Origin of the sequence: Sphingomonas sp. YR710, assembly GCF_900101455.1 — a bacterium.
Classification (GTDB): domain Bacteria; phylum Pseudomonadota; class Alphaproteobacteria; order Sphingomonadales; family Sphingomonadaceae; genus Rhizorhabdus.
Genome location: NZ_FMZJ01000022.1, coordinates 1 through 57,671, shown reverse-complemented (window position 1 = coordinate 57,671; position 57,671 = coordinate 1). Strand labels below are relative to the sequence as shown.

Genomic DNA, 57,671 nt, shown 5'->3' with positions numbered 1-57,671 from the left:
GAAATCCAACGAGTCGTGCGTTTCCGTACCCATGCGCGTCGGCGTAGCACCTCGCAGGACAAGGCGTACTACGTATAGTTGCTTTTCGGGCAATTGGGCCGAGGCTCCAACCGCGTGAGTAGTTTCCGAGGCTAAACCGGAACGGGCCAGGCACGATAGGAACCTGTCGAACCCGGACCACGCCGAACCCGTTCGATTTCCGGGCTAGCGGCTATCCCAACTCGCTCGCGCGCGACGATTGCGCGAGCCGTTGCGGATCGGGCCGATGAAGCTGGCGGGGGCAGGGGCGGTTGATGAACGAAAAATTGCGGATCGTGATCGTCGAGAATGATGCGCTGATCTCCATGGACCTTGCGGACTTGCTGATCGGCATGGGGCATGATGTCACTGCGATTGCCCGCACCGAGGCGGAGGCCGTAGCGGCGGCGGCGCGGTGCGGCCCCGATCTGATGATCGTGGACGGACAGCTTGACGAGGGCAGCGGCGGATCCGCCATGGCGAAGATCCTTCGCCATGGCTTCGTGCCGCATCTGTATATTACCGGTGATCCGATGCGGATGTTGGACATGCCCGGCGATGCGGTCGTGATCGGCAAGCCATTCACCCTCAACGACCTCACCCAGGGCATTGCGAAGGCGCGCCTCACCCGGCCGTTTGACGCAAGCGCCGCCGCCGTATCACCGACGGGCGGATCGCGGCCTGTTTCAGCAGCTCCGCCAGGATCAGATAGACTGTGACGAGCGAAAATATGCCCGCTGTCATCGCGAGCGGCGGCGACTGAAACCCGAACATCGTCGCGAGCGGCGTGAACGGGAGGACCATCGCGACCAGCAGAGCGCCCAGCGATGTCGCTGTCAGCGCGGGGCGCGGCAGGTCCGCCCATGGCCTGCCATTGGTGCGGATGATGAAGATCACCAGAATCTGGGTCGCCATCGATTCGAGGAACCACGCCGTCCGGAATTCGGGCGCCGCCGCGTGGAACAGGATGAGCAGGCCGCCGAAGGTGAGCAGATCGAACACCGACGATAATGGGCCCATGATCGCGGCAAAGCGGATCAGCGCGCGCATATCCCAGACCTGCGGCTGCGCGACCGCTTCCGGGCGCACCGAATCGAACGGGATCCCGATCTCGGATATGTCGTAGAGCAGGTTGTTGAGCAGGATCTGGGTCGGCAGCATGGGGAGGAAGGGCAGGAACAGGGACGCCACCGCCATCGAGAGCATGTTGCCGAAATTCGAACTCGCGCCCATCCGCACATATTTGAGGATATTGGCGAATGTCCGGCGGCCCTCCTCGACGCCGTCGGCGACGACAGCCAGGTCGGAATCGAGCAGGATCATGTCGGCGGCGGCCTGCGCCACGCCGGTCGCACCGGATACCGACAGGCCGATATGGGCGGCCTTCAGCGCCGGGGCGTCGTTGATCCCGTCGCCCAGATAGCCCACGACGGCGCCACCTGCCTGAAGCGCCCGGATCAGCCGCGATTTCTGATCGGGCGCCAGCCGGCCATAGGCGTCGACCGAGCGAACCTGAATCGCCAGCGCGTCATCGCTGAGATGAGCGATATCGGTGCCGGACAGCACTCGGTCCGCGCTCAGCCCAACCAGCCCGGCCAGCCGTTTGACCACCACCGGATCGTCGCCCGACAGGATCTTCAACCGGATGCCGGCGGCGGCGAGCCGGGCGATGGCGGCGGCGGCCGTCGGCTTGGGCGGGTCCGCGAAGGCGCAAAAGCCTTCGAATATCAGATCGACCTCGTCCGCTGTGCCCAGTTCGCGTGCGGGGCCCGTCCATGGCCGCGAGGCTATGGCGATCGTCCGCAAGCCGCTTTGTTCGGCAAGCATGTGAACCTGCGCCAGTGCAGCCGTGCGTTCAGCCTCGCCCATCCCCGTCGTCGCGCCGGCACTGCGGAAGGCGGTGCACAAGGCGAGTACCGCCTCGGGCGCGCCCTTGGCGATCAGCACCTGGCCTTCGGGCCCGTCGGCTAGCACCGACCCGAGACGGCGGGAAAAGTCGAAAGCGTGGCGCCCGAGCAGATTCCAGGCTGCGGCACCTTGCGGTTCGCTGGCGATCAACGCGGCATCCAGCGCCCCCCGGTCGCCGCCCAGTATCGCCGCGATCATGCCGAGACGGCCCGGCCGCGGATCGTCCGCGCCCAGATGAGTCAGGCTGCGCGCGAGGGTTATTTCGGCGGAGGTCAGCGTTCCGGTCTTGTCGGTGCACAATACCGTCATCGCACCCAGATCATGGATCGAGGCGAGCCGCTTCACGATCACCTTGCGCTTCGCCATGCGCATCGCGCCGCGCGACAAGGTGACGGTCGTGATCATCGGCAGCAGTTCGGGGGTGAGCCCCACCGCGAGCGCGACCGCGAACAACAGCGACTGCAGCACGGGGCGGCCGAAGAACACGCTCGTCGCCAGCACGATCAGCACCAGCCCCATCGTCAGGCGGGCGGTGAGCAGGCCATAGGCATGCAGATCGCTTTCGAACGGAGATTTTTCGGTGGCGTCGCCCAGTGCCGCGGCGGCGGCGCCGAAGATCGTCGACCGCCCGGTATTGACGACCAGTGCGGTCGCCTCGCCCGTCTGGGCGACGGCACCCCGAAACAGTGCGCCTGACGCCTCGGTCGCTGATGGGCCCGCTGACGGTCCGGCGCGCTTCTCGACCGGATAGGGTTCCCCGGTCAGCGCCGCTTCATTGGCGGTAAAGGCAGCACTGTCGATCACCAGGCCGTCGGCGGGAATGATATCGCCCGCGCGCACCCTGATCAGATCGCCCGGGACCACACCGTCGACCGGGATCTGCACAAAAGCGCCATCGCGCTTCACTTCGGCCGTCAGTGCGACAGACTGGCGCAGTACCTCCGCCGCGCGGACAGCATGCCCTTCCTGAAACGTGTCGAGGCCAATCGACAGGATCAGAATTGCTGCGATGATCGATCCGCCGACAATGTCGCCGGTCCCGCCGGAAACGACTGCGGCCGCCAGCAGGATCAGCGACAAGGGTTCGAGCAGGCGCCGCGATATAGCCTTGAATGCACTGACCGGCTTGTGGGCGGCGTCGGCGTTAGGGCCATGAAGCCCGAACCGCTGCTTCGCCTCCGACGCGCTTAGCCCTTCCTTGCCACATCGAAGCGCGCCGCAAAGGTCATCCGCCGAACGTGTCCAGAACGGCGCTTCCCCATTCCTGGCGGAGTTCTTGTTCTGGACCGGCTGGGGCATGCTCGATTGCGGTGCCTGCTTCATCGCGCCTCTCGCTCCCCACGACCGCCGGACCGGGGGGCACCTTGATAGAAAATGCCGTACCGTGTCTGTATGATCTCGCGATCATATCGACCTTTCCGCAAGCTGTCCGCAAGCGTGACGAATTGTGTTCGGCCTGACGCAGCTGGCCGTCCCGGATCGCGCACGGGCCCAACAACGTCCAGACGTCCAGCGGACTGTGCAAAACGCTTTGCGGCAATCCGGCAAAGACGCCGAAAGGCGCCGAACCGCGCAGATAACTGCCAAAGACCCTCGGTAATTTACCAGCCGTTAACATGACCCGCCTATCTTTGGATTGTCGGGAGAAACCGAATGACAATCGGTATCACCCTGTTTCGATATGCAGATGCGCGTCTGACAGAAGCCTTTCGTGCAGACGGTGGCGCTCATCGGTGATGTGTTTGGAAAGGGGGAGGATCTGCTGCCAGGCAGGCATAGAGATGAATTCGGGGGACCGAGAAATGGGGGCATCGCCCTCCGACGGTTTCCGCGCAACCAAAGAGTATGACGACGATATGGCAGACATGGGAAATTTGGGGGCATTGTCACGCTATGCCGATGTGACCCGGGAGCTGGGATCGTCTTTCGTCGCTTCCGTGCTGGAGGCCGGTGAGCGCCAGCTATACCATGCGCCGCATACCGCTGCCCTGATCGCCGCATGGGACGGCAACAGCGCCACCGCCGCTCTCGCCATGCGCTTCAATGGGGCGCTGCACGCGTTGGCGCGGCAGGGGCACATCGATCGATTGAGCGCTCTTTATCGGCTCGAGCATGACGATTTTGACGGAGCCATCGGTGGTGCGCTCGCCGCCGAGGATGATTTTGTCGCGAAGTGGATGCGTGATCCGCCGCAAACGAATGAGGTGGGGCGCGCGGCGTCGATTCTCTCGGCGCTGATGGTGGTGCGGCAGGAGACTGGCCTGCCGGTGGAGTTGCTGGAGATCGGATCGAGCGGCGGCCTCAACCTCAATCTGGCACGTTATGCTTATGATCTGGGCGGCGTCGCTGCGGGAATGCCCGGTTCGCCGGTCCATATCGCGCCGAAGTGGACAGGTTCGCCGCCGCCGCTTGAGACTGTGGAGGTGGTTTCCGCGCGGGGGGTTGACCTCAGGCCGCTGGATCCATCCGACGATACGATGCGCGACCGGCTGCTGTCGTTCGTCTGGGCCGACCAGCGCGATCGCGCGCGACGCCTGCAACGCGCCCTCGAGGTGGCGCGCATGTATCCTCCGAGGGTGGAACAGGGCGATGCCGTCGTGTGGCTCAAACAGCAGCTCGATCTCCCGCAGCGCGCCGGCCTGAGCCGCGTCGTTTTCCATTCCATGGTCCTGCAATATCTGACCGAGCCCGGTCGCAACGCAGTGATCGATATGATCGCCGAAGCCGGGTCGCGCGCCACGGTCGAGCGTCCGCTGGCCTGGGTCAGCTTCGAATGGACGCCGACCCGCAGCGAAGTGCAACTGCGCCTGACCTGCTGGCCGACCGGCGAGACCCGCCATTTGGCCACCTGCCACCCTTATGGCGATTGGGTCGCCTGGCGGGGTTGAAGAGGCTGCCGCCACCTCGCGTCAGGGCTGATCTCAGTTCACCCGGTCTTTGAGCGAATGGCGGGCGGCGAGAAGATAGTGAATCGCCGCCCATGTCAGCATCGTGGCTGCGATCAGGAACGCATATCTCAGGCTTTCCTTGCCGAAGGCTGGCTCCAGAAGGTCGCTCGCCAGCCCGATCAGATACGGTCCGGCCCCGCCGCCCAGCAATGCAGAAAGGAACAGCACCAGCGACACCGCGGTCGCCCGTCGCGTGGGTTCGGCAAAGGATTGCACCGCCGCGATAGCGACGCCTGATGAGATCGCCCCAAAAAATGCGATAAGCATTTTCAGCAGCAATACCAGCCACGCGAATGGGCTCAAAACCATCACCACGAACAGCGGAGTGCACGTCGCCAGCGCGCCGCCCGGAAGCCACAGTTCCCAGCGGGGATCGCGTGGGATCAGCTTCGCCGCGAGCAGGCCGCCAACCACCACGCCGAGCACGCCGCCCCCTGCGCTGATGGCGCCGATCCATGCGCCGATCTCGGCCATGCCCATGTTGAAGCTGCGGATGAGGAAGGTCGGGGCCCATTGCGAAAAGCCATGCGTGGCGACTTGCCCCAGCGAGAAAGCAATCGCCAGGTGCACGAAGGCGGGGCGACGCAGCAAGCCGCCGATCGACTGGAATGCCGATTCCGCGTCCGCTTTCTCAATTTTGGGTCGCGCCGGTTCGCGCAGCGTCAGAAATGTCAGCGCCGCCAGCGGCAGACCCATCAGCCCCACGATCTGCAGCGACGCGCGCCAGCCCAGCGTTTCGCCCATAGCGCCGATGGCGAACATTCCGACGCTCACCCCGACGGCCGCGCCGGCATTGAACAGGCTGACGCCGAGCGCGCGCTTCGCGCGGGGGAAATAATCGCCGATCAGCGAATGCGCTGGCGGTACGCAGCCCGCTTCACCGATACCGACGCCGATCCGCGCGAGGAAAAGCTGCGTATAATTCTGTGCGAAGCCGCTTAATGCCGTCATCGTGCTCCAGAGAGTCAGGCAGATCGAGATCAGTCTCACACGCGAGGAACGATCGGCCAATCGGGCAAGCGGAATGCCGAGGATCGCATAGAACAAGGCGAATGCGATGCCCGAAAGCAGACCGAGCTGTTGATCGGAAAGATGAAGTTCGAGCTTGATGGGCTGCATCAGCATCGAAAGCGCGATGCGGTCCATATAGCCGAAAATGTTGATGAAGGTCAGCACCGCCAGTGCATACCAGCTCGCCGCCGGGATTTTCGACGAGGATGGGCTTCCGGCCGCCAATGGATGTGCGCCGAGTTGCTCATCCGATCGCGATTTATCGAACATCAGGCTTCCTTGGTATAGCTTTGTGAACCAGCAGATCCGAATGATCAGCCAGATGGGCGCGCATTGTCGCCGGATCGCGAATCGCAATCACCTAAGGAGGGCATAGAACGTCGAACGCGTGGCTGCAAAGCCATGTCGGCTGCTTCGTCGACGGCCTCACCTCATCACCCCCGGCGGCGGTGAAGCGTAATGCACCGCCAGCGCGCGGTTGCCACCTTATTGCGGGGCGGTTAATTCGCGCCCAAATCAACCCGGTCTGGGAGCGAAGAGCATGGCGCGGAACATCATGGGATTTGGGGGGATTGCGCTCGCCGCGACATTGCTCGCGCTGGCTCTGCCCGCCTATTCGGCGCGACCGGTTACAGGCAGGTGGCTCACCGAAGACAGCAAGGCGATGGTTCAGATCGAGCCTTGCGGCAAAGCCGTTTGCGGCAGGATCGTGCGGGTCCTGAAGCCGCAGCCAGGGCGATCCAAGTTCGATATCAATAATCCCGATCCGAAAAAGCGCAGCAACCCCATTGAGGGAACCTATATCCTGACGGATCTCGTAGATGCAGGAACGCAGTGGAAGGGCCGAATCTATAACCCGGAATCGGGGAAGAGCTACAACGCCAGGCTCACGCGCGAAGCGGACGGGAGCCTCAAGGTGGAAGGCTGCATCGCATTCCTGTGCACGGGTCCGCTCTGGCAACCTGCGATCTAGGCTGGCGGCACGCGATCGATGCCAGTCCTGGGGCGCGTAGCGCTTCCCGCGATGGCGCCGCAGCATCCGGGGCACGTTCGAGACGGAACCCGTTCAGGGTGAAAACGGCAAATCCTCCGGCGCACGAGGCGCCGGAGGATAGATGATTGCCAAGGACTTTCAGCGGGGACGGCCGATCAGAAGTCGGTCCAGTCGTCCTCGTCGATCTTGACCGCGAGATTGCCCGCCGCCCGATGTCGCGCCGCCGCCGCCGCGGGGCGGGGGATCGGTCGCGGGGATGCGGCGGGTTTGGTCCGGGCGGTGGGGGCCGTCGTTCCGAGCTGGAAGCGCGAGACGAGCGCTGCGAGTTCGTCGGCTTCGTCCGCCAGCCGGCGTGCCGCGGCGGTACTTTCCTCCACCATTGCCGCATTCTGCTGCGTGAGCTTGTCCATGTCGACCACCGCTCCGTTGACCTGTTTCAGGTTGGCGGCCTGTGTGTTGGTCGAATTGGCGATGTCGTTGATCAGCACGTTGACATCGGCGATCTTGGTCACGATGCGGTCAAGCATCTTGCCGGTTTCACCGACCAGGCTAACCCCGTGAACCACCTGGCCGGACGCCGTGGTGATCAGGGTCTTGATATCCCTGGCGGCTGTCGCCGAGCGCTGGGCCAATGCGCGCACCTCGTTGGCGACCACGGCAAAGCCCTTGCCTGCGTCACCCGCACGGGCGGCCTCGACACCCGCGTTGAGGGCGAGGAGGTTGGTCTGGAACGAGATGCCGTCGATCACATTGATGATCTGGCCGATTTCCTGGCTGCTTTTCTCGATCGCATCCATCGCGCTGACCGCTTTGGCCACAACCTGGCCGCCTTCGGTGGCATCCTTGTGGGCCGCATTGATCGAGCCGTGCACTTCGGCGGCGGCGCGCGCCGTATCGCCGACCATGCCGGTTACCTTGTCCATCGCAGCGGTGGTTTCCGCGAGCGACTCCGCCTGCTGCTCGGTTCGGCGCGAAAGGTCTTCCGAAGCCGCCCGGATCGCGGTGGAGCCAGCATGCACGCTCTGTGCGGAACCGGAAACCTGTGACAGGCTGCGCTCCAGTCCTTCGACTGTGCTGTTGAAGGTCAGCCGCAGGCCATCATAGTCACCATGAAAAGGCTGCGCGATCTGATAGGTCATGTCGCCGCCGGCAATGGCCTCGAGACCGGCACCCAGCGCATGGACCACATGCTCCTGCACGGCGTCGGCCTTTCGCTTGGCGATGGCCGCATCGCGAAACACCAGGACCGCGCGGGCCATGTTGCCAAGTTCATCGGCGCGATCGGTATCGGGCACGACCACGTTGTTCTCGCCTGCGGCCAGTTCGGCCATCGCATTCGTCAGGTTGGTGATCGGGCGTGCGATCATCTGGCTGAGCATCATGGCCAATTTGACGGCGATGCCAATCAGCGCGATGCCGCCGATGATCAACGTGATCATCGCGATGATGATCGCGGTTTCCTGACGTGCGCTATTTTTCTCGATCAGTTGGGTCTCGACGTCGCGAATATTGCGCAGCGGCAGTACCGCGGCGCTTACCAGGGCGGCCTTGCCTGCCGAACGAACCGCTTCCTGCGCTTCATCGCGTCGACCCGCACGCACCCACTCGACGAGCCGGTCGCCCCAATTTTTTCGCCATGCGAGCGTTTCTTTGCGAGATTCCAGGACGAGATCGCGTCTCGCGGGGTCGGTCAGAAGGGCCTCGAGCTCGGCAGAGGTGCGGTCATAGTCGTCGCGTCCCTCATAATAGGACTTCAGATAGCTGTCGTCGGCCGTAACCAGATAGCCGCGAAACTGGCTGTTCTGGCGAAGGATCGCGGTGTCCAGCGCAAGTGCCTTCGCATAGATCGACTGACTGAGATTGTTCCGATTGGTCGACGTGCTGATCATCGCGATATTCACGAAGAATACGACCATCATGACTGCGGCGGATGCGCAAATCACGAAAAAGGACAGGCCCAGCTTCCTTGGAATGCTCATAGATTTGAACATCAGATTAGCTTTCGGATGAGAGGCATTGCAGTCTCCGCTCCGGAGATCATATTGAATATGACTTCCGGAGCGGGGTTTTCAGTTTCAGAAATCAAATCTCAACGAAGTCTGAATGGAACGACCGTTGATGCCGATGATCCGTGCGCGGCCACTGGCCGGGATGCTGGCATCGGCGTCCATCACGCCCTTCACGTTGAACAGGTTGTTGCCGTTGACCGACACTGTCACCCGCGGCACAGGCCGATATTGGGCGAAGGCGTTGACGACAGCATAGCCCGGCAACTTCAACTGGTTCACGTCGGCCGAATAGGCGCTGGTTACGCCGAGAATGTCGCTGCCGGCGGTGAAACGGCCCACGTCAATCTGCGGCATCACCTGATACATGAACGTCGGCTGATGCTTGGGGGTGTTGCCGACAGTGGCCGCGTTGACCGAGTCACCCGTGATCTTGGCGTTGGTATATGTGGCGCCCGCGTTGATGCTGAAGATGCCCCTGCGGTAGCCGCCCTCAAACTCGGCACCAAAGGCACGATAGCCGCGATCGATGCCGATATTGGTTTCGTGAGTCTTCGCCCAGAAACCGGTCACGTTCAGCGTCAGGCCGCTCTTGCGATATTTTAGACCGATTTCGGCCTGCTTTACCGGATCATAGGCCGTGCTCTGGCGGTACAGCGTACCGGTAACCGGGTTCACGATGTTGCCGAAAAGGATGCGGTCGGCGGCCGCACGGCCGCCGCGGCTGTAGCGGGCGAAGACCGAGAACGGCTCTGCCACGCGATAGTTGATCCCGGTCGAATAGGACACATAGTGATAATCGTAGTTGAGCGGACCAGGGGTGGTGATCGGGAAATAGGAAACCCGCCGTTCCGCGGCCGATATCACGCCGTCGCCGTTGATGTCGCGGCTGGTGATGCAGGTCGGGTTGCCGGTCGGGCAGGTGCCTAGTTCCGAACCGACCAGCGAGCCGCCCGCATCGCCGAAATCATAGCGGATGCTTGCGCCGATCGCGATCTTGCCGATGTGATAGTTGAGCGAGCCATAGGGCGCGTTGACGTTATAGTGTACGTCATAAATGTCGTGGCGCTGCCCGCCGATGCCCGCCGTACCGAATGCGAAATAGCCGTTCTGAGTCTGCGGAACGCCGCCCGCGGTCGTCAGGTTGATCAGGTTGGTGTTGCCACCGCCGATCACGTCGGCAAAGACCGTGCTCCACTGCCACACCGTGTTGATGTTCTGGCTGGCTTTATAGAATCCAGCCGTGGCGGTGAGTTCGCCACCGCTGATATCCCAGACGCGGCTGGCGCGCAGATCGTTGGTCATGTTGTCGAGATTGTTGAGACGCGTGTCGATCGGGACAAGCAGCTCCATCAGGCCATTGCCGTTGAGCGCCGCCGGGTTGGAAATAACCTGGCCGGCATTCGGGCCGGTCGCGTACGACAGGATTGCTCCGGGGCCTGCGAAGCTGTTGGCGAGCGCCTGCGCAGGGCTGGCTGTCGCGATCAGGTTCGTGTTCACGCTGCCCGAATTACCCGAGTAACGGAAGCGCTCGGTGATCGTCCAGTCGGCGACCTCAAACTGAGCTTCGACACCTATGGATTTGGAGACTGAGTGTGAGCCATCCCGACGATCGGTTTTGGTGATATTGTTGTTTTCATCGAGCGTTATATTCTGGGTCAGGTAACGCGATAAAGGCGTATCCTTATTCGCCTCATAATTTGGAAGATCGCTGAAGACCGGATTGGAATTCGTACCGGAGACCCCTGCTATCTGATTGAGGACATAAGGCGAGCGGTCGTCCAGATATTTTCCGTACAGGCGGATATAGCCGCCCTCGAACTGCTTGGTGACGTTGAACTTGAACTGGCCGCCCTTATAGGCATCATAGCCGGCACGGCGGGGGCCTTCGCCCTGACGGTAGAAGCCGCCGAAATGGAAGCGCAGAGTATCGGTGATCTTCGCGCCATAGTCGAAGTCCAGGCGATAGCTTTCATAGTCGAGGCCAGTGCTGGCCTGGACCGAGCCGCCTTCGACGTCGCCCGTCTTCGAGATCAGGTTGATGATGCCGCCCGGCGAATTGGACGAAAAGGTCGAGGATGAGCCGCCGCGGATCGATTCGATCTGCGCGATGTTGAGATCGGCGCGAAGGAAACTGTCGGCCGTGGCGAACGCGATATCGCCGAATTCGAGGACGGGCAGCCCGTCTTCTTCCAGCTGAAGGAACTTGGCGCCACCATTGGCGAGCGGAAGGCCGCGAACCGAAATGCTCGCCTGGCCTTCGCCACCATAGCCATATTCGACCCGGAGGCCGGGGATGTTACGCAGCAGTTCGGCGAGCGAGCGCGCGCCTGTTTTCTCAATCTCGCCTTCCTTGATCGAGCTTGTCGATGTCGCGCTGTCCAGGCGGTCGCGTCCGCGCGCCACACCCGTGGTGATCATATCGCTCGTGTTGGCTTTGCTGGCTACCGGCTTGGCGGATGCTGCGGGATCGGCCTCATCTGCCCAGGCCGGGGCAGCGAGCGCGAGTGGTGCTACTGTCAGCAGAAGACGAAGGATTTTCATTTATACCCCTAAACCCAATTTCATGTGGTGGAAGGGCTTTAGGGGATGAGTGGTTAAGGACGTCTTACCTCGCGGATCGATCGCTAACGGGGGAAAATACGCATAGACTTGCGTGATTGGCATGCCGTTATGCCGTCCGTGATTAATGCCTTACTATATAATTTTTCGATTCACGTTCGCAGATATTCCCAAGCCGGTCTTGTTTCGGTTGCGATATCACGGGAGTCGTTAGGAAATTGTCGCACGAATGTTGCTGCGCCCCGCGCGTGAACGACTGTTAGGATTGGGCACGATGATCGGATATCGGTTCACAGCTGTCGTTTGATCTCGTTCGGTTTCCGTATAGGCTATATTTTGATAGGAAATCGGCGACGCATATGTGGAAAGTTGAAAGACCGAAGGGGACGACGCTCAGGCGTGATGCGCAGGAGCGGCGGGAGCGACTGATCCAGGCGGCCGTAGAATTATATGCCAGCGACGGCTTTGAGGTACCGCTCGAAAGAATAGCGGAACGGGCCGATGTCAGCCGGCCAACGCTATACCGCAATTTCCCTACGCGCGAGGCCGTGACCATCGCCGTGATGCACGTTCACATCGATGACCTGGCCCAACAGGTCGCCCAGTGGGCCGGGCGGGACGATGCGTTCCTCCTGGGGTTGCGGCTTCTCGCCGTCAAAACGCTCGCATCGGGCGGGCTGGGCAAAATCGTGTCGGTGCATCGACAGACGCCATCGTCAGTCCATGGTTTCAGGTCGGGTGTTGAGCGGATTCTTACCGATCCCTTGGAGCGGGCCAAAAAGGCGGGGCTCGTCCGCGACAGTTTCGAGATCGGCGATACGCATCGCGCGGTTCTGATGATCGCAGGCGGTGGCCTGGGAAGCCATGGAGACAATGTGGCGGTGAGCGTCGAGGAAGCGCTCAATCTGCTCCTTCTCGGTCTGGCGCCCGTCGGCAACCGACCCAAATAAGGACGGCAATCCCGCCGAGCGTTCGCCGATGCGGGTAGCTTTTCTGCTCCGCCCGGCGAAATACGTGGCATCGATGATGTGGGGCCGATGGGCATGCAGCGGCTGCCGATCGGTCCCACATCATCTCGACATTCGGCCTATGCTTCGGTGCCGCTGCGCGTGACCGGTATCAACGCGCCGGTGACGCCGCGCGATGCGGGCGAAGCGAGGAACAGGAGGAGGTCGGCGATTGTCTGCGGGAGGACCCAACTGCTGGTATCGGCGTCGGGCATGTCGGCGCGATTGGTGGGCGTGTCGATGATGCTGGGAAGGACCGCATTGACGGTGATGCCCTTGCCGGCGAGCTCGGTGGCGAGACTTTCGGTAAGACGATGGACGCCCGCCTTGGAGGCGGCATATGCACCCATGCCCGCATCCGCCTTGATGGCGGCGCCGGCACCGATATTGATGATCCGGGCGCCCGGACGGGTAAGCAGCGCGGGGAGGGCGGCCTTCGTCATTGTGGCGGTCGTGCCGACATTCATTGCGAACATGCGCTGCCAGCTTGCGATGCTGCCATCGTTCAACGTCTCCCAGGTGAAGCCGCCGGCAATGTTGACCAGCACGTCGATACCGCCAAAGGCTGCGGTCACCTGTTCGCAAACGGCGGCGGCGGCAGCGCCATCGGTGAGGTCCACGCCGCCGATATCGAGCATGCCGGCAGGGCTATCGGGCGCTGTCGCTGCGAAATCCACGCGGGCGACGCGATCGCCCGCCGCGGCGAACGCGGCTGCGACGACGCGCCCCAGCGCGCCGAACCCCCCGGTGACGATGATGCTACGATTGGTCATGAATATTCTCCCTGCAGATTCGCCGCCAATTTGCCGGCTCTCAGCGGTGGCGTATAGAAATATTGTCCCGGTCTCGTCACCCCCGGGAGGCGGAGGGCCGCATATAGCCTTAACCGGATCGCGTCCGCACGCCTCTGCCCAACCGTGGGTACACGTGATGGAAAATCCCGAGGGGATTCTCGGAATGCAGAGCGTTGATCAAATCAGATCGAGCATTGTCAAACTCTGATCTGCGAAATCATACAAATAGATTAGCATATCTACTTTGCCGGCGCGAATGCCCGACCGAGCCCTGACGACCCCATATTGCGTTTCCGCCGTGCGATTCCACCGATCATGCCAAAGCCGCCGATCATCATGAGCCACGTGCCCGGTTCCGGCGCCGCAGAGACGACCTGAACGAGAAGGTCCTGGCCGCCTTCAGACGTCAGTGCGCGCAGGCCCTGGGCGCGCGGGCCGCTGCCATTGATCGCGCTCAGATAGGTTTGCGCGAGGCTGAGCGCGCCACCGGGATTATCCGAGCCGACATCGTAGAACACGTTGCCATTATAGACGCTCAACGCGTTGGTGCTGAACTCGCGGGTAATTTCCCAGACCGCGATCTGCAATGCGCTGGCCTGGACATTGGACATCGGTGCCGCGAGATTGGACTGGAAGCGGCCGAACAGTTCTGCGATCTGATCGGCCTTGACCGTGCCGATGCCGCCGATGCTGCTCATCGCGGCACTGGCCAGCGGCGACATGGCGTAGGTGACCGACTGGCCCTGATAGATATATTCGCGCGGTTCGACGCAGAACGCGAAAAATTCGTCGACGGCGCCCGGTCCGGCAAGATCCTGCACGTCGGTTCCGCCTGTGGCCAGCAGATCGAAGCGCTCCGCTGCGAGATTGATACCCGACGAGGAGGATCCAAAGCCAGAAGCGATGTGGCGCGTTACCGTCCCGCCGGCATCGCTGCCTTCGAGCGTTGCGATGACCGTGGTCGCCAGCGCGCCGGTCGATGGCAGCGCCATCGTTGCGGCTATGATCGCGCCTGCCGCCACTGCCTTTAGACTTTTCACCATCGCCCACGTTCCCCCAACCGGCATTCATTGACCAACCGATCTACCGATCGGCCCGCCGCCTATTACATTCGATGACAGACTGTTTAATTTACAGCAAGTTTTGCGCCAGAAGTGAAATGCGACCTGTAATCAGCGGATTATATGAATTACGCCGGCGTGTAGTCGACTTTGTTGTAAAATAGCCCGACGAAGCAAAGGCGAGCGCATTGCGGCCTTGCAAGGCTGGTCGACGATGGAAGCCCGTCAATCCCGCACCAGCCTGCTCCGGAACAACCGACCGCCTTCGACAAACCAGATGAGCGTGATCGCGCCGAGACCGATGCACAGGTAGCCGCCGGCGAGCGGCAATGTCGTACCGTCATAGGACTGGCCGATCGCCGATCCGATCGCGGCGGCGACGAGGGTGGTGATGAACCCCTGGATCGAGGAGGCGGTGCCCGCGACATGGCCGACCGCCGCCATGGCCATCGCCCCGAAATTGGCGCCGCATAGGCCGATGCAGACGAGGCTTAGCGCTTGCAGGGCAACAAAGGTCCAAAGTGTCTCCATTCCCGACCAGACGATCAGGGCATGGGTGATCGAAAGCAGGATCAGACAGATGATACCACTGTGCGAGATCACCCGCGTACCGAGCCGTTCGACGAGGCGGCTGTTGGCGAACGATGCGAAGCTCATCGCGAGCGCGCACAGGCCGAACAGCAAGGTGAAGCGCTTGCCCTGGTGGAATGTGTCGACAAAGATCTGCTCGGACGACGAGACGAAAGCAATGATTGCGCCGAAGGTCAATGCGCCGGCCAGGGCATAGCCGACCGAGAAGCGGTCGGTGAGCGTGATCCGATAAGCGGAGCCGAGCGAGTCGAGCGATATTGGTCGCCGCGCTGCATGCGGCAGCGTTTCGGGGAGGCGGAGCGCGGCCCAGCCGAACACGGCGGCCCCGAAGCCACCCAGTACGTAGAAGATGAAGCGCCACGGACCAATTAGCAGCAGCCCCTGGCCGATTGTGGGTGCGAGGATCGGCACAAGAAAGAACACCATTTGCGCAAGCGACATCGTCTGCGCCATCCGTCGCCCCGAATAGCAGTCGCGCACCAACGCTACCGACAGCACCCGGCTCGCTGCCGCAAGACTGCCTTGCAGGACGCGGGCGGCGACCAGCGCTGCGAAGCCCTGAGCCGTAGCGGCAAATAGGCTCGCCGCGACAAAGCCGGCGAGCGCCGAGAGCAGGACAGGCTTGCGCCCGTAGCGATCGGCAAGCGGACCGTATAGCAGCTGGCCGACGCCCAGGCCGAAGATATAAGCGGTGACCACCCATTGCTGCGCATTCGCGCCAAGGACTGCCAGATCACGCCCGATCGCCGGCAGCGCCGGGAGCATGAGATCGACGCCGAGCGCGTTCACCGCCATGATTGCCGCGATCAGGGCCACGAATTCGTGCCGGTGCAGTTCGGGATGTGGCGTGTCGGTGACTGTCATCGGCGGCGGTTAAACCGAACAAGGCGGTTGCGCCAGCCCCGCGAAACCGGGCCACGGAGAGAATCCGTCGTGGTGGAAGCGACGCGGCCCATAGTCCCCTGTGGCGGCAGGCGATTTGCTGGAGAGGTCGGCCAAGTCGGCACGACATAGGTGTTTGGGAAATGACATGCCAATGCGTGACGGTGGGAACACGGGGAAGCGGGGAAGCGGGAATGGGAATTGACTGGCCGGTCTTATTTGAGGGTGTCGAAACGATCCTCAGCCCCTTGTCCGCGACGGCGTGGCCGATCGCAATAGGCGGTGGCTTGTGGGGCTTCAGGCGCCCCATCGTAGCTCAGATTTCACGCCTGTTTCTGAGGATGACCAAGGCCAGCGTTCTAGAGAACAAGCCGGGGTAAAATTGTGAGACATTTACGTCTCTGAGGCTGCTCAATCATTCAAAAAAAATGAAATGGTGACCCCTACGAGAATCGAACTCGTGTTTTCGCCGTGAGAGGGCGACGTCCTAACCGCTAGACGAAGGGGCCGTGCAGCGGAAGCGCGCTCCATATGGAAGCGTGCTTCCGCCGTCAACCGGAAGAATGGCCTTTGCGGCGAGTCAGGCCGCTGCGCGTTCGCGTTCGCGCATCACCTGGTTGAGCATCTCGGCCAGCAGGAAGGCCAGTTCGATCGACTGGCCCGCATTCAGCCGGGGATCGCAATGCGTGTGGTAGCGATCGGCGAGGTTCTCGTCGGTGAGTGCCATGGCGCCACCGGTGCATTCGGTGACGTTCTGGCCCGTCATTTCCGCGTGGATGCCGCCGCCATGCGTACCTTCTGCGCGGTGGACCGCGAAGAAGCCGCGCACCTCTGCCAGAATTCTGTCGAACGGGCGGGTTTTGTAGCCGTTGGCGGCCTTGACCACGTTGCCGTGCATCGGATCGCATGACCAAATGACCGGACGGCCTTCGCGCTGGATGGCGCGAACAAGCGTGGGCATGTGCTTTTCGATCTTGTCATAGCCATAGCGCGTGATCAGCGTGATGCGGCCGGGCTGGCGGGCCGGATCGAGCGTGTCGAGCAGGCGCAGCAGCGCGTCCGGATCGAGGCTGGGGCCGCATTTGATGCCGATCGGGTTGCCGACGCCGCGCAGATATTCGACATGCGCCGAACCTTCGAAACGGGTGCGGTCGCCAATCCACAGGAAATGCGCCGACGTATCATACCATTGGCCGGTCAGGCTGTCCTCGCGGGTCAGCGCCTGCTCATAAGGCAGTAGCAGCGCCTCATGGCTGGTATAGAATTGCGTGCCCTTCAGTTGCGGCGTGGTTTCGGGATCGACGCCGCAGGCCGCCATGAAGTCCAGCGCATCGCCGATCCGCTCGGCCACCTGCTGATATTGCGCGGCCCACGGGCTGCGGCCCATGAAATCGAGCGTCCAGGCATGGACCTGATGCAGGTTGGCATAGCCGCCCTGTGCGAATGCGCGCACCAGGTTGAGCGTTGCCGCCGACTGGGTGTAGGCCCGGATCATGCGCTGCGGATCGGGCGCGCGGCCGGCTTCGGTGAAGGCGATGTCGTTGATGATATCGCCGCGATAGCTGGGCAGCGCCACGCCGTTGATTTCTTCCATGTCGGCCGAGCGCGGTTTGGCGAACTGACCCGCCATGCGGCCGACCTTGATGATCGGCAGCTTGGACGCATAGGTCAGCACCACCGCCATCTGCAGAATGACGCGGAAGGTATCGCGAATATTGTTCGCGTGGAGTTCGGCGAAGCTCTCGGCGCAATCGCCGCCCTGAAGGAGAAAGGCCTTGCCGGCAGCAACCTGCGCCAGCTCGGCGCGCAATTCGCGGGCCTCGCCGGCAAATACGAGCGGCGGATAACCCGCAAGCTCGCGCTCCGCGCCCGCCAGTGCGGCGGCGTCCGGATAGGTCGGCATTTGTACTGCCTGGTGGGTCCGCCAGCTATCGGGCGTCCAGTTCTTGGCCATATTCAGGGAAGTCCTTTCGGGCGCCCCAATGCTCCACCGCCTTGCCAAAGGCAAGCACAGCGCAGCTTGTGGCCATGCAATGCGGGCTTTTCAGCCCCGCATCCCGATGGCTATTTGGGGACGGCCAACGTCTGCGCGGCCGAATCCAATCGGGCAATCTCTGACGCGTCACCCGCAAAAGCGGCCTTGGCCTTGATCAGTGCGGCGTGCGCTGCGTTGGGATCGTTGAGGACCATGCGCGCGCGCATCAGCCGGATCCAGCCATCGCCATCGCGCGGATTGGCCGCGAGTCGGGCCGCGAGCCGATCGACCATGCTCTGCACCATCGCATTCTGCTCGCCCGGCGTCATGCCGTTGGCGGCCTGCATATCGCTTGCGGTAGGGCCCGGAATAGCTGCCGTGGCGACGGCCTCACCGGGGGCCAGGGGCGGTGCCGAAGTCGGCGCCGGTGCCGCCAGATGCGGGGGCAGGCGATCGGCCACGTCGATGTGATTCGCCTTGGATACGCGATCGATCACCGTACGGACGGCATCCTCCCAGGGGGCGCCGGCGGGCGCGTCCTTCAACAGGGCGATCCACCGATCGAGCGCGCCCTTATGATCGCCATCCTGATCCTGTTTCACGCCGGTGAAATAGCGTGCACGATAGTCTTTCGCATCGATGGCGAGCGCTTTGGCGAAGGCCTGCGCCGCATCGGGCGTAACGCCGCCCGGCCCGGCCAGTACCAGCACTTCGCCCAGCGCTGACCAATATACCGGGTTTTTCGGTTCGAGATCGGCGGCGTGGCGATAGGCCTTCACCGCGTCCGCATAGCGGCCGACATTATAATAAGACCATCCCAGCATGTTCCACCCTTCCGGGTCGGCGGGATTGGCTGCCATCTTCTTTTCGAGGCCGGCGATCATCGATGGCACGTCGCTGACCGGCTTCTGTAAGTCCGATGCAGCGGTTGGCGTTGCCTTTGGAGATCGGAGAATCGGAAGGGCAATTGCCAGGAGAGCAATCAGGGCGGCAAGGATCAGTATCACCCGTCCCGCAGATAAGGTGATTGCTCTCTTTGCCGGACTGCCTTCGTTCACGAATTTCTCCTATCTCGTTACTAATCAGGTTCTTCATACAGAATTGCAACGAATGTCTAGCGGTTCACGGCGAAGCTGATAGAGTGGAGTCGGGCAGAGCCGGATGGCATCGTCGATTGCGTGCGCAACGATGGGGCAACATGGCGACAAGACGGGAACCGTAAAAGGATTCCGAATAGTGGGGGCAGGGGGTTCAGTGGCGGACATCTACCGGATTGCCATCGTCGGCTCGGGGCCGGCGGGGCTTAGCGCCGCGGCACATGCAGCAAGCCTGGGTATCTCACACGTGCTGCTTGAGAAGACCGATCATCTTTCCGATACGATCTATAAGTATCAGAAGGGCAAGCACGTGATGGCGACGCCCAGCCAGCTCGTGCTTCGCGCCGACATGGATTTCGATGCCGGCAAACGCGAAGCCATTCTCGGCACGTGGGACAAGCAGGCAGCGGAACGAAAGATCAACGTTCGCCTGAAGAGCGAAGTGAAGGCGATCTCCGGCGCCAAGGGCGATTTCACGATCGGGCTTACCGACGGAACTTCGATCCGCGCGGAGGCGATCATCCTGGCGATCGGGACGCAGGGCAACCCCAATCTCATGCGCGTGCCGGGCGGCGACATGGCGCATGTGCAGTATCAGCTCGATGATCCGGGCGAATATGTCGACGAACATATCACCGTCATCGGTGCCGGTGACGCGGGTATCGAAAACGCACTCGGTCTCGCGGCTGACGTCGCGCAGGGCAACGTCGTTTCGATCGTCAACCGCACTGCCGATTTCAGCCGCGCCAAGAGCGCCAACGTCAAACTGCTGATGGCGGCGCGTGACGAAGGCCGGATGAACATCATCACCGATGCGTCCCCCAATCGCGTCGAAAAGGACTATCTGGTCCTCGATACGCGCGATGGCGAAGCTCGCTTTCGTTGCGATCGCATCATCGCCCGAATGGGCTCCGCCGCGCCGCGTAAATTCATCGAGGCATGCGGCATCGAATTCACCAGCGAGGATCGCGAGGCGTTCCCGAAACTGTCACCGGCGTTCGAATCGACCAATCCGGGCATCTATGTGATCGGCGCGCTGGCCGGCTATCCGCTGATCAAGCATTGCATGAACCAGGGCTATGACGCCGTCGAGTTCATCAACGGCAATACCGCGCTGAAACCGGCCGACGAGCCGATCCTCGAAAAGAAATTCGTTTATCTGCCGCAGAAACGATCGGTCGATGAGTGGCTCGAATTCATTCGAACCAGCGTCACCATCCTGAATGAGCTGTCGCCGCTGCAGATGCGCGAATTCATGCTCGATTCCGAGGTGAAGGCCTATGGCAAGAACGAGATCATCTTCGAAAAGAATGCGCCGGGATCGTCCTTGTTCTGCATCGCGCAGGGCAAGGTCGACATTCCGCTGCCCGATGGACGCTCGACCGGCATCGTAATTCCGCAAGGATCGATCTTCGGTGAAGTCGGTCTGGTTTCGGGACGCCGCCGCGGATCGACAATCCGTTCGATCGACGACACGATCGTCGTCGATATTCCGCGTAACGCGATCCTGAAGCTGATGGCATCTGTGCCGGCCGTGAAGCGCGCGGTAACCCGGATCTCGACCGAGCGCCAATTGTTGCAGATGTGGCAATCGGGCCTGCAGTCCGCCGATCTGGCGGGCGTGCTGGAAACGGCCGAGATCAAGGCGGTTCGTGCCGGCGAGGCGATCTTCCGTGAAGGCGACGAGAGCCGCGACGTCTATGTGATCCGTTCGGGATCGATGGTCGTCGAGAAGAATATCGGTGGCAAGCCGATCTTCCTGTCCTATGTCCCAGCCGGCAATTATGTCGGCGAGCTTGAATTGTTCGACAACGGCGTTCGCAAGAATACCGTGCGCGCCGCGGTCAAATCCGAGGTGATCAAGCTCAACGGCGACGCATTTCGGGCGCTTCTCGAGGCGCAGCCGACCTTCTTCGCCCAGGCCAAGACCGCGATGGGCGAGCGGACCGATCTGGCCTCGTTCATCGAGGCGAAGAAGGACAGCTTCGGTAGTGTTGTCGACATGTATTCGGCGACCGCGAATTTCCTTGTCGACAATGGTGTCGGCGAGGCGACCGACGTGTTGCTGATCGACGAAAACCTCTGCGTCGGCTGCGACAATTGCGAAAAGGCCTGTGCCGACAGCCATGACGGCATCTCGCGGCTCGATCGCGAAGCCGGGCGCACCTTCGCACATCTGCATGTGCCGACGAGCTGCCGTCACTGCGAGCATCCGCACTGCATGGCCGATTGCCCGCCGACCGCAATCCATCGCGGCCAGGATGGCGAGGTCTATATCGACGAGACATGCATCGGCTGCGGCAATTGCCAGCGCAACTGCCCTTATGGCGTGATCCGGATGGAGAAGGAGCCACCCAAGAAGCCGAGCCTGTGGACATGGTTCCTGTTCGGCAAAGGGCCGGGGCCAGGCGAGGCCAGCCATGACTGGGCTTATGCGAACATGCCCAAGGGGGTCGAAAAGGCCAAGCGGGCGGTGAAGTGCGATATGTGTTCGGGGATCGAGGGCGGTGCGAGCTGCGTGCGTGCGTGCCCGACCGGTGCCGCCATTCGCGTCGCTCCCGAGGAATTCCTGTCGGTGGCCCGCTTGCAGCGGGGAGATGCCTGATGGCCAGCAAGGCTCGCCCCACAGGTCGCGTCCGCCAGTCGGATCACGAGAGCTTCCTGCGCCATCAGGGTTTTCGCTGGCTCAAGATTGCACTGGCCATTTCGTTCGTCGCGCTGCTGATCTACGCGTTCAATGACGTGCAGCCTCGCCCGAATGGCGGCAGCGTGTATGGCTATACGATGGGCACGATCGGCGTCCTGCTGATCCTGTGGCTGACGATGCTGGGCATTCGCAAGCGGGCGATTACGCCCGGTCGCTGGTCGCTCAAGAGCTGGACGTCGGCGCACGTCTATCTCGGACTGTCGTTGATCGTGATCGGCACCCTGCACACGGGTTTCCAGTTCGGCTGGAACGTTCATACGCTGGCGTATGTGCTGATGATGCTGGTCATCGGTTCGGGCATTTTCGGTGTGGTCGCTTATGCCAATGTGCCGCAGGCGCTGTCGGCCAATCGCGGTGAAACGACACAATTGCAGATGCTTGACAATCTGCGGATGATCGATCGGCAATTGCACGATGCGGCGCAGCCATTGCCGCATGACCAGGCCGACATCGTGCGCATGTCGCTCAACGACGATCCGTTCGGTGGCGGCCTCATCGCCCGATTGACGGGGCGCTATCCGAAGTGCGGCACCCGCCGGGCGTTGCAGGCAGTGCGCGAACATCCTTCGCGGCAGGCCGGTTATGGCAATGACTCGCTCGACCTTGTCGAAGTCCTGCTCGAACGAAAGCGATCGGCGCTGCAACGGATCCGAAAACATCTTCGTTTGAAATCGATCCTCGAAATCTGGCTCCAGATCCATGTGCCGCTCACGTTCGCGCTTATCGCTGCGCTGATCGTGCACATCGTCGCTGTCTTCTATTACTGGTGAGATCGCACCCATGAGCTTCATCGTTCGCACGGTTGCGCGCACCGCCGATGGCCGCGACATCATCCGTCCCAAGGCGTTTTCGCAGACCGAACTCAGCATCGGCCGCGGCACCGAAAATGACATCCATCTGCCTGACCTCGCGGTCACGCTCCATCATGCAGTCATCCGCACGGCCGGGCAGGGGCGGATCGAGATTGCGGCTGCGGCGGGCCTGCCGTTCATCGTCGATGGCAAGTCGGTCGAGCATGCCACGATCGATGTCCAGCGCGGCGCCGATATCCATATCGGTGCTCATGCGCTGACGATCGCGGCCGGCGAAGGCGAGGAATCCGGATCGACGATCATTACGGTCGAACGCGTGGGGGCGCTGTCCAATGCGTCCGAGGAAAAGGAGGAGGCCCATGTCTTCTCCCTGGCCCGCGTCATGCCCGGCAAGCGCGTGCTCGCCTGGAGCTTCGTGTTGCTTGTGCTCGGACTTTTCCTGATATGGCCGATCGCTTCATCGCAGATGCGCGACCCCAAGGCGCCGCAAAAGGTGGCGTTTCACGCCGACGAGATGTGGTCGTCAGGCGCGCTGTCGCTTGCGCACAAATCGCTCGAGAATAATTGCAAGGCCTGCCACGTCAGCCCTGGCGTTGCCGTGCGCGACGACGCCTGTGTCGCCTGCCACACCAAGGTCCACGACCATGCCGATCCCAAGCGACTTGCGGTTGCGAAGGGTTCGCCGAGCTTGAACGAAAAGGCCCGGCATCTTGTGGCTGGTGTCTTCAATATCCCGCCCGGGCGGTGTGTGGAATGCCATACCGAGCATCAGGGCGCGACAGCGATGCCCACGACCGATCAGCGTTTCTGCACGAACTGCCATGGCTCGCTCAGCAAGAACCTGGCCGACACGAAGCTGCTCAATGCCTCCGATTTCGGTAATGACCATCCGCAGTTTCAGCCGAAGATTCGCTTCGTCGGCCTGGGCGGCGTGCCGATGCAGCGGCGCGTGTCGCTCGATGCCGATCCGCAGGAAGAAAGTGGGTTGAAATTCCCGCACAAGATGCACCTTTCGACCATCAACGGCGTCGCGCAGATGGCGAAGACGCTCGGCGGGGGCGAAGGATATGGCAAGCCGCTGGAATGCGCGAACTGCCATCGCCGTGATACGACCGGCAACAGCTTTGCCCCGGTGAAGATGGAAGCGGCTTGCGGCGCCTGCCATTCGCTCGCTTTCGATCAGGTGGGCGGAACCGTACGCACCTTGCGCCATGGCGATCCGGCGCAGGTGGTGGCCGATATCCGGGCCTTCTACCGCTCGTCGGGCATGTTCCGCGGGGCTGCGGTGCAGGGCATGGAGCGACGCCGGCCGGGCATGTTCGCAAACCCGGCGGCTGCGGTCGATTATGCGCAGGGCATGGTGACGCGCGGCGGAAATGCCGAGACGGCGATCCGGGCGGTGTTCTCGAAGGGGGGCGCCTGTTTCGATTGCCATGTGATCGCGCCGACCGGCAATGCGCGCGTTCCCTTTGCCGTGGCGCCGGTCGTGCTGGCCAAGCGCTATATGGCCAAGGGCTGGTTCGATCATGCCGCGCATGACACCGAAAGCTGCGCGAGCTGCCACGGGGTCGCCAATTCGACAAAGGCGAGCGACGTCAACCTGCCGAAAATCGCGCGGTGCCGCGAATGCCATGGCGGGCAGGACGCGCACAAGGCGGTGCCGTCGGGCTGTGCGATGTGTCACGATTATCACCGCACCGGCTTTGCGCCGCTGATGGTGCGGACTAATCATGTTCGCGGTAACAGCACGCCGGCCCATGTCGATGAGAAGGCAGTGAAGGCCGCCGGCGGAGCCTGACCGGCAAACCTGCGTTAACCATCTCTTATGTGTTGTGGATCACAATACGCCGACCCTGAACGTGCTGGACTTCCGGTGCGTTGGGGAACGCGTGGCGACAACGTCGGAAGCAATCCGAAAATGGGCGAGGCGAGCAGATGTTGATTGCGCAGCTTACGGATCTGCATCTGGGGTTCGAGGCCGGCAATCCCGAAGAACTCAATGCCCGGCGGCTCAATATCGCGCTCGACTGGCTCGGCAATCTGGCGGTGACGCCGGATATGCTGTTTCTTTCGGGCGATCTGGCCGACCGCGGCGAGATCGAGAGCTATGAACGGCTCCGCGACAAGATTCGCGCTTTGGCCTTCCCGGTCTATCTATGCGTCGGCAATCATGATGATCGTGCGGCTTTGCGTCACGCGTTTCCGCACCTGCCGAACGTCAATGGTTTCGTCCAATATGTCGTCGATCGGCCCGAGGTGCGTTTCATCGTGCTCGATACGATGGATGACAGCCTGCACGGAGGCGCATTCTGTTCGACCCGCGCGGCATGGTTGCGCGAGCAGCTCGATGCGGTGCCGGGCAAGCCGGTGATGATGGTGCTCCATCATCCACCGATCGAGACGGGCATTCCCTGGATGACGTCCGGCCCGATGGAGCCCTGGGTGATCGCGCTCGACGCGGTGATTGGCGATCGTCCGGGCGTTACGCTGATCTGCGGCCATATTCATCGTTCGATCACCACCAACTGGCGGGGCCGGATGCTCGCGATCAGCCCGTCAACCGCACCGCAGGTCGCGCTGGAAATGGCGCCGATCGATGCCGAGCGCCCCGATGCACGCCGGATGATCGTGGCTGAGGCGCCTGGCGCCGCACTGCATCTATGGACCGGCGAGACGTTCGTTACCCATCATGTCTCGATCGGCGACTATCCCGTGCTGGCGCGGTTCGACGACAAATTGCAGCCGCTCGTTCGCTCGCTGCGCGACGAGCATGATGCGCCTTATGTTCAGGCACGCGCCGCGCACGGGTAGGCGTGTTTCCAAGTTTCTCCCCGGAAAGGGGAGGGGGGCCGCTCGAAGAGCGGTGGAGGGGGCGGTGGCGTAGCCGCCGCTGACGCGGCGCCCCTCCAATATCCTTCGGATGGTCCCCCTCCCCGAGCAAGCTCGGGGAGGAATGGCAATATCCTCAGAGTTGGCGCGCCAATATGCCCTTGCGCTCTTGCCGCCCCCAGGTCGATCGGCCGGTCAGGAAGGCAACCCAGCCCCAGGTCGCGCCGACGTGCCGCAGCAACTGGAAGCTGAACGGCTCGATCAGCGACGCCAGGAATATGCGAGCGGCGCCTTTGGGGAGCATATCGCCCGACCAGCGCCGATAGAGCGCGATCGACCAGAAATGGAAACTCAGATCGATCACGATCTTGGCGAGCATGATCGCGAGGATCGGCCAGATCAGCACGAAACGACCGGTCGCGAGGAAGAAGATCAGCAGGAAAAAGGCGATCAGGCCGAAAATCGGCTGGACTGTGTCGAACGCCTTAACCGGCAGCATCATCGTGCCCAGCCGGCCGAAGCGCGGATTCCCGACCATGTCGCGGTTCCAATATTGCGTTTGCAGAAACCCGCCGAACCAGCGCCGCCGCTGCTTGAGGAAGGCGGCGAGGTGACCGGGGGCGTCGGTATAGGCCCGCGCCTCACCCACGGCCCGGATTTTCCATCCGCGATCATGATCGACCGAGAAGCGGTGGAGCCGGTGGATCAACTCATAGTCCTCGACCATGGATTCGGGATCGAACCCACCGACTTCGCTCAGGGCATCGCGGCGGAAGCCGGCAAAGGCCCCCGATATCAGCAGCAGCCCGTCGACTTGCATCCAGGCATAACGCGAGACGAAGTTCCGAACATATTCATAGGTCTGGAACCACTGGAACAAGCGGCCCGAGAGGCTGTGATCGCAGATCGGCGCGAGCAACCCGGTTGCAGCCACCAGTTCCGGTTCGCGATGAAAGGCGCTGCGCATGGCTTCGATCGCGTCGGGCGCGAGGATCGTATCGGCATCGACGGTCAGTACGATTTCGCAACCGGCATGTTCCAGAGCCGCGTTCAACGCACGCGCCTTGCCGCCGTGCGGAAGCCGCAGCCAGCGTAGCGAGGGCAACAATGGTGAAGTCGCGACCTCGCCATACGGAGCTTTTTCCATCGCGAAGGCATCGAGCAGCACCTGCGGCGTGGCATCGGTCGACCCATCATCGGTGATCATGATGATTTCGGGCGGTTCGCTCTGGCGCGCGAGAGCATTGACCGTTGCCACCAGCACGGCTTGCTCGTTATGCGCGGCCAGCAGCACCGCCAGGCTGGGCCGTGGCGTTGCCGGCTGGTCCTGCGGGCGAGCGTGGCGCAGCGGCCAGGTCTTGATGCCGACGAAGGCCAGCAGCAGTGTATCATAAGCGATATAGGCGATGCCGACCGACCAGGCGAGGATACCGGTACGGTAACAGGCCTGTACGATCAGGAAGGCGAGCAGCAACAACGCGCCGCCATGCAGCGCCGCGCTGGCGAACGTGAGCGGCGGCCGGTTCAGGCGAGGGGAAAGCACCGCAAAACGGCTTTCGAGGGATGTCGTCATACCGGTACGTAGTCCGAATGCTTGCATTTCGCACCCGGTTCGGCTGGAACCGGCGTTGAGACGCCCTATGGCCGTAAAGAATTCCGCTCGCAACCGCCGCAGCTAATAAGGAAGCGCTGATGCCGTCCCATGAAGTTTCGCGCTATACAACAACCGCGATCATTCTCCATTGGCTGATCGCGATATTCATGATCGTGAATCTGCTGATAGCCTGGCTCGCGGACGATCTGCCCGAAGGGTGGGTGCGCCCGGCGATCGACACCCATAAATCGATCGGGATCACGGTGCTGGGTCTGGTGCTGCTGCGCATATTGTGGCGCGCCGGCCATAAGCCTCCGCCATTTTCCGAAGGCATGGCGGGTTGGGAGCGCGCGCTGGCGCATCTGGGCCATTTCGGCCTGTATATCCTGATGCTGTTCATGCCGATCACGGGATGGCTGCACGATTCCGCGTGGAAGGATGCGGCGAGCCATCCGATGTATCTGTTCGGTATGGTCGGCTGGCCGCGGCTGGGCTTCATCACCAGCCTGCCGGCGGATACGAAGGAAATGCTGCACGGCCTGTTCGGCGAAATTCACGAAATCGGGGGATATGGGCTTGCGGCGCTGGTGCTCCTTCACATAGTGGGAGCTATGAAACATCAGTTTATCGATCGGGAGGCCGAATTTCGGCGGATGTGGCTGCGCTGAGGGGGCGTTCTGAAATTTAATAAAAGTCGCACTTCAGGACGCGCGAGGGCGCTGACATCGGTGACTTGGCTTCCCATATGCAATAGCGGCGATAAGGATAGGAAAGAGGAACGTTCGAAGAATGTCGATATTAAGCGACGAAGAGGAAGCCGTCAGCCTCACCCCCAAGGGCAAGCTGGAAGTTCCCGAGCATGTGCAGGAAGCCATACGGACGCTGATCCGCTGGTCCGGCGATGACCCGCAGCGCGAGGGGCTGGTCGACACGCCAGCCCGCGTGGGCCGCGCGTGGCGCGAATATTGCCAGGGCTATGAGGAAGATCCGGCCCATCATCTCAGCCGCACGTTCGAGGAAGTCGGCGGCTATGATGAGATCGTGCTGCTGAAAGACATTCCGTTTCAGTCGCATTGCGAACATCATATGGCGCCGATCATCGGCCATGCCCATATCGCCTACCTGCCCGACAAGAGGGTCGTCGGTATTTCGAAGCTCGCGCGCGTGTTGCAGGGCTTTGCGCGCCGGCTGCAGATTCAGGAGCGGCTGACGGCGGAAATTGCCGATTGTATCTGGACGCACCTCGAACCGTTGGGCGTCGCCGTCGTCATCCAGGCGACGCATGCATGCATGACGGCACGCGGCGTGCGTACGCCGCGCGTCGGCATGACGACCAGCCGGATGATGGGCGTGTTCCGCGAGGACGACCGAACGCGCAAGGAAGTGCTCAGCCTGATGGGCTTGGGCTAGGTTTGGACTCGGACGGGAGGGGGCGGGCGGATGCCGCTCGCCCTTGCCCTAAAGCTGGCGACGAGCGTCTCGGCATTTCTCTGTCGTTATCGTCGGGACCTGCTCGGCATGGATGAGGCGCAGGCGCGCGAAGCGATGGAGACGATCTGGAGACCGGGCGGCGTTTGGGCGGCCTTCATCGGCGACGCGACGGCTGTCGCGCTGCCTCATCGGTTTAAATCGGCTTAGATTTATCGTCATTCCAGCGAAGGCTTGAATCGCTCCAAGCCAGTCTCTTGAAAACAAGCTTTGGAGGGATCCCAGCCTGCGCTGGGATGACGCGCCAAAGAATATTTGAACGCCCGAGTGGCTTCTCGCTCGCGACGCCATCGCTTCAAAACTTACGCATTCTTTATGCCCCGGCCCGCAATCCCGCATGGCAAGTCAACGCGGGCCGCGCCTAATCGGCATGCTTCGGATATCATCACGGAGCTTGCCATGCTGGACCTGTACTGGATCGCGCTGATCCTCGCGCTGTTGGCGCTGAGCGTCGGCTATGTCGGCCTCGCGGACAAGGCCTGACCCTATGAGCATCGATCTCTGGCTGGGCGCGGTGACCGCGCTCGGGCTGCTCCTTTATCTCGTTGCCGTGCTTGCACGGCCCGAACGCTTCTGAAGGGGAGGCCGTCATGACCTATGCGGGCTGGGCGATGATCGCCCTTTTCTTCGTCATATTGCTGCTGCTGACCAAACCGATGGGACAGTGGCTGTTCGCGCTCTATGAGGGCCGGCGCACGCCATTGCATGTCGCGCTGGGACCGATCGAGACCGGCTTCTACAAGCTGTCCGGCATCGATCCGAGCGCCGAGCAGGGGTGGCGCAAATATGCCATCCACATGCTGATCTTCAACGCGGCGCTGTTGCTGCTCACCTATGCCATACTCCGCACGCAGGCGTGGCTGCCGTGGAATCCGCAAGGGTTTGCCAATCTGGCGCCCGACCTGGCATTCAACACCGCAGTCAGTTTCACCACCAACACCAACTGGCAGAGCTATTCGGGCGAAAGCACGATGAGCCAGTTCAGCCAGATGGTGGGGTTGACGATCCACAATTTCGCCAGCGCCGCGACCGGCGTCGCGCTCGCTTTCGCTTTGTTTCGCGGTTTCGCGCGGCGGCAGATGAGCACGATCGGCAATTTCTGGGCCGATATGACGCGGGTGACGATCTATCTGCTGCTGCCGATCTCCATCGTCTATGCGATCTTCCTGATGGCGAGCGGCGTGCCGCAGACCCTGGCAGGATCGATCGACGCGACCACGATCGAAGGCGCCAAGCAGGTGATTTCGCTCGGGCCGGTGGCCAGCCAGGAAGCGATCAAGATGCTCGGCACCAATGGTGGCGGCTTCTTCAACGCGAACAGCGCGCACCCGTTCGAAAATCCCGGCGCGATCACCAATTTCGTGCAGATGCTGTCGATCTTCGTGATCGGTTTCGGCCTGACATGGTGCTTCGGCAAGGCGGTTGGCAACACCAAGCAGGGCTGGGCGATCCTCATGTCGATGATCGTGATGGTGCTGATCGGCGTCATCGTCTGCTATTCTCAGGAAGCGGCGGGCAATCCGATCTTCCACCATCTCGGCGTGCCGGGCGGCAATATGGAGGGCAAGGAGGTCCGCTTCGGCATGGCGGCATCGACCTTGTTCGCGGTCGTTACCACCGATGCCTCATGCGGCGCGGTCAATGCGATGCATGACAGCTTCACCGCGCTGGGCGGGATGATCCCGCTGATCAACATCCAGCTCGGCGAGGTGGTGGTCGGCGGCGTCGGCGCGGGCATCTACGGCTTCCTGCTGTTCGCGATCCTGGCGGTGTTCGTCGCCGGTCTGATGGTCGGCCGCAGCCCCGAATATGTCGGCAAGAAGATCGAGGCGCGCGAAGTGAAGCTGGCGGTGCTGGCGATCGCGGTGCTGCCGTTGGTCATCCTCGGCTTCACCGCGGTCAGCGCGGTCCTGCCGGCGGGGCTGGCCGGGCCGCTCAACAAGGGGCCGCATGGTTTCAGCGAGATCCTCTACGCGTTCAGCAGTGCGGTCGGGAATAACGGATCGGCCTTTGCCGGCCTGACCGCCTCGACGCCTTATTATGACGGGCTGCTGGGTGTCGCGATGTGGATCGGCCGATTCTTCATCATCATCCCGATGCTGGCGATCGCCGGATCGCTCGCCGCCAAGCGCTATGTGCCGGCGGGGGCGGGATCCTTTCCGACGACCGGATTGCTGTGGATCGGCCTGCTGATCGGCATCATCCTGATCGTCGGCGGCCTCACCTTCCTGCCGGGCCTCGCCTTGGGCCCGATCGCCGATCATCTCGCGATGATCCGCGGCCAGCTGTTCTGATCGGAGACTTATCATGGCGCGTTCACAGTCGCTTTTTACCGCCGATCTGGTCATTCCCGCGATCGGCAACGCCTTCAGCAAGCTCGATCCCCGCGAGCTTGTCCGCAACCCGGTGATGTTCACTACCGCTACCGTGGCGATGCTGCTTACCGTGCTGCTGTTCACCGGCCACAGTGGCTTGGCGATCAGCTTTCAGATCCAGCTTGTGATCTGGCTCTGGCTCACCGTGTTGTTCGGTACCTTCGCCGAGGCGATCGCCGAAGGGCGCGGCCGGGCGCAGGCGGCCTCGCTGCGCGCGACGAAGGCCGATCTCAAGGCCAAGCGCCTGCTCGGCGTCGGCGATACCTATGAGATCGTTCCCGCGAGCTTTCTCCAGGCCGGCGAGGTCGTGCTTGTTGAAACCAATGATCTGATTCCCGGCGACGGTGAGGTGATCGAGGGTGTCGCTTCGGTCAACGAGGCGGCGATCACCGGCGAGAGCGCACCGGTGATCCGCGAGGGTGGTGGCGATCGATCGGCGGTTACCGCCGGCACGCGGGTGATCTCCGATCATATCAAGGTGCGCATCACCGCCGAGCCGGGGCAGGGCTTCCTCGATCGCATGATCGCGCTGGTCGAGGGCGCCGAGCGTCAGAAGACCCCCAATGAGATCGCGCTGACGATCCTGCTGGTCGGCCTCACGATCATCTTCCTGATCGCGGTCGGCACCATTCCGGGTTTTGCGATCTTTGCCGGCGGATCGATCCCGGTGGCGATTCTCGCGGCTCTGCTGATCACCCTGATCCCGACGACGATCGCGGCCTTGCTGTCGGCGATCGGCATCGCCGGCATGGACCGACTCGTGCGGTTCAATGTCCTTGCCAAATCGGGCCGTGCGGTCGAGGCGGCGGGCGACATCGATACGTTGCTGCTCGACAAGACCGGGACGATCACGATCGGAGACCGGCAGGCGAGCGAGTTCAAGACCGTGGCAGGTGTCTCGATCGCCGAGCTCGCCGAGGCGGCTCTGCTCGCCAGCCTGGCCGATGAAACGCCTGAAGGCCGCTCGATCGTGGTGCTCGCGCGGGAGAAGCACGGGGTGATGACGGCGATGCTGCCGGTCGACGCCGAAGTGATCCCGTTCACCGCGCAGACCCGCATTTCGGGCGTGATCATCGGCGGCTCGACGATCCAGAAGGGCGCGGTCGATTCGATCTTCAAGGCCAACCCCGCTTCGGCCGAGGGCAGCGCGGCCGCCGAGCTTCGCCGTACGACCGACGAGATCGCACGCGCGGGCGGCACGCCGCTGGCGGTGGTACGCGACGGGCGGCTGCTCGGCGCGATCTTCCTCAAGGACGTGATCAAGGCGGGTATCCGCGAGCGCTTCGGAGAATTGCGCAAGATGGGCATCCGCACGGTGATGATCACCGGCGACAATCCGTTGACCGCCGCATCGATCGCGGCCGAGGCGGGGGTGGACGACTTCCTGGCCCAGGCGACGCCCGAGGACAAACTGGCGCTGATCCGCAAGGAGCAGCAGGGCGGCAAGCTGGTGGCGATGTGCGGCGACGGCACCAATGATGCGCCGGCGCTCGCCCAGGCCGATGTCGGCGTGGCGATGAACACCGGCACGCAGGCGGCACGCGAGGCGGGCAACATGGTCGATCTGGACAGCGATCCGACCAAGCTGATCGAGATCGTGGGCCTCGGCAAGCAATTGCTGATGACGCGCGGAAGCCTCACAACCTTCTCGGTCGCCAACGATGTCGCCAAATATTTCGCGATCATTCCGGCGATGTTCGTGGTGCTCTATCCGGGGCTGTCGGTGCTCAACGTGATGCGCCTTTCGACCCCGCAGAGCGCGATCCTGTCGGCGATCATCTTCAACGCGCTGATCATCCCGGCGCTGGTGCCGCTGGCGCTCAAGGGCGTGAAATACCGGCCGATCGGGGCGGGGCCGCTGCTTGCCCGCAACCTGGCCGTCTATGGCTTGGGTGGATTGGTGGCGCCGTTCATCGGCATCAAGCTGATCGATCTGATCGTGTCGGGGATGCATCTGGCGTGAGGGAGCAGCCTTTCCCAACCCTCCCCCCGCCAGGGGGAGGTGTCGCCGAAGGTGACGGAGGGGGCGGGCGGCGGCCAACTGCTCCTTGAGGATGCGCGGGCCCTCTTCATGTCGGGCGCCAACCGTCCTCCCCCTCCGTCAGCGCTTTGCGCTGCCACCTCCCCCTGGCGGGGGAGGTTCGGAGTACGGCACAATATTCGAGGAACATTGTCATGAAAAACGATCTTATAACCTCTCTACGCCCTGCGGCGGTGATGACGATCCTGTTCGCCCTCCTGCTGGGCGTCGTCTATCCGATCCTGATGACGATCGTCGGCCAGACGGCCTTTCCGCATCAGGCCAATGGCAGCCTGATCCGGGATGGCGACAAGGTGATCGGTTCGGAACTGATCGGGCAGAATTTTGCCGCCGCGCGTTATTTTCACGGCCGTCCGTCGGCCGCCGGCAAGGGCTATGACGCCACCGCGTCGTCGGGATCGAACCTCGGGCCGACATCGCAGGTTTTGATCGATCGGGTGCGCGGCGATATCAAGACGCTGGCGGTCGAACATCCCGGGCAGCCGATCCCTGCCGATCTGGTGACCGCGTCCGGTTCTGGACTCGATCCAGAAATCACGCCGGAAGCGGCGGAATGGCAGGTCGATCGCGTGGCCAAGGCGAGGGGCATCGATGTGGCGGAAGTCCGGAAGATTGTGGCCTCTGAAACCGATCAGCCTGTGCTAGGCTTTATCGGCGAACCACGGGTCAACGTGCTGGCGCTGAACCGCCGGCTCGATGCTCAAGCCGCTGGAAGGAAGGACTGATTCGCCCCGACGAACCCGCGCGCGCCGATCCGGACGCCCTGCTGCGCGCCGCTGCGCGCGAAGGGCGCGGCCGCCTCAAGCTGTTCCTCGGCGCCGCGCCCGGGGTGGGCAAGACCTATGAAATGTTGTCCGAAGGCGCGGCACGGCTGCGGGCTGGCGTCGATGTGGTGGTGGGCGTGGTCGAAACCCACGGACGCCGCGAAACCGAGGCGCTGACCCACCCCTTCACGGTGATACCGCGCAAGTTGATCGATCATCAGGGCCGGACGCTGACCGAGATGGACATCGACACCATCCTGTCGCGCCGGCCCGCGCTCGTGCTGGTCGACGAGCTCGCCCACACCAATGCGCCGGGCAGCCGGCATCCCAAGCGCTGGCAGGATGTCGAGGAACTGCTCGATGCCGGGATCGATGTCTATTCCACGGTCAACATTCAGCATCTCGAAAGCCTGAACGATGTCGTCGCGTCTTTCACGCGCGTTCGCGTGCGCGAGACCGTGCCCGATCGCGTGCTCGAAAATGCCGAGATCGAGATTGTCGATATTCCGCCGGACGAACTGATCGAGCGGCTGAAGGAGGGCAAGGTCTATGTGCCCGAGGAGGCGAGCCGGGCGCTCACCCACTTCTTTTCGAAATCGAACCTGTCGGCGTTGCGCGAACTGGCGTTGCGCCGTGCCGCGCAGGCGGTCGATGCGCAGATGCTCGATTATCTGCGTGCCCATGCGTTGGGCGGCAGTTTTGCCGCGGGCGAACGCGTGCTGGTGGCGGTCAACGAGCGGCCCGAGGCGATCGAACTTGTACGGGCGGCCAAGCGCCTGGCCGATGCCCTGCGCGCGCCATGGACGGCAGTGCATATCGAGACAAGCCGTTCCGCCGGATTCACCCCCGCCGAACGGCAGATGCTCGCGCGGACGATCGCGCTGGCGGCGCAGCTGGGGGCCGCGACCGCATCGATCCCCGCCGCCAGCGTGGTGCCGGCGCTGACCGCTTATGCCCGCGATGTCCGCGCGACGCAGATCGTGCTCGGCAAATCGGCGCGCAGCTGGTGGTTCGAACTGCGTCATGGCTCGGTGGTCGATCGCATCGTGCGGAGCGCCGAAGGGCTGGCGATTCATGTCCTGCCGATCGACGCCGTCGATACGCAGCGACCGCAGCGCGCGCCCCGCCTGACCTTGCGCCAGCAGATCAATGCGAAGCCCTATCTCTGGTCCGCCTCGCTGGTCGCGGGCACCGCCGCGCTGGGCGTTGGCATGCTTCGGCTGATCAACTTCAATAATGTCGCGATGCTGTTCCTGCTGCCGGTGCTGGCGGCGGCGAGCCGTTTCGGGCTGCGCCCGGGCATATTCGCCGGCGTGATATCGGCGCTTGCCTATAATTTCTTCTTCCTGGAGCCGCTCTATACGTTTTCGATCAGCAATCCCGAAAATGTCATCGCGTTCGTCGTGCTGCTGGTGGTGGCAACGGTGACGAGCCAGTTCGCCGCGAGCGTGCGCGTGCAGGCCGATCTTGCCGCGCGATCGGCGAAGCAGAACGCCGCGCTGGCGGGTTTTTCGCAGGCGATCGCCGCAGCCGCCAACCCGACCGAACTTGCGCAGGCAATCTGCGCCGAGGTCGGGCGATTGTTCGATGTTCAGGCCGTGCTGCTCGTGCCCGGCCCCGGTGGCGGTGCGCTGGTTGCGGCGATACCGCCCGACGCCGAGCTCGGTCCAATCGATATCGCCGCGGCCAATTGGGCGCTCGATCGCGGCCTGCGCGCGGGGCGCGATACCGACACGCTGACATCGTCGGACTGGCTGTTTCAGCCGATCCGAAAGGAGGAGGGAGTGCTCGCCGCCATCGGTGTTGCACGTTTTGACGAAACGGCGATCCGGGCGGATGAACTGCCGCTTCTGGTCAACCTGCTCGATCAGGCGGCGCTGGCGCTCGATCGCATGACGCTGGCCGAGGCGATGCGTGATCTCGACGATGTCCGCAACCGCGATCGGCTGCGCTCTGCGCTGCTGTCATCGGTCAGCCATGATCTGCGCACGCCGATCACGACGATCCTGGGGACGATCGGCGAATTGCGGCGCACATCGCTTGATCCTGAGGCTACCGCTCTGGTCGACGCGCTTGATAGTGAGGTCGCGCGGCTCAACCGGTTCGTCGCCAATCTGCTCGACATGGCCCGCGTGCAGGCGGGGGCGATCCGTGTAGCAGTCGAACCGGTCGACCTGACCGATGCCGTAGCAAGCGCGTGCCATGACGTCCGCCGCGTGTTGCAGGGCCACGACATTCGGCTCGACGTGCCGCCCGATTTGCCGATGGTGCGCGCCGATCCGCAATTGCTGCACCACATCTTGATCAACCTGCTCGATAATGCCGGCCGCTATGCCGATGCGAATACAGAGGTTATGATCGCGGCGCGGCGATCACCGGGCGGACTGACGCTGTCGATCCGCGATCAGGGGGATGGCTTACCGGAAGGAATGGAAGAGGCGGTGTTCGAGACCTTCACCCGGTTCGACGGATCGGATCGTTCGCGCGGCGGCACCGGGCTGGGTCTGGCGATCGCGCGCGATTTCGCGCGGGCGATGGATATCGGCATCTCCGCCGAAACATGCCATGAGCCGCAGGGATCGCGTTTTTCGCTAGCGTGGCCCGAACACCTTATCGTCCGCGCCGATCCGAATTTCGAACGATGAGTCATGGTGAGCCGAAGGTGCTGGTGATCGATGACGAGGCTGCGATCCGCCGGCTGATCGGCGTGGCCTTGCGGCGCGGCAATTATGAGGTGATCGAGGCCGACAGTGCGGCCACGGCCTTGCATGCGGCGCGAACCGAGCGGCCGGATATCATCCTGCTCGATCTGGGGCTGCCGGATCGCGACGGGCTGGAACTGATTCCGTTGCTCAAGGCCGCCGGACATGCATCGTTGCTGGTCGTTTCGGCGCGCGATGCGACGGCCGAAAAGGTTGCTGCGCTCGATCTCGGCGCCGATGACTATGTCACCAAGCCTTTCGATACCGACGAACTGCTCGCTCGCCTGCGTACGGCCGCGCGCCACGGTGGTACCCGTCGCGACGACCGGTTGCGCATCGGTGATCTGTCGATCGACCTCGGCGAGCGGAGGATCGAACGGGCAGGCGCCGAGGTTCATCTGACGCGCAAGGAATATGCCTTGCTGGCCGAGCTGGCGGCGCACCCGGGACGGGTTATCACGCACGGGCAATTGCTGCGAACCATCTGGGGCGCCGCGCATGACAGCGACATCGAATATGTGCGCGTCGTGGTCCGCAATCTGCGGCAGAAGATCGAACCCGATCCGGCGCGGCCAACGATCATCCTCAACGATCCCGGTGTAGGGTATCGGATAAAAGGGGATTGATGCTTAGACGCCGTTTCCGGAGATGGTGCTGTAGGTCGATCAACCCGGGGTAAGCCTGCTCGCCATTTTCGTAATCGCGGCGTCCAGCGCGCCCAGCGAGCAAGGCTTCTGCAGCCGGATGCTATAAAACTCGTCTGGCGATTCCACCGGCGCATAAGCCGAAAAGAAGATGATCGGCAGGTTGGGACGATCGCCCCGCGCGATTTGCGCGAAGCGCAATCCGTCCAGACCGGGCATCCGGATGTCGGTAATCAACACGTCGATTGCGTCACCGGTTTGCCGGAGACGGCTCAGCCCCTGATTGCCGTTTGACGTTTCGCTGACCTTATGGCCGAGGTCGCGGAGCATATCGCAAGTGACGTTACGCACCAAGGGGTCGTCGTCGACACATAATATATGCATGACAGATCCTAACTCTGTTAAATCGCTCGTGTCGCGCGGTTGGATCTCAGAATGGCTTTTCGCCGATGACATTGCCGCCTTCGCCATATCGGCAAACGAAGAAGTCATCATGTTCACCGCTGGCGAGGGCACAGCCAACCCTGGTACTCGATCGCCATACCATCTGGGTGTAATGGCCGACATCTTCGAGATCGCCGGTCGTGCTGCTGTTCGGAAATAGCCCATGCTTGTAAAAGCGGCGTTCGTCGGCCCAATATTTCGACATCGCCTCGATAGAATAGCTGCCCGCAGTTCCTGCCCAAAGATTTTCGCCTTCAGGTGACGGGTCGGCGGCATCGTCCGGCGAATGTTCAAGATACCCGAGTACGGCCAGATGCCTCGCCCATCCAGCGGCGTCGCGGGCAAGCGCTGCATCCCATTTCAGTCCGGCCACGCCCAACCTAGCGCGTTCGGCGTTCTGGACCGACAAGGTTCGGGTAGCCACGTCGCCATTCACCGCGACATTGCCCAAAATCATGGTGGCGAGAAGAGGCGGCGCTAATAGCCGGCCGATGCTGGGTAACGATGGCCAGGGCATTTTGCTTATCCGATGCTTTCGAGGGGCAGGGCGCAAGTCGTAATGCCACCGCATTCGGCTTTTCCAGTTTGCAGGCGGACATTGTCGTCCGTCAAACTCTGGCTCGTCGCACTTCCTATCTGTAACACGGACCGCTCAAATATGTTCAAATAAAATTATCGGATTTTGATGTGGTATTTCAGAAATTTTTGAAAAATATCAAAGCGACGATTTGTGATATCTCTAAATCTGGTTTCTTAACTAAGCAGAAGCCTTGCGCTTTAGCCCGGACCGAAATTCGATAATCTGCCATACGATCAGAGACGGTAGCCCGATCGCGACGTCGCGCGCGCGCTTGATCAACGACATTGCCACGGCCGCTTCGGGATTGATGCCGAAGGTGGTTGCCAGCAGGATATAGGCGGCCTCCTGGAAACCCAGCGCACCGGGCATGAAGAAGGCCGCGCCGCGCACCGCGAAGATCAGGCTTTCGAGGCCGACGACATTCCAGAAGGACGGCGCCTGATGGATGATGTCGAGGATCAGCCAGGCGCAGCCGGCGCTGGCCGTCCAGGCCAGGAAGTTGAAGACGAATGCGATGAAGATCGAGCCGCGGGCGCGGTAGAAGCCCGCAAGCTCGGCCAATATGCCGTCTATCCGTCCTTCGGTATCGGGCAGCACCCGTTGCGCGAGGAAGCCGGCGAAGCGCAGGGCCGGCCGTTGCAAGGTTGCGAAGGCAAGGGTGGTGGCGATGACGAGCGCGGTGCCGGCCCAGATCATCGGCTTCACCGACACCGAACCGCCGGGCCCGAACAGCAAGGATCCGACAATCCACAGACCGAGCAACGTGAACAGCAGTTGCGCGAACATCTCGGTGGTGAGGTCAACGATCATCGACGCATAGACGCGGTTTGCGGCGAGTCCGCGCGCGGTGAGGGTGCGTGTGCCGACGACAAGGCCGCCGATCTGCGCGAAGGGCAGCAGATCGCTTGCCGCCTCACGCGCGGTGCGCGCCCAGGTGAAGGACAGCCAGCGGCTCCACCGTTCGCCCGGCATCGATGCCAGCCAGGCGGCGCCCAGTAGCAGGTTGACGCCGGCCGATGCCAGCAGCAGCAAGCCAAAGCCGGTGATGCCGAGCCGCGCGATGCTGCGCCCGATGTCGGCGAATCCCACCGATCCCATCGCCCATACGGTGATGCCGAGCCCGGCGGCGATCGCCAGCAGCACCGGCCAGTGCAGCCGCCCGCTCATGCGGTTTTGTCCTGACGTCCGAAATCGGCGAAGGCGCCGGTCGGAATGCCGGCGGCGGCGCGGCGGACATCGTGATCGGTCAACGCGGCATATTCCGCGGCATAGGCATAGCCAGGCGCATGACCGGGATAATCGTCGCGCGTCGCGGGATGGAGGTAGATTTCGGTAAGGCCGGGCGCGCGATTTGCGATCAGGGCGGCGAGCCTCCTGCTCGTCATCGCGCCGCTCCAGGCGAGGCCGAACACCTGATCGGGCACGAGCAGGCCGGCGCGGGCGATCCGTGATCGCACGCTGCGCGCATAAGGCGCGGCGATGCGACCGGCGAGGCTGGCGGTGACGGGCTCGATCCGGCGCAGCGCTGCGAGCGGCTCGACCGGTGCCCGCATCGCGCGCAGGCCGTAGCGCGGACCGATCGACAGGATCAGCCCGGCGATCGTCGGGTGCAGGTGGAAATGCTTGTGTGCGTTGACATGATCGAGCGACAGGCCGGTCGCCGCGAAGGCCACGAACTGCGCCTCGATCTCGGCTGCGAGTTGCCGCCGGACGGCAGGCCGGAAGAAGATATCGATGCCGGCGCGGACCATGTTGGTGCGGAAGCAGCCGTCGCTATCGACCAGATCGGGGATGCGATCGGGTGGCAGCGCCGGGCGTCCCTCGACGAGGACGAGATGCAGCCCGACCCCGAGACCCGGAAGCCGTTTGGCGCGCGCGACTGCGTCGGCCCTGGCGTTGCCGGTGACCATCAGGCTGGCGGCGGTGAGGATGCCGTCGGTGTGGGCGTTCTCGACGGCTTCGTTGACGGAGGCGTCGGCGCCGAAATCGTCGGCGGTGATGATCAGGCCGTGCATGGTGGAGATCCGATGGGGGCGTTCGGATATCTAAGCCCTCCCGCTTCAGGGGAGGGGAGGGGGTGGGGCCTCTCCTCCCACGGAAGGCTTGTCTCGGTGAGATACGGATGCCCCACCCCAACCCCTCCCCTAAAGGGGAGGGGCTCAGGTCGGATGTCCATGGGTTTGAGCCCTATTGCTCGAATGGGACTATCGGCCACTCAGGCCGTAACTTCCTTGCGGTTGCGCAGGAACTGGAAGAATTCCACGCCCTCGCGCAGCCGGCGCTTGAGCATGTCGAAATCGCGCAGCATCTCGGCGACGATCGAGCCGATCTTCTTCGGGCGGAAATAGAAGCGTTTGTAGAATTCCTCGACCTTGTCGAAGATCACTTCGGACGACAGATGCGGGTAGCTGAGCTGTGCGATCTGGGTGCCGCCCTCGGTCAGCAGGTGATCGGTGCCGTCGAACCAGCCATTCTCGGTCGCCTGCTTGTAGAGGAAGGTGCCCGGATAGGGCGCCGCCAGCGAGACCTGGATCGTGTGCGGATCGATGTCCTTGGCGAAGGTAATCGTTTCCTCGATCGTCTCCAGCGTCTCGCCGGGGAGGCCCAGGATGAAGGTGCCGTGGATGACGATGCCGAGTTCGTGGCAATCCTTGGTGAACTGCCGCGCGACATCGACGCGCAAGCCCTTCTTGATATTGTGCAAGATCTTCTGGTTGCCGCTCTCATAGCCGACGAGGAGCAGGCGGCAGCCGCCTTCCTTCATCACCTTGAGCGTGCTGTGCGGCACGTTCGCCTTGGCGTTGCACGACCACACCACGCCGAGCTTGCCGAGCTCGCGGGCCAGTTCCTCGACGCGCGGGAGGTTGTCGGTCAGCGTATCGTCGTCGAAGAAGATTTCCTTCACCTCGGGCATTTCGCGCTGCACATATTTCACCTCCTCGATCACATGGGCGATCGAGCGGGTGCGATAATTGTGCCCGCCCACGGTCTGCGGCCACAGGCAGAAGGTGCAGCGGCTCTTGCAGCCGCGGCCGGTGTAGAAGCTGACATAGGGATGCTTGAGATAGCCGCCGAAATATTTGTTGATCGTCAGATCGCGCTTGTAGATCGGCGAGACGAACGGCAGCGAATCCATATTCTCGATCACCGCGCGATCGCGGTTGTGGACGATTTCGCCGGCATCGTTGCGATAGGAGATGCCGTCGATCGTGCTCCAGTCGAGGCCGTCGGCGACGTCCTTGATCGTGAAGTCGAATTCGTTGCGCGCGACGAAGTCGATCGCCTTTGATGCCGCGAGCGAACCCGCCGCGTCGACCGCCACCTTGGCACCGATCATGCCGATCTTGAGCTTTGGATTGCGCTCTTTCAGCAGTTCGGCGGTGTGGACGTCCTGGCGGAAGGAGGGGGTCGAGGTGTGGAGGATCACGAGATCGCGATCGTCGGCCTCATGCTTGATATCGTCCCACGACAGATCGTGCGCGGGCGCATCGATCAGCTTCGATCCTTCGACCAAAGCGGCAGGCTGGGCGAGCCAGGTCGGATACCAGAAGGACTTCACCTCGCGCTTCATCTGATAGCGCGCGCCGGCCCCGCCGTCATAGCCGTCGAACGAGGGCGCCTGGAGGAAAAGCGTGCGCATCATCAATCAAACTCCGATTTGGCCGAGACGCGGCCATCCTGTTCCATTCTAAGCCGCTCGCCGCGCCAATCAACCGATCTGATGAAGAAAGACCCGGCAAACAGGATCAGCGAGAATATGTCGCGCAAAGGCAACACCCATGACGGCGCGCTATTTCGGCCTGTAAGCCGGTCGATCCGGAGCATCAGCGCCACCCGGGCGGCGCATGCGGCGATCAGGATAAAGGCGGCGATCGGCGTGGGCGACAGCAGCCCCAGCAGGGCCAGAGGGATCGGATAGGTGACGATGCTGCCCGCGAATCCGATCGGATCGAGGCCGCGCACCGTGGCGTTCCAGCGCAATTCGTGCCGGGCGACGGCGCCGAGACTCGTCTCGGTGCAGCCGTGAATGACGATCATCGGCGGCACCACCACCGCCAGCCCCAAAGCGCGAACCGCCTCGCCGATGGCATGATCGTCGGCAAGCACATCGGCAAACGGCGCGAAGCCGCCGATACGATCGAGCGTTTCGCGGCGCATGGCGATCGTCGATCCCATGCACGGTCGGGCGAGGCCGAGCGCCAGCCCCATCATCACGCTGGGCAGGAACTGGTAACTGATTCCCGCCGCCGCCAGCCGCGACCAGAAGCCGGCATCGCCGCGCCCGGCGTAGAGGCAGGTGGCGGCGCCGACACCGGGTGCGGCCAGTGCGGCGGCGATCCGGACGAGATAATCGGGCTCCACCGCCATGTCGCTGTCGCTGAGCACGACGAGGTCGTTGCCGATGTGCGGGGTCATGTTGATGAGGTTCGCGACCTTGCCGTTGCTGCCATGGCGCCGGCCATCGATGCAGAGCGTGACGCGGGGATCGAGCGAGCGCAGCGCGCGGACCGTTTCGGCCGCCGGATCGTCGCTTCGCTGCACGCCGCAGATCATTTCGATCGAGGCGGGATAATCCTGATCGAGAAATGTCTGCAGATTGGCCGACAATCGCGGTTCCGAACCATATAGCGGCTTCAGCAAGGTGACCGATGCGGCTTCCGCCCGAAGGTTCGCAGCCATGGCCGTCCGGCGGCCGGCGACGACCAGCGCAGCAAGCGTATAGAAGACGCCCACCAGCGCCATCAGCTGAAACAGCGAGCCGAGAATCATTTTCACCACAGCGCACCCTGTATCGCGAAGCGCGGGTTCAGGGCAGGGCCTCTCGCGCCGGCTCCTTCACGCTGACACGAAAATGGCCGGCGCCGATCGAGATGCGCAATCGGCGATATGTGTAGAGGTATCGCAGCCAGACACCCGCCGCCACAAAGCCGGTGGCGGCACCGACCGCCAAAGCCGCGCGCGCGCCGAACTTGTCGGCGACCCAGCCGATGATCGGGGCGCCGATCGGCATGCCCGCCAGGATAAGGGCGAGAAAGATCGCGATCACCCGGCCGCGCATCGCGCGATCGGTCGACAGGTGCATCATGCTGTTGGCCGTGGTCATGATCGTCTGGGCCGATATGCCGACGACGCTCAACATGAGGCCGAACAGCCAGTAATCGGGCATGATCGCGGCCAGAGCGTAACCGATCCCGAAGATGATCGATGCGCCGGCCAGCGTCATCAGGCCGGGTTTGGAGCGGGCCGCGGCCAGCAATGCACCGGCCACCGAACCGACCGCCATGATCGAGGTGAGCAATCCATAACGATCGGCGCCGACATGAAAGACCGACACCGACATGGTGGCGATAAACAGCGGATAGTTCATGCCGAACGTTCCGAGCAGGAACATCATGAGCATGACGGCTCGCAAATCCGGGCGGCTCCAGACGTAACGCGCGCCGTCTGCGAGGCCGCCCGTCGCGCTTTTCGATTGGGCTGTGTGCTGCAAATCGGTGGTTCGAAGCAGGAGAACCGAGCCGATGACGGCCGCGAACGATGCTGCATTGATCAGAAACGCCCAGCCGGAGCCCATCGCCGCGATCATGATGCCGGCAATGGCGGGGCCGATCAGCCGAGCCGAATGAAATGCCATCGAATTGAGCGCGACGGCGTTGGCCAGATGGTGCTCGGGCACAAGTTCGGTGATGAGCGTCTGGCGGGCGGGCGTATCGAACGCGGTGACGCATCCCAGCAGGAAGGCGAACATATAGACGTGCCAGAGCCGGACGATCCCGCTCAATATCAGCAGACCCAGTGCGAGCGCGAGCACCGCCATCGCTGTTTGGGTGAGGAGCAGCAGCTTGCGGCGATTGAAATGATCGGCGGCGAAGCCGCTCCACGGCAAGAGCAGCAGCTGGGGCAGCGCCTGCAACGCCATGACGATGCCCATTGCGGTCGCATTATGATGGGTGAGCTCGGTGAGCACCAGCCAGTCCTGCGCGGTGCGCTGCATCCAGCCGCCGACGCTTGAGACGATCGTACCACCCATCCACAGCCGGTAATTATGGGTGCCGAGCGAACTGAACGTGCCCCTCACGCGGTTATCGGCATTTGATGGCAATTCATGATCGCTTTGAACCACATGGGCGCTGTCGAAGACAAGCCGGGAGCCATGTCAGATCGTCCTGCCGAAGGCATTGCTTCCCCATGCGAGCGAACCGCCCTAAAGCAGCGCGGCATGGCTGGGGAAGTCAGTATCCACGATTCGCGCGATCCGGTGCTCATTACCGGAGTGTCAGGCTTTGTCGGTGCGGCCGTGGCGCGTGCATTCGCTCGCCATGGATATGCCGTGCGCGGGCTCGTCCGATCCTCGAGCCCTACGGCGAACCTCGCCGATTTTCCCGGAGACATCGTTACCGGCGACATGCGCGACCCGCAGGCAATGGCATCGGCGATGCGCGGGGTCTCCGCTCTGGCCCATGTTGCTGCGGACTACCGCCTGTGGGCGCGCGATCCCGAAGATATCGTCCGTACCAACCGCGAAGGCACCAGAATCGTGATGGAAGCGGCGCTCGATGCCGGCATCGGGCGGATCGTCTATACGAGCAGCGTCGCCACGCTGGCGCCCGATCCCGCCGGTCCCGCCGATGAGGATCGTCCGCTGACCGAGCAGGGTGCGATCGGCGCCTATAAGCGCAGCAAGGTGGTGGCCGAGCGTCTTGTCGAGGAAATGGTCGCCGAGCGCGGGTTACCGGCGGTGATCGTCAATCCTTCGACGCCGATCGGTCCGCGCGACGTCAGGCCGACGCCCACTGGACGGATATTGGTCGAGGCCGCGAGCGGCCGGATACCGGCGTTCGTCGATACCGGGCTCAATCTCGTGCATGTCGACGACGTGGCGGAGGGCCATGTCGCGGCGTTCGAACGGGGCGTGCCGGGCCGGCGTTACATATTGGGCGGGGAGGATGTTACCCTGCGCACCCTGCTGGCCGATATCGCGCAGCTTTGCGGCCGGAAGCCGCCGCGCATCGATCTGCCGATCGCGCCGCTCTTTCCGATCGCCTGGTGCGCGGAGGCGATCGCGCAGATGACCGGGCGGGAGCCGATGCTGACCCGCGATGCATTGCGCATGTCGCGCTACCATATGTATTTTTCGTCGGCGCGGGCCGAACGGGAGCTGGGCTATACCGCCCGCCCATATCGCGAGGCGATCGCCGACGCGCTCGTCTGGTTTCGCAGCGAACGGATGATTGGATGATCGGATTGTTCGCCACCATCAGCCTGCTGGTCTGGCTGTATATGTTCGCCGGCCACGGCCAGTTCTGGTCAACGCGCGAAACCGACGACGAGCCGGTCGAAGCGCCCGAAGCCTGGCCGATGGTCACCGCAATCGTGCCGGCGCGCGATGAAGCCGCTGTCATCGGGCGGTCGATCGCATCCTTGCTGACGCAGGATTATCCGGGCGAGTTTCGCGTCATATTGGTGGACGACAGCAGCAGCGACGGCACGGCATCGATCGCCGACACCGCGGCCGCGGCCGCCGGATCGTCACGGCTCCAGATCGTCTCGGCGGCGCCGTTGCCCAAGGGCTGGACGGGCAAGCTCTGGGCGGTGGCGCAGGGCGTGGATCAGTCGCCCGCCGAGGCGACATGGCTGTGGCTTACCGATGCCGACATCGTCCATGCGCCCGACACGCTGCGGCTGCTGGTGGCACGCGCGATTGCCGCCAGACTGGTGCTCAACTCGTCGATGGCGTTGCTGCGCTGCGAAAGCCTCGCGGAGCGGGCGCTGATCCCGGCCTTCGTCTTCTTTTTCAAGATGCTCTATCCCTTCGCGCGGGTGAACGATCCGTCGGCGAAAATGGCGGCGGCGGCGGGCGGCTGCATGCTTGTCGATCGCGCGGCGCTGGCCCGTGCCGGCGGCATCGCGGTGATCGCCGATGCCATCATCGACGATTGCGCGATGGGCGCGGCGATGAAGAAGCAGGGGCCGATCCGGCTGCAGCTCAGCCATCGTTCGGTCAGCATCCGGCCTTATGGCGATTGGCAGGACATCGGCGCGATGGTCTCGCGATCGGCCTATGCGCAACTGCACTATTCGCCGCTGTGGCTGGCCGGCACATTGGCCGGCATGGGCATCATCTATCTGCTCCCACCGCTCTTGGCGCTGTTCGGCGGCGGGCTGCCATGGTTCGACGGACTGATGGCGTGGGCGATCATGGCCGTCCTGTTTCAGCCGATGCTGCACTATTACCGCCGGTCGCCCTTATGGGGGATCGCCATGCCGGCGATCGCCGGCTTCTACACCTGGGCCACGATCATGTCCGCCGTCCATTACCGGCAGGGGCGCGGCGGCATGTGGAAAGGCCGGGCGCAGGCGAGGATGCCGAAATGACAACCGCAGCGGAACTCGCGTCGGGCAAGGGGCATAAGGACGAAAATTTCCCGGTCGCCTCGATCCTGATCAAGCCGGAATATCGTGCGCCGATCATGAGCTTCTACCGGTTTGCACGCGCGGCTGATGACATCGCCGATCATGAAACGGCCGCGCCCGACGAAAAGTTCGATCGGCTCGAGGCGATGCGCGCTTCGCTCGTCGGGGAGAGCGACGCCGAGCCGACGGGAGCCGCGCTACGCGGAGCGTTGCACGAGCGCGGGCTCGATCCATGCCACGCACTCGACCTGCTCGAGGCGTTTCGGCGCGACGTGACCAAGACCCGTTATACCGATTGGGACGACTTGATCGATTATTGCCGCGTGTCGGCCATGCCGGTCGGCCGCTTCATGCTGGATATTCACGGCGAAGATCGCAGCTTGTGGCCCGCGTCCGACGCGCTGTGTGCGGCGCTGCAGATCATCAACCATCTGCAGGATTGCGGAAAGGATTATCGGGCGATCGACCGCGTCTATATTCCGCAGGACGTGCTAAGCGCAGCCGGCGCGGCCACGGCTGATCTTGGTGCCGCGGCCGCCACGCCGCAGCTCCGCTCGGTGATTGTCGGGCTGGCTGAAAAGACGCAGGAATTGCTGGCGATTTCGGCGCCGTTCGCGCGCGGGATCCGGGACGGAAGACTTGCGCTCGAGGTTGCGATCATTCAGCGGCTCGCCGTCAGCCTGTGCGCGCGGCTCTGCCGGCTCGATCCGCTGGCCGACCGTGTTCATCACGGCAAGGTGAAATCGCTGCTGCTTGCAGCCGGCGCGGCGCTGGCGCACATATCCCGCCGATGACGACCGTTGCGATACCGGAACAGGCCCGCGCCAGCGGCAGCTCTTTCTATGCCGGCATGCGCATGCTGCCGCAGCGCGAACGCGATGCGATGTATGCGGTCTATGCCTTTTGCCGTGAAGTCGATGATATTGCCGACGACCTGATCGGCAGCCGCGATGATCGCGCGCGCGCGCTGGATGGCTGGCGCACCGATATTGCAAGCCTCTATACCGGCGGCGATCCGGGCCGCGCGGGCTATCTCTGTACGGCGGTGGCCGATTTCGGACTGGCGCAGGCGGATTTCGAGGCGGTAATCGACGGCATGGCGATGGATGTCGATCGCGATATCTGCTGGCCTTCCGCGGCCGAACTCGATCTCTATTGCGATCGGGTGGCGTCCGCGGTCGGGCGGCTGTCGGTGCGTGTGTTCGGGATGGACGAGGCGCCCGGGCTTGCCTTGTCGCACCATCTCGGCCGGGCGCTGCAGCTCACCAATATCCTGCGCGATATCGATGAGGATGCGGCGATCGGACGGGTCTATCTCGCACGCGAAGCGATCGAAGGCGCCGGCATCGCGACCGGCGACATTGCGCGCGTGGTGGGCGATCCCCGGCTTGATCAGGCCTGCCGGACGATCGCCGGGCAGGCGCGCGGACATTTCGCCGAAGCCGATCACATTCTTGCGACCCGCCCGCGTGGGCATCTGATCGCGCCCCGGCTGATGGAAGCGGTCTATGCGCAACTGCTTCGCCGCATGCTCAAGGTTGGCTGGCTGCCGCCCCGGCGGCGCGTAGGGCACAACAAGCTCGCGGTCCTGCTGACGGTATTGCGTCTGCGGTGGACGTCATGACCCGCGCCCATGTGATCGGCGCGGGCCTGTCCGGCCTCAGCGCCGCCGTCGCGCTGACCAAGGCGGGGTATCAGGTCAAGCTTTCGGAGGCAGCTGCGCATGCCGGCGGGCGCTGCCGATCCTATCATGATCCCGCGCTTGAGATGACGATCGATAATGGCAACCATCTGGTGCTGTCGGGCAATAAAGCCGTGGCGGACTATCTGGCGACAATCGGGGCCTCGGATCGCCTGATCGGGCCCGATGAAGCCCGCTTTGCCTTCGTCGATCTGGATGGCGACATTCGCTGGCACCTCCGGCCGAACTTGAGCCGTACGCCCTGGTGGATCGCTTCGCGCCATCGGCGAGTGCCGGGCACCCGGCTGTGGGATTATTTGAAGCTGGCGCGGCTGTTGCGGCCACCGCCGGGCGCGCGGATCGGCGATATCGGCGATCTCGAAGGGCCGGTCTGGGACCGGCTGATGACGCCCTTGCTCCTCTCGGCGCTGAATACCGATCCGGCCGAGGCTTCGGCCGCGCTGGCGGCCGCGGTCATCCAGGAAACGTTGGCCCAGGGCGGGGCGGCATGTTGCCCGCGCGTGGTAGCCCACAATCTGGCGGCGACCTTTGTCGAACCGGCGCTGGCCTGGCTGGCGGGCCGCGGCGGGCAGATCAAACTGGGGCGACGGCTGAAGGAGATCAAATTTTCCGGTGGTCGGCTTGTCGCACTGAGTTTCGCCGATGGCGACACCGTCGTCGCCGGACATGAGCCGGTGGTGCTGGCGGTTCCGGCATGGGTGGCGGCGGATCTGGTACCGGAGCTTGTCGTGCCCGATGCCCACCGCGCGATCGTCAACGCACATTTTCGGTTCGCGCCGCCGCCGGGGGCCGAGCCGATCATGGGTGTGATCGGCGGGACCGCCGAGTGGATTTTTGCGATGCACGATCGCTTCTCGGTGACCATCAGTGCCGCCGACCGCTTGTGGAACGAGGACCGAGCGGCATTGGCCGCACGGCTGTGGAGCGATGTCGCGCGGGCCTATCGGCTTTCGGATCCGCTTCCCGCGTGGCAGATCGTGCGCGAACGGCGCGCGACCTTCGCCGCGACGCCAGAACAGGATGCTCGCCGGCCTGGGCCCGTGACGCGATGGCCCAATCTCATGCTGGCCGGAGACTGGACCCAGACCGGCCTTCCGGCCACAATCGAAGGCGCGATCCGATCGGGACGGACCGCTGCTGCCCATGTGCAATCGCCGGGGGAGACGCATGCTGGACGTTGAGGTGACGGCGGTTCCTTCGCTGAGCGCGGTCGAAGATGCGGTGGACCGTGCGCGGGCGGCCCTGGCCGCCGTGCAGCGCCCGGACGGCCATTGGGTGTTCGAACTGGAGGCGGATGCGACGATTCCCGCCGAATATGTCCTGCTGCGTCATTATCTGGGCGAAGCCGAAGATCGCGATCTCGAAGCGCGGATCGGCCGGTATCTGCGCCGAATTCAGGGCGATCATGGCGGGTGGGGGCTGTTTTACGGCGGCGCGTTCGACGTCAGTGCCACCGTGAAGGCCTATTTCGCGCTCAAGATGATCGGCGACGATATCGACGCCCCGCATATGGCACGGGCGCGCGACGCGGTGCTGGCGGTGGGCGGCGCGGCGGCCTGCAACGTCTTCACGCGCATCCAGCTGGCGCTCTATGGCGCGGGGCCGTGGGAAGCCGTGCCGGAGATGCCGGTCGAGCTGGTGCTGATGCCGCGCTGGTTCCCGATCCATTTGTCGAAAATGTCCTATTGGGCGCGCACCGTGGTGGTGCCGCTGCTCGTCCTGATGACTCTGCGGCCGATCGCGCGAAACCCGCGGGGTATCCGCGTCGATGAGCTGTTCGGTCCGCGCAAGGTGCTGCCGACGAGGACCAGGGCATCGGCGACCAAATGGATCTGGACGAAGGGTTTCAACACGCTCGATGTCGTGCTGAAGGCGGTACGTCCCTTATGGCCGAAGGCGACGCGCGAGCGATCAATCCGCTGGTGCGCCGACTGGGTTACCGAACGGCTGAACGGCGAGGATGGGCTCGGCGCCATCTATCCGGCGATGGCCAACAGCGTGATGATGTACGATGTGCTCGGTTACCCGCACGACCATCCGGATCGGGCGATCGCGCGCAAATCGGTCGAAAATCTGCTGGTGCTCGATCCCGAGGATAAAGACGACGAGGTCTATTGCCAGCCTTGCGTGTCGCCGGTGTGGGATACTGCTCTCGCCGCGCATGCGATGCTGGAGGCGGGCGGTGCCGACGCCGAGCGACGCGTGGCGGCCGCTCTGGCGTGGCTCAAGCCGCTGCAGGTGCTCGACATCAAGGGTGACTGGGCCGATGTCCGGCCCGATGTCCGACCCGGTGGATGGGCATTCCAGTATAATAATGCACACTATCCCGATCTCGACGATACCGCCGTTGTGGTGATGGCGATGGACCGCGCGCGCAAGCTTGCCGATCCGGCCGGATCCTATGACATGCCGATCGATCGCGGCGTCGAGTGGACGGTCGGCATGCAGAGCCGCAATGGCGGCTGGGGCGCGTTCGATGCCGATAACAGCTATGATTATCTGAACAATCTCCCCTTCGCCGATCATGGCGCCTTGCTCGATCCGCCGACCGTCGACGTATCGGCGCGCTGCGTCTCGATGCTCGCACAACTGGGCGAGCGGGATAGTCCGCGGATGAAAGCGGCTTTGGCCTATCTCGAGAAGGAGCAGGAAGCCGACGGGAGCTGGTTCGGTCGCTGGGGTGTGAACTATATCTATGGTACCTGGTCGGCCTTGTGCGCGCTGAACGCGGCCGGTGTACCATCGGATGGCCCGGTGGTGCGCAAGGCGGTCGACTGGCTCACGCGGATACAGAATGAAGATGGTGGCTGGGGCGAGGATTGTGACAGCTACGAGCTGGATTATGCCGGCTACCGATCGTCGCCATCGACGGCATCGCAGACGGCGTGGGCATTGATCGGCCTGATGGCCGCGGGCGAGGTCGATTCCCGCGCGGTCGAACGCGGGATCGGCTGGCTGGTGGCGAACCAGCAGGGCGAAGGGCTCTGGCCGCAGGAATATTATACGGGCGGCGGTTTTCCGCGCGTATTCTACCTGCGCTATCATGGCTATCCGAAGTTCTTCCCGCTGTGGGCGCTGGCGCGCTACCGCAACCTCAGGCGGAGCAATGGCGGCAAGGTCGCCTACGGGATGTGAGGAGAGGCAGGTCAAATCGGCGTAGGGCTGGTTCAGCGGGTCACTGCGCCCTTTCGATCCTCCCCCGCCAGGGGGAGGTGGCGCCGAAGGCGCCGGAAGGGGCGGATGGCGGTCACCTGTCGTGTGCAGATCCGCCGGTCGCTTGCCCGTCGAAAGACACCGCCATCCGCCCCCTCCGTCAGCGCTTTGCGCTGCCACCTCCCCCTGGCGGGGGAGGATTGAAACGGTGCGACAATCGGCAACTCGCCGGCTATCTTGGCGCCAACGGAAATGCATTCGGGGTCACGAGAGGGATGTCATGATCCTCGCGGCCACAGGCATGCGCCGCGAGGCGCGGATTATCGCGCGCGCGGGGCTGGTGCCGGTGATCAGCGGCGGTGATGCGGGGCGGCTGCGCGGATTGCTGACGGCGCAGGCGGCGCGGGCGAGCGCGATCGTCAGTATCGGGATAGCGGGGGCGTTGAGCCCGGAGCTGCGGGTCGGGGATATTGTGGTCGGTGATCGGGTGTTAATTCCTCCCCGGAACGGGGAGGGGGACCACCCGCAGGGTGGTGGAGGGGAACGCGCGACCTTCGGAGGTTTCGCAGGCCCCTCCACCGCCTGCGGCGGTCCCCCTCCCCGAGACAAGCTCGGGGAGGAACTTTTGACGGTTCTGCCCGGTGCACGCCGAGGAGTCGCATGCGGCAGCGATGCGATGGTCATCACCGCCGCGGCCAAAGCCCGGCTCTACGAAGCGTGTGGCGGCACCCTACCGCTCATCATCGACATGGAATCGCACGTCGCCGCACAGGTTGCGCAGGAGCATGGCCTGCCGTTCGCCTTCATCCGCGTGATATCCGATCGCGCCGATCAGGACCTGCCGCCCGCCGTCACCTGCGGCCTGAAAGCGGATGGCAGCATGGCGATCCTGCCGGTGCTGGCGGCGTTGCTCCGGAAGCCCGCGCAACTGCCCGCGCTGATCCGTACCGCGCGCGATACGGATCGGGCGATGCGGTCGTTACTTGCTGCCTGCGATGTGCTTGCGCGCGGCGGGGTTGGATTGGCGGATCGCGGCTAGCTCGCGCTCGACATGAGTCGAGAAGGTTTCGCGGGCCGGGCGCTGCTTCGACAGATCGATGTCGGGCGCCATCGGGCCATCGGTGCGCACGCCCTTCATGAAGGCCTTCATGACCTTCAGCGGATGGCGGATCGAGTCTGCCGTGGCCGTGCCTTCGAAGCCGCAATGAACCATGCAGTCGGCGCATTTTTCATATTTTCCGACGCCATAATCGTCCCAGTCGGTTTCCTCCATCATCTCCTTGAAGGTCTTCGCATAGCCTTCGCCAAGCAGATAGCAGGGCTTCTGCCAGCCGAAGACTGTGCGCAAAGGCATCGACCAAGGCGTGCATTCATAGGTCTGGTTGCCGGCCAGGAAATCGAGGAACAATGGCGAATTGGTGAAGGTCCAGCTCTTGCCGCCCTTGCCCTGCTTGAACACGTCGCGGAACAGCTGACGGGTCTTTTCGCGGTTCAGGAAATGCTGCTGATCGGGCGCGCGCTCATAGGCGTAGCCGGGCGAGATGGTGATGCCATCGAGCCCGATCGCCTTCATTTCGTCGAAAAAGGCCGCGAGCCGGACGGGATCGGCTCCGTCGAACACGGTGCAGTTGATCTGGGTGCGGAAGCCCTTCGACTTGGCGAGCAGGATCGCATCGCGCGCCACTTCGAACACACCGTCCTGGCACACCGCCTTGTCGTGCATCACCTGATCGCCATCGAGGTGGATCGACCAGGTGAAGAAGGGCGAGGGCTTGTAATCGTCGATCTTCTTCTTGAGCAGCAAGGCGTTTGTGCACAGAATCACGAACTTCTTCTTCGCGATATAGCCCTGGACGATCTTCGGCATGTCGCGATGGAGCAGGGGTTCGCCGCCGGCGATCGACACTGCCGGGGCGCCGCATTCGTCGATCGCCTCCATGCACTGTTCGTAGCTCAGCCGCTGGTTCAGGATCTCGTCGGGATAATCGATCTTGCCGCAGCCCTTGCACGCCAGATTGCAACGGAGCAGCGGCTCGAGCATCAGCACGAGCGGGTAGCGCTTCACCCCGCGCAGATGCTTGCCGACGACATAGGCGCCGAGGCGGGCGGCCTGACCGATCGGAAGGGGCATGCTCATATGCGGATCTCCTGCGCCATCGGCGCATTTCGGGTAAGACGTTTGAGAGCAGGGGGAAGGCGGAATTCGACCTTCTCCTCGATGCCGTCAAGCGTTTCGACGGTGACGGGCGTGAAACGTTCGATCGCGGCGATCACGCTTTGCACCAGTTCTTCGGGTGCGGATGCGCCAGCGGTCAGACCGACCGTCTCGACGCCGTCGAGCCACGCCGGATCGAAGGCCGATCCATCAGGCAGCAAATAGCTCGGCTTGCCGGCCTCGACGCCGATCTCGCGCAGCCGGTTCGAATTCGAACTGTTAGTCGATCCGACGACCAGCAGCAGATCGGCCACATCGCACAATTGGCGGACGGCGGTCTGCCGGTTCTGGGTCGCGTAGCAGATATCGGCGGTGTCGGGGCCGGTGACGTCGCTGAAGCGTGTCTTGAGCGCCGCGATCACCGATCGTGTGTCGTCAACTGACAACGTGGTCTGGGTGATATAGGCGATGGGCTCGCCGGCGGGCAGATCGAGCGCAGCGACATCCTCGACCGAGCCGACGAGGTGCACCACGGTATCGATCTGACCCAGGGTGCCGACGACCTCGGGGTGACCGGCATGACCGATCAGAATGAGGGTGCGCCCGGCAGCGGCGTAGCGGCGGCCCTGGACATGGACCTTGTTGACCAGGGGGCAGGTGGCGTCGAGGACCGGCAGCGCCCGGTTGCGGGCATGTTCCTCGACATCGCGGGCTACGCCATGCGCGCTGAACACCGTCACCGCACCATCGGGGATCTCATCGAGTTCCTCGACGAAGATCGCGCCCTTCGCTTTCAGCGTATCGACGACATGGCGGTTATGCACGATTTCGTGACGCACATAGACGGGCGCGCCGACCCGATCGAGCGCCTGATCGACAATCTCGATGGCCCGGACGACACCGGCGCAAAAGCCACGGGGCTGGGCAAGAATGACTTTTACCACCACTGTCTCCGAAACGACCGCCGAACCCGACATAACCAATGTTAGCCAAACTCAACAGGTAAAAGCCGAAATTTTCTGCTGCGGCGCACTTTTTCCGACGGGCCGTGTCGCCATGCCAACAATCGCGCTGAATCAGTGATGAGCATCACGTGGCTTGCGGGCGGGGCCGAGCAGAGCGGGTTCGAAAATCAGCGCGCAGACCAAGGTCCAGGCCAGCGAAATCATCAGGATCTTGCCCATGCTCGCGGTTCCCGGATGGCTGGACAGCCACAGGCTGCCGAACGCCATGCCGGTCGCCAGCGCCGAGAAGAAGATGGCATGGGCAAGGCTCGATTGCAGAAGATCGGTCGCGCCGCCGCGCCACGCCATCACAAAATAGATGTGAAACGCGGTTCCCACGCCCAGCAGCAGCGGAAAGGCGATGATGTTGGCGAAGTTGATCGGCTGACCGATCAGCACGCAGGTGGCGAGGGTGAGAAAGCCGGACAGCACCACCGGCGCCAAGGTGAACGCGACTTCCCGTAAATCCCGCAGGACCGCCAGCAACAGGAGGGTCACGACGATCAACGCCAGCACACCCGCCTCGACGAAGGCGATCGCGACGGTGTGGGCGGCCTCCTGCGTCGATACGGCGACGCCGGCGGCGTCGGGCACGATGGCACGCACCGCTGCGGTGAAGCGCGACAGCGTCGCGTTATCGCCGCCGTCGTTGCGCGGCAGCACCTGGACGCGGAAGCGGCCGTCCTCTGTACGCCAGTCGCCGGCAATTTCGGGCGGGATATCCGCGAGGGTAACCGGTTGCGCATCCAGCGACGCCCGCATCTGGCCGAGCATCGTCTGGAGCGGAAGCGTCAGCATTGCTTCGGCGCGGCGGCGCTGGCCCAGGGGCGCTGTCGCGAGAGTCCGGAACGCGCGCGCAAGCCGGCGGGCATGGTCTGCCGGCAGCCCTGCGGATTTTGCCGCCGCAGCGTCGAGATCGACTGCCGCTTGTCGCAGCGCCGCCACGGTTTCGTCATCGCTGGGCGGCGGGAGCGGAGCGATCGGGTCGAGCGTCAGATCGAGCAGCATCCGCGCGTCGGCGATCGCCGCCAATTTGGGGGGCTGCGCGGTGGGCAGGAAACTCTCGATCGTCAGAACGCGGCCCACCTCGGGCAGCGCGCCCAGCCGCGCGGACAGTTGCCGTGCGGCGGCGAGATTCGGTACCAATATGTCGATGCTGTTGGGGTTGCGATCGGGATCGCGCATCAGATCGCTCAGGGCCGCCATCGCCTCGCCCTTGGGGTCGCGCAGGTGCAGCGGATTGAAATCGAAACGGACCAGCGGCAGCAGCGCGATGCTGGCGACCATCGAGATAGCGAACCAACGGAGCACCAAGCGGCGCCGGGCGATCACGAACGCATCCATCCTGGCGAGAAAGCGTGAGGCTTCCGCTGCAGGCGGAGCGGGCGGGCGGAGCAGCATCAGCAGCGCCGGGAGCAGGATCAGGCTGAACAGCAAGGCGATGATCATGCCGAGTCCGGCGATGATCCCCAGTTCGGAAACGCCGACATAAGCGGTTGGCAGGAAGGCAAGGAAACCGAGGCAGACGGCACCGGCCGCGAGCAGCAGCGACGGCCCGAGCGCGGTGACGGCGGTGTCGATTGCATCGGCAAAGCCCCGCCCGCCGCGCCGTTCGGCCTGGAAACGCACGCCGATCTGGATACCGAAATCGATACCCAGGCCGACGAAGAGCGGGATGAAGGCCACCGATATCAGGTTGAACCGGCCGACGGCGGCCAGGCCGATCGCCATGGTGGCGATCAGGCCGGCCATGGTGGTCGTCATGATCGCGATCAGGATGCACATCGATCGCGTGGCGAGCCACAGCACGCCCAGCATCGCCGCGAGCATCGCCGTGCCCACCAGCCAGGCCTTGTCGGCGAGCGAGGCGAACTCCTCGTCAGACAGCGGCACCGATCCGGTCAGGCGAATATCGACGCCATCGCCGATCCCGAGCTTGCGGGCCTGCTCGCGAATGGCGTCGCTCGCCGCTGCACCCGGCATCAGCGATTCGAAATCGAGCACCGGGCGCGCGAGAATGAGCCGGCGCAGCGGCGCCTGCGTCACTGCTTTCTGATCACCAAACAGGGTGGCCCATGAGAAATAAGCGGGGCGGCCGGCCTGCCTCGTCTCAAGCGCGTCCGCCAGCGCGGCTATCGGCCGATCGACCTGCGCCAGCGTGGCATCGCCGCGCACTACGCCTTGCATCATGAAGGCCAGGGTCGTGGATATGCCGCGCAGGCTGGGGTCGCTGGCGAGAGGGCCGAGAAAGGGCTGGCCGGCGATCATCCGCGCGGTCGCCGCCGATACTTCGGCCTCGGAATCGAACAGCAGGCCTTCGCGCGCGAAATAGTCGCCGCCGTCGGGGCGGGCGACGCTGCGGAAATGCGTGTGATCGGCCTGCATCGATCGGGTGAGCACAGCAGCGGCATGTTCGGCGAGTTCGGCGGTCTTGCCGTCGATCACCACGACGATCGTATCGCCATATTGCGGGAAGGCGGCGTCGATCTTCCGCTCATTCGCCCGCCACGCAACATCGGGCGAGATAAGGTCGTCAGCGTTGGTGGTCATCGCGAAATGGGTCGCGACGAAGAAGAGTGCCAGAGCGGTGACAAGGCCGGCGGCCGCGAGCACCTGCCACGGGCGCCGGCAGGCGAGGGCGGCGATCCGCGCGGGAAGGTGGGCGAGGGTCATGAGCGCCATTCGCCCGGCACGAGGCTTTCAGCGCGATTGCGCGGGGCATTCCCACATTCGTCATGCTGAACTTGTTTCAGCATCCACCAAGCCCCAAGTCGCTCGGCCCGTGGCGGGGTGGACCCTGAAACAAGTTCAGGGTCACGGTTTTAGAATGCATGACGTTCATCATCGATATGAGCTTAGCCGAAGAAGTATTTTAATTGGAACGCAATTTTTTGGTCATGGCCATCATGGTCGAAAGCTGCCGCATCGAATTTGGGTTCGGACATTTTTAGCGCGTTGTTCGAGAATCCCACGCCCTCTTTTGGAATGCCGAACAGCCCGCGATCGACCTGGCCATTGCCATTCCTGTCGTGAAAGGCCTGCGCCGCGTAGCGCCCGGGCGGGACGTTGGGCACGACGACGATCGTCGTGCCATTGTGTGCCGGGGCATCACCCGAATAAGGGCAGTCCTTGAGGAAGGTGGTGCGCGTGCAGATATCGACATGCACCGTGCCGCGCGCGGATCGAACGCTGTCGACGGCAATCTCGATCGATCCATAAGGCGCGGCCGCGCAGCACAGCAGCGGCGCAAGGCTCAGCAATATCAGTGTCTTCACAAATGCAGGCTACCCGTGGTTCCGTCAGACAGGTTTAGGCTGTTCTTCCTTAACGCCGCCAATACGGTGGCGACGATCGTTTCGGCATCGAGGCCGGCATCGGCATATTGCTTTTCGGGTTTGTCATGATCCT

Annotated in this window: 46 protein-coding genes, 1 tRNA gene and 1 pseudogene; 26 read left to right on the top strand and 22 right to left on the bottom strand. The window is 63.3% G+C overall.

Translation table 11 applies throughout. The features are described from left to right. Positions 1-293: 293 nt before the first annotated feature. On the top strand, positions 294-737 hold the full coding sequence (locus BLS13_RS19010) for a response regulator (protein ID WP_093454489.1): 444 nt from the start codon (positions 294-296) through the stop codon (positions 735-737). Here BLS13_RS19010 and mgtA read toward each other — a convergent pair. After that, positions 643-3,249 carry a magnesium-translocating P-type ATPase gene (mgtA, locus tag BLS13_RS19005; RefSeq protein WP_256325982.1) on the bottom strand — a complete coding sequence of 869 codons (2,607 nt, stop codon included), beginning with the start codon at positions 3,247-3,249 and terminating at the stop codon, positions 643-645. The two genes, BLS13_RS19010 and mgtA, sit on opposite strands and share 95 nt — an antisense overlap. 479 nt (positions 3,250-3,728) lie before the next feature. Here mgtA and BLS13_RS19000 point away from each other — a divergent pair, with 479 nt between their 5' ends. Next, the gene (locus BLS13_RS19000; RefSeq protein ID WP_256325981.1) at positions 3,729-4,814 is read left to right on the top strand and encodes a DUF2332 domain-containing protein; all 1,086 of its coding nucleotides are present in this window, start codon (positions 3,729-3,731) and stop codon (positions 4,812-4,814) included. Between the two features lie 33 nt (positions 4,815-4,847). Here the strand turns inward: BLS13_RS19000 and BLS13_RS18995 are convergent, their stop codons facing one another. Next, positions 4,848-6,155 (bottom strand): spinster family MFS transporter, encoded by a 1,308-nt coding sequence (locus BLS13_RS18995; protein ID WP_143012019.1) that lies wholly within the window; start codon positions 6,153-6,155, stop codon positions 4,848-4,850. 271 nt (positions 6,156-6,426) lie between these two features. Here BLS13_RS18995 and BLS13_RS18990 point away from each other — a divergent pair, with 271 nt between their 5' ends. Then, positions 6,427-6,858: a DUF2147 domain-containing protein gene (locus tag BLS13_RS18990; protein WP_256325980.1), complete on the top strand. Its 432-nt coding sequence runs from the start codon at positions 6,427-6,429 to the stop codon at positions 6,856-6,858. Positions 6,859-7,034: 176 nt separating this feature from the next. Here BLS13_RS18990 and BLS13_RS18985 read toward each other — a convergent pair whose 3' ends face one another. Together BLS13_RS18985 and BLS13_RS18980 are read right to left on the bottom strand one after the other, a co-directional pair. Further along, positions 7,035-8,858, bottom strand: coding sequence for a methyl-accepting chemotaxis protein (locus BLS13_RS18985; RefSeq protein WP_256325979.1), 1,824 nt, complete (start codon positions 8,856-8,858; stop codon positions 7,035-7,037). Positions 8,859-8,954: 96 nt separating this feature from the next. Beyond that, positions 8,955-11,429 (bottom strand): TonB-dependent receptor domain-containing protein, encoded by a 2,475-nt coding sequence (locus BLS13_RS18980; RefSeq protein ID WP_093454484.1) that lies wholly within the window; start codon positions 11,427-11,429, stop codon positions 8,955-8,957. A 377-nt stretch (positions 11,430-11,806) separates the two neighbouring features. Here BLS13_RS18980 and BLS13_RS21275 point away from each other — a divergent pair. Beyond that, positions 11,807-11,995: pseudogene (locus tag BLS13_RS21275) on the top strand (TetR/AcrR family transcriptional regulator); the annotation flags it as partial. After that, on the top strand, positions 11,996-12,397 hold the full coding sequence (locus BLS13_RS18975) for a hypothetical protein (protein ID WP_256325978.1): 402 nt from the start codon (positions 11,996-11,998) through the stop codon (positions 12,395-12,397). Positions 12,398-12,534: 137 nt separating this feature from the next. On the opposite strand, the gene BLS13_RS18970 is transcribed toward BLS13_RS18975, so the two are convergent. From BLS13_RS18970 to BLS13_RS18940, 6 genes are all read right to left on the bottom strand, one after another. After that, positions 12,535-13,227: an SDR family NAD(P)-dependent oxidoreductase gene (locus tag BLS13_RS18970; protein WP_093454481.1), complete on the bottom strand. Its 693-nt coding sequence runs from the start codon at positions 13,225-13,227 to the stop codon at positions 12,535-12,537. A gap of 260 nt (positions 13,228-13,487) precedes the next feature. Further along, a complete protein-coding gene (locus BLS13_RS18965; RefSeq protein ID WP_176943686.1) occupies positions 13,488-14,291 on the bottom strand; it encodes a PEPxxWA-CTERM sorting domain-containing protein in 804 nt (267 codons plus the stop codon). Between the two features lie 243 nt (positions 14,292-14,534). Beyond that, positions 14,535-15,764 (bottom strand): multidrug effflux MFS transporter, encoded by a 1,230-nt coding sequence (locus tag BLS13_RS18960; protein ID WP_176943685.1) that lies wholly within the window; start codon positions 15,762-15,764, stop codon positions 14,535-14,537. Between the two features lie 452 nt (positions 15,765-16,216). After that, positions 16,217-16,291, bottom strand: a tRNA-Glu gene (locus BLS13_RS18950). A 71-nt stretch (positions 16,292-16,362) separates the two neighbouring features. Further along, positions 16,363-17,736 (bottom strand): class II 3-deoxy-7-phosphoheptulonate synthase, encoded by a 1,374-nt coding sequence (locus tag BLS13_RS18945; protein ID WP_093454475.1) that lies wholly within the window; start codon positions 17,734-17,736, stop codon positions 16,363-16,365. Between the two features lie 110 nt (positions 17,737-17,846). After that, a complete protein-coding gene (locus BLS13_RS18940) occupies positions 17,847-18,641 on the bottom strand; it encodes a tetratricopeptide repeat protein (protein ID WP_256325984.1) in 795 nt (264 codons plus the stop codon). A 370-nt stretch (positions 18,642-19,011) separates the two neighbouring features. On the opposite strand from BLS13_RS18940, the gene BLS13_RS18935 reads away from it, so the two are divergent. The 4 genes from BLS13_RS18935 (at position 19,012) to BLS13_RS18920 (ending at position 25,184) form a co-directional block, all read left to right on the top strand. After that, positions 19,012-21,459 (top strand): cyclic nucleotide-binding domain-containing protein, encoded by a 2,448-nt coding sequence (locus BLS13_RS18935; protein WP_256325977.1) that lies wholly within the window; start codon positions 19,012-19,014, stop codon positions 21,457-21,459. Then, on the top strand, positions 21,459-22,331 hold the full coding sequence (locus BLS13_RS18930; protein WP_093454471.1) for a hypothetical protein: 873 nt from the start codon (positions 21,459-21,461) through the stop codon (positions 22,329-22,331). Before BLS13_RS18935 ends, BLS13_RS18930 begins: the two co-directional genes overlap by 1 nt. A gap of 10 nt (positions 22,332-22,341) precedes the next feature. Continuing rightward, a complete protein-coding gene (locus tag BLS13_RS18925; protein ID WP_093454469.1) occupies positions 22,342-24,171 on the top strand; it encodes a cytochrome c3 family protein in 1,830 nt (609 codons plus the stop codon). Positions 24,172-24,308: 137 nt separating this feature from the next. Further along, positions 24,309-25,184 carry a metallophosphoesterase gene (locus tag BLS13_RS18920; RefSeq protein WP_093454467.1) on the top strand — a complete coding sequence of 292 codons (876 nt, stop codon included), beginning with the start codon at positions 24,309-24,311 and terminating at the stop codon, positions 25,182-25,184. Between the two features lie 154 nt (positions 25,185-25,338). Here BLS13_RS18920 and BLS13_RS18915 read toward each other — a convergent pair whose 3' ends face one another. Then, complete coding sequence (locus BLS13_RS18915; protein ID WP_093454465.1) at positions 25,339-26,775, bottom strand: glycosyltransferase family 2 protein; 1,437 nt, start codon at positions 26,773-26,775, stop codon at positions 25,339-25,341. A 119-nt stretch (positions 26,776-26,894) separates the two neighbouring features. Here BLS13_RS18915 and BLS13_RS18910 point away from each other — a divergent pair, with 119 nt between their 5' ends. The 10 genes from BLS13_RS18910 (at position 26,895) to BLS13_RS18870 (ending at position 36,792) form a co-directional block, all read left to right on the top strand. Further along, positions 26,895-27,464 (top strand): cytochrome b, encoded by a 570-nt coding sequence (locus tag BLS13_RS18910; RefSeq protein ID WP_093454463.1) that lies wholly within the window; start codon positions 26,895-26,897, stop codon positions 27,462-27,464. Positions 27,465-27,585: 121 nt separating this feature from the next. After that, positions 27,586-28,206 (top strand): GTP cyclohydrolase I FolE, encoded by a 621-nt coding sequence (gene folE / locus BLS13_RS18905; protein ID WP_093454461.1) that lies wholly within the window; start codon positions 27,586-27,588, stop codon positions 28,204-28,206. 30 nt (positions 28,207-28,236) lie between these two features. Then, positions 28,237-28,434: a protein-tyrosine phosphatase family protein gene (locus BLS13_RS18900; RefSeq protein ID WP_093454459.1), complete on the top strand. Its 198-nt coding sequence runs from the start codon at positions 28,237-28,239 to the stop codon at positions 28,432-28,434. 165 nt (positions 28,435-28,599) lie between these two features. Then, positions 28,600-28,767 carry a hypothetical protein gene (locus BLS13_RS20810; protein WP_156083912.1) on the top strand — a complete coding sequence of 56 codons (168 nt, stop codon included), beginning with the start codon at positions 28,600-28,602 and terminating at the stop codon, positions 28,765-28,767. 4 nt (positions 28,768-28,771) lie between these two features. Further along, positions 28,772-28,861: a K(+)-transporting ATPase subunit F gene (kdpF, locus tag BLS13_RS18895; RefSeq protein ID WP_037526596.1), complete on the top strand. Its 90-nt coding sequence runs from the start codon at positions 28,772-28,774 to the stop codon at positions 28,859-28,861. Positions 28,862-28,874: 13 nt separating this feature from the next. After that, entirely contained in the window at positions 28,875-30,578 is a 1,704-nt protein-coding gene (gene kdpA, locus BLS13_RS18890; RefSeq protein WP_093454457.1) for a potassium-transporting ATPase subunit KdpA, read from the top strand. 13 nt (positions 30,579-30,591) lie between these two features. Beyond that, a complete protein-coding gene (gene kdpB, locus BLS13_RS18885) occupies positions 30,592-32,622 on the top strand; it encodes a potassium-transporting ATPase subunit KdpB (RefSeq protein ID WP_093454455.1) in 2,031 nt (676 codons plus the stop codon). Positions 32,623-32,834: 212 nt separating this feature from the next. Continuing rightward, positions 32,835-33,425, top strand: a complete 591-nt coding sequence (kdpC, locus tag BLS13_RS18880; protein WP_093454453.1) for a potassium-transporting ATPase subunit KdpC — start codon at positions 32,835-32,837, stop codon at positions 33,423-33,425. Next, positions 33,422-36,109 carry a sensor histidine kinase gene (locus BLS13_RS18875; RefSeq protein WP_093454452.1) on the top strand — a complete coding sequence of 896 codons (2,688 nt, stop codon included), beginning with the start codon at positions 33,422-33,424 and terminating at the stop codon, positions 36,107-36,109. The genes kdpC and BLS13_RS18875 overlap by 4 nt, the downstream gene beginning before the upstream one ends. Next, positions 36,106-36,792, top strand: a complete 687-nt coding sequence (locus tag BLS13_RS18870) for a response regulator transcription factor (protein ID WP_093454450.1) — start codon at positions 36,106-36,108, stop codon at positions 36,790-36,792. Before BLS13_RS18875 ends, BLS13_RS18870 begins: the two co-directional genes overlap by 4 nt. A gap of 39 nt (positions 36,793-36,831) precedes the next feature. Here the strand turns inward: BLS13_RS18870 and BLS13_RS20805 are convergent, their stop codons facing one another. The 7 genes from BLS13_RS20805 to BLS13_RS18835 form a co-directional block, all read right to left on the bottom strand. Further along, positions 36,832-37,194, bottom strand: a complete 363-nt coding sequence (locus BLS13_RS20805) for a response regulator (RefSeq protein WP_176943684.1) — start codon at positions 37,192-37,194, stop codon at positions 36,832-36,834. Between the two features lie 46 nt (positions 37,195-37,240). Then, the gene (locus tag BLS13_RS18860; protein ID WP_176943683.1) at positions 37,241-37,771 is read right to left on the bottom strand and encodes a CAP domain-containing protein; all 531 of its coding nucleotides are present in this window, start codon (positions 37,769-37,771) and stop codon (positions 37,241-37,243) included. Between the two features lie 240 nt (positions 37,772-38,011). Next, on the bottom strand, positions 38,012-39,001 hold the full coding sequence (locus BLS13_RS18855; protein WP_093454446.1) for a lysylphosphatidylglycerol synthase domain-containing protein: 990 nt from the start codon (positions 38,999-39,001) through the stop codon (positions 38,012-38,014). After that, entirely contained in the window at positions 38,998-39,849 is an 852-nt protein-coding gene (gene hpnK / locus BLS13_RS18850) for a hopanoid biosynthesis-associated protein HpnK (protein WP_093454445.1), read from the bottom strand. Before hpnK ends, BLS13_RS18855 begins: the two co-directional genes overlap by 4 nt. A gap of 200 nt (positions 39,850-40,049) precedes the next feature. Continuing rightward, a complete protein-coding gene (hpnJ, locus tag BLS13_RS18845) occupies positions 40,050-41,477 on the bottom strand; it encodes a hopanoid biosynthesis associated radical SAM protein HpnJ (protein ID WP_093454443.1) in 1,428 nt (475 codons plus the stop codon). After that, positions 41,477-42,604 (bottom strand): bacteriohopanetetrol glucosamine biosynthesis glycosyltransferase HpnI, encoded by a 1,128-nt coding sequence (gene hpnI, locus BLS13_RS18840; protein ID WP_093454442.1) that lies wholly within the window; start codon positions 42,602-42,604, stop codon positions 41,477-41,479. The genes hpnJ and hpnI overlap by 1 nt, the downstream gene beginning before the upstream one ends. Positions 42,605-42,641: 37 nt before the next feature. Further along, entirely contained in the window at positions 42,642-43,913 is a 1,272-nt protein-coding gene (locus BLS13_RS18835) for an MFS transporter (protein ID WP_093454501.1), read from the bottom strand. Between the two features lie 141 nt (positions 43,914-44,054). Here BLS13_RS18835 and hpnA point away from each other — a divergent pair, with 141 nt between their 5' ends. The 7 genes from hpnA (at position 44,055) to BLS13_RS18800 (ending at position 52,143) form a co-directional block, all read left to right on the top strand. Beyond that, positions 44,055-45,074 (top strand): hopanoid-associated sugar epimerase, encoded by a 1,020-nt coding sequence (gene hpnA / locus BLS13_RS18830; protein WP_093454440.1) that lies wholly within the window; start codon positions 44,055-44,057, stop codon positions 45,072-45,074. Then, positions 45,071-46,210 carry a glycosyltransferase gene (locus BLS13_RS18825; RefSeq protein WP_093454439.1) on the top strand — a complete coding sequence of 380 codons (1,140 nt, stop codon included), beginning with the start codon at positions 45,071-45,073 and terminating at the stop codon, positions 46,208-46,210. Before hpnA ends, BLS13_RS18825 begins: the two co-directional genes overlap by 4 nt. Continuing rightward, complete coding sequence (hpnC, locus tag BLS13_RS18820) at positions 46,207-47,043, top strand: squalene synthase HpnC (RefSeq protein WP_093454437.1); 837 nt, start codon at positions 46,207-46,209, stop codon at positions 47,041-47,043. The genes BLS13_RS18825 and hpnC overlap by 4 nt, the downstream gene beginning before the upstream one ends. Further along, a complete protein-coding gene (gene hpnD / locus BLS13_RS18815; RefSeq protein WP_093454436.1) occupies positions 47,040-47,873 on the top strand; it encodes a presqualene diphosphate synthase HpnD in 834 nt (277 codons plus the stop codon). Before hpnC ends, hpnD begins: the two co-directional genes overlap by 4 nt. Beyond that, entirely contained in the window at positions 47,870-49,132 is a 1,263-nt protein-coding gene (gene hpnE, locus BLS13_RS18810) for a hydroxysqualene dehydroxylase HpnE (protein WP_093454435.1), read from the top strand. Before hpnD ends, hpnE begins: the two co-directional genes overlap by 4 nt. Beyond that, positions 49,119-51,086, top strand: a complete 1,968-nt coding sequence (gene shc / locus BLS13_RS18805; protein WP_093454434.1) for a squalene--hopene cyclase — start codon at positions 49,119-49,121, stop codon at positions 51,084-51,086. The genes hpnE and shc overlap by 14 nt, the downstream gene beginning before the upstream one ends. Before the next feature lie 298 nt (positions 51,087-51,384). After that, positions 51,385-52,143, top strand: coding sequence for a phosphorylase family protein (locus BLS13_RS18800; protein ID WP_143012016.1), 759 nt, complete (start codon positions 51,385-51,387; stop codon positions 52,141-52,143). Here the strand turns inward: BLS13_RS18800 and hpnH are convergent. The 4 genes from hpnH to BLS13_RS18780 form a co-directional block, all read right to left on the bottom strand. After that, entirely contained in the window at positions 52,084-53,235 is a 1,152-nt protein-coding gene (gene hpnH / locus BLS13_RS18795; RefSeq protein WP_093454498.1) for an adenosyl-hopene transferase HpnH, read from the bottom strand. The two genes, BLS13_RS18800 and hpnH, sit on opposite strands and share 60 nt — an antisense overlap. Positions 53,236-53,237: 2 nt before the next feature. Beyond that, positions 53,238-54,203, bottom strand: a complete 966-nt coding sequence (gene ispH / locus BLS13_RS18790; protein ID WP_093454496.1) for a 4-hydroxy-3-methylbut-2-enyl diphosphate reductase — start codon at positions 54,201-54,203, stop codon at positions 53,238-53,240. A gap of 132 nt (positions 54,204-54,335) precedes the next feature. Beyond that, the gene (locus tag BLS13_RS18785) at positions 54,336-56,936 is read right to left on the bottom strand and encodes an MMPL family transporter (RefSeq protein WP_093454495.1); all 2,601 of its coding nucleotides are present in this window, start codon (positions 56,934-56,936) and stop codon (positions 54,336-54,338) included. Between the two features lie 182 nt (positions 56,937-57,118). Then, a complete protein-coding gene (locus tag BLS13_RS18780; RefSeq protein WP_093454433.1) occupies positions 57,119-57,538 on the bottom strand; it encodes a DUF2141 domain-containing protein in 420 nt (139 codons plus the stop codon). Between the last annotated feature and the right edge of the window lie 133 nt (positions 57,539-57,671).

What these genes read in the sequence shown, in the direction of transcription:
- BLS13_RS18860 (WP_176943683.1), bottom strand. Translation starts at nt 37,771, where the DNA reads ATGCCCTGGCCATCGTTACCCAGCATCGGCCGGCTATTAGCGCCGCCT.
- hpnA (WP_093454440.1), top strand. Translation starts at nt 44,055, where the DNA reads ATGGCTGGGGAAGTCAGTATCCACGATTCGCGCGATCCGGTGCTCATT.
- hpnI (WP_093454442.1), bottom strand. Translation starts at nt 42,604, where the DNA reads ATGATTCTCGGCTCGCTGTTTCAGCTGATGGCGCTGGTGGGCGTCTTC.
- BLS13_RS18910 (WP_093454463.1), top strand. Translation starts at nt 26,895, where the DNA reads ATGCCGTCCCATGAAGTTTCGCGCTATACAACAACCGCGATCATTCTC.
- BLS13_RS18990 (WP_256325980.1), top strand. Translation starts at nt 6,427, where the DNA reads ATGGCGCGGAACATCATGGGATTTGGGGGGATTGCGCTCGCCGCGACA.
- BLS13_RS18995 (WP_143012019.1), bottom strand. Translation starts at nt 6,155, where the DNA reads ATGTTCGATAAATCGCGATCGGATGAGCAACTCGGCGCACATCCATTG.
- BLS13_RS20805 (WP_176943684.1), bottom strand. Translation starts at nt 37,194, where the DNA reads ATGCATATATTATGTGTCGACGACGACCCCTTGGTGCGTAACGTCACT.
- BLS13_RS18925 (WP_093454469.1), top strand. Translation starts at nt 22,342, where the DNA reads ATGAGCTTCATCGTTCGCACGGTTGCGCGCACCGCCGATGGCCGCGAC.
- hpnD (WP_093454436.1), top strand. Translation starts at nt 47,040, where the DNA reads ATGACGACCGTTGCGATACCGGAACAGGCCCGCGCCAGCGGCAGCTCT.
- BLS13_RS18920 (WP_093454467.1), top strand. Translation starts at nt 24,309, where the DNA reads ATGTTGATTGCGCAGCTTACGGATCTGCATCTGGGGTTCGAGGCCGGC.
- hpnE (WP_093454435.1), top strand. Translation starts at nt 47,870, where the DNA reads ATGACCCGCGCCCATGTGATCGGCGCGGGCCTGTCCGGCCTCAGCGCC.
- mgtA (WP_256325982.1), bottom strand. Translation starts at nt 3,249, where the DNA reads ATGAAGCAGGCACCGCAATCGAGCATGCCCCAGCCGGTCCAGAACAAG.
- BLS13_RS19000 (WP_256325981.1), top strand. Translation starts at nt 3,729, where the DNA reads ATGGGGGCATCGCCCTCCGACGGTTTCCGCGCAACCAAAGAGTATGAC.
- kdpA (WP_093454457.1), top strand. Translation starts at nt 28,875, where the DNA reads ATGACCTATGCGGGCTGGGCGATGATCGCCCTTTTCTTCGTCATATTG.
- kdpF (WP_037526596.1), top strand. Translation starts at nt 28,772, where the DNA reads ATGAGCATCGATCTCTGGCTGGGCGCGGTGACCGCGCTCGGGCTGCTC.
- hpnC (WP_093454437.1), top strand. Translation starts at nt 46,207, where the DNA reads ATGACAACCGCAGCGGAACTCGCGTCGGGCAAGGGGCATAAGGACGAA.
- kdpC (WP_093454453.1), top strand. Translation starts at nt 32,835, where the DNA reads ATGAAAAACGATCTTATAACCTCTCTACGCCCTGCGGCGGTGATGACG.
- BLS13_RS18930 (WP_093454471.1), top strand. Translation starts at nt 21,459, where the DNA reads ATGGCCAGCAAGGCTCGCCCCACAGGTCGCGTCCGCCAGTCGGATCAC.
- BLS13_RS18970 (WP_093454481.1), bottom strand. Translation starts at nt 13,227, where the DNA reads ATGACCAATCGTAGCATCATCGTCACCGGGGGGTTCGGCGCGCTGGGG.
- BLS13_RS18965 (WP_176943686.1), bottom strand. Translation starts at nt 14,291, where the DNA reads ATGGTGAAAAGTCTAAAGGCAGTGGCGGCAGGCGCGATCATAGCCGCA.
- BLS13_RS18870 (WP_093454450.1), top strand. Translation starts at nt 36,106, where the DNA reads ATGAGTCATGGTGAGCCGAAGGTGCTGGTGATCGATGACGAGGCTGCG.
- BLS13_RS18800 (WP_143012016.1), top strand. Translation starts at nt 51,385, where the DNA reads ATGATCCTCGCGGCCACAGGCATGCGCCGCGAGGCGCGGATTATCGCG.
- BLS13_RS18985 (WP_256325979.1), bottom strand. Translation starts at nt 8,858, where the DNA reads ATGAGCATTCCAAGGAAGCTGGGCCTGTCCTTTTTCGTGATTTGCGCA.
- BLS13_RS20810 (WP_156083912.1), top strand. Translation starts at nt 28,600, where the DNA reads ATGCCCCGGCCCGCAATCCCGCATGGCAAGTCAACGCGGGCCGCGCCT.
- hpnJ (WP_093454443.1), bottom strand. Translation starts at nt 41,477, where the DNA reads ATGATGCGCACGCTTTTCCTCCAGGCGCCCTCGTTCGACGGCTATGAC.
- BLS13_RS18915 (WP_093454465.1), bottom strand. Translation starts at nt 26,775, where the DNA reads ATGACGACATCCCTCGAAAGCCGTTTTGCGGTGCTTTCCCCTCGCCTG.
- BLS13_RS18940 (WP_256325984.1), bottom strand. Translation starts at nt 18,641, where the DNA reads ATGATCGCCGGCCTCGAAAAGAAGATGGCAGCCAATCCCGCCGACCCG.
- BLS13_RS18960 (WP_176943685.1), bottom strand. Translation starts at nt 15,764, where the DNA reads ATGACAGTCACCGACACGCCACATCCCGAACTGCACCGGCACGAATTC.
- kdpB (WP_093454455.1), top strand. Translation starts at nt 30,592, where the DNA reads ATGGCGCGTTCACAGTCGCTTTTTACCGCCGATCTGGTCATTCCCGCG.
- BLS13_RS18945 (WP_093454475.1), bottom strand. Translation starts at nt 17,736, where the DNA reads ATGGCCAAGAACTGGACGCCCGATAGCTGGCGGACCCACCAGGCAGTA.
- hpnH (WP_093454498.1), bottom strand. Translation starts at nt 53,235, where the DNA reads ATGCCCCTTCCGATCGGTCAGGCCGCCCGCCTCGGCGCCTATGTCGTC.
- BLS13_RS18980 (WP_093454484.1), bottom strand. Translation starts at nt 11,429, where the DNA reads ATGAAAATCCTTCGTCTTCTGCTGACAGTAGCACCACTCGCGCTCGCT.
- hpnK (WP_093454445.1), bottom strand. Translation starts at nt 39,849, where the DNA reads ATGCACGGCCTGATCATCACCGCCGACGATTTCGGCGCCGACGCCTCC.
- BLS13_RS18785 (WP_093454495.1), bottom strand. Translation starts at nt 56,936, where the DNA reads ATGACCCTCGCCCACCTTCCCGCGCGGATCGCCGCCCTCGCCTGCCGG.
- shc (WP_093454434.1), top strand. Translation starts at nt 49,119, where the DNA reads ATGCTGGACGTTGAGGTGACGGCGGTTCCTTCGCTGAGCGCGGTCGAA.
- BLS13_RS18855 (WP_093454446.1), bottom strand. Translation starts at nt 39,001, where the DNA reads ATGAGCGGGCGGCTGCACTGGCCGGTGCTGCTGGCGATCGCCGCCGGG.
- BLS13_RS18825 (WP_093454439.1), top strand. Translation starts at nt 45,071, where the DNA reads ATGATCGGATTGTTCGCCACCATCAGCCTGCTGGTCTGGCTGTATATG.
- BLS13_RS19010 (WP_093454489.1), top strand. Translation starts at nt 294, where the DNA reads ATGAACGAAAAATTGCGGATCGTGATCGTCGAGAATGATGCGCTGATC.
- folE (WP_093454461.1), top strand. Translation starts at nt 27,586, where the DNA reads ATGTCGATATTAAGCGACGAAGAGGAAGCCGTCAGCCTCACCCCCAAG.
- BLS13_RS18900 (WP_093454459.1), top strand. Translation starts at nt 28,237, where the DNA reads ATGCCGCTCGCCCTTGCCCTAAAGCTGGCGACGAGCGTCTCGGCATTT.